This is a genomic window from Cohnella sp. WQ 127256 (assembly GCF_024519285.1).
Classification (GTDB): domain Bacteria; phylum Bacillota; class Bacilli; order Paenibacillales; family Paenibacillaceae; genus Cohnella.
Map to the genome: position 1 here is coordinate 288,356 of NZ_JAMZCY010000008.1, position 54,955 is coordinate 343,310.

General features: G+C 45.2%; 66 protein-coding genes and 1 riboswitch (1 of these 67 only partly in view). Of the genes, 52 read left to right on the top strand and 14 right to left on the bottom strand.

What is annotated here, in order from left to right; genetic code table 11:
• Positions 1-841: the 5' portion of a nucleotidyltransferase family protein gene (locus M1K58_RS22830; RefSeq protein WP_256761196.1), read on the bottom strand. The gene continues 203 nt to the left of window position 1, outside the view; only the first 841 of its 1,044 coding nucleotides appear in the window; it begins with the start codon at positions 839-841; its stop codon lies beyond the left edge, outside the window.
• 319 nt (positions 842-1,160) lie between these two features.
• The gene (locus M1K58_RS22835; RefSeq protein ID WP_256761197.1) at positions 1,161-1,325 is read right to left on the bottom strand and encodes a DUF1328 domain-containing protein; all 165 of its coding nucleotides are present in this window, start codon (positions 1,323-1,325) and stop codon (positions 1,161-1,163) included.
• Positions 1,326-1,498: 173 nt separating this feature from the next.
• Between M1K58_RS22835 and M1K58_RS22840 the strand changes: the two genes are divergently transcribed.
• The 6 genes from M1K58_RS22840 (at position 1,499) to M1K58_RS22865 (ending at position 7,986) form a co-directional block, all read left to right on the top strand.
• Positions 1,499-1,984: a DUF948 domain-containing protein gene (locus M1K58_RS22840; protein WP_256761198.1), complete on the top strand. Its 486-nt coding sequence runs from the start codon at positions 1,499-1,501 to the stop codon at positions 1,982-1,984.
• Position 1,985: 1 nt separating this feature from the next.
• Positions 1,986-2,522 (top strand): hypothetical protein, encoded by a 537-nt coding sequence (locus M1K58_RS22845; RefSeq protein ID WP_256761199.1) that lies wholly within the window; start codon positions 1,986-1,988, stop codon positions 2,520-2,522.
• An 80-nt stretch (positions 2,523-2,602) separates the two neighbouring features.
• Complete coding sequence (locus M1K58_RS22850; RefSeq protein ID WP_256761200.1) at positions 2,603-2,926, top strand: YflT domain-containing protein; 324 nt, start codon at positions 2,603-2,605, stop codon at positions 2,924-2,926.
• Between the two features lie 115 nt (positions 2,927-3,041).
• Positions 3,042-4,202, top strand: a complete 1,161-nt coding sequence (locus tag M1K58_RS22855) for a SpoIIE family protein phosphatase (protein WP_256761201.1) — start codon at positions 3,042-3,044, stop codon at positions 4,200-4,202.
• Positions 4,199-7,144, top strand: a complete 2,946-nt coding sequence (locus M1K58_RS22860; protein WP_256761202.1) for a response regulator — start codon at positions 4,199-4,201, stop codon at positions 7,142-7,144. The genes M1K58_RS22855 and M1K58_RS22860 overlap by 4 nt, the downstream gene beginning before the upstream one ends.
• Complete coding sequence (locus tag M1K58_RS22865; protein WP_256761203.1) at positions 7,141-7,986, top strand: CheR family methyltransferase; 846 nt, start codon at positions 7,141-7,143, stop codon at positions 7,984-7,986. The genes M1K58_RS22860 and M1K58_RS22865 overlap by 4 nt, the downstream gene beginning before the upstream one ends.
• A gap of 14 nt (positions 7,987-8,000) precedes the next feature.
• On the opposite strand, the gene M1K58_RS22870 is transcribed toward M1K58_RS22865, so the two are convergent.
• The gene (locus tag M1K58_RS22870; protein WP_256761204.1) at positions 8,001-9,212 is read right to left on the bottom strand and encodes an NAD(P)/FAD-dependent oxidoreductase; all 1,212 of its coding nucleotides are present in this window, start codon (positions 9,210-9,212) and stop codon (positions 8,001-8,003) included.
• A 224-nt stretch (positions 9,213-9,436) separates the two neighbouring features.
• Here M1K58_RS22870 and M1K58_RS22875 point away from each other — a divergent pair, with 224 nt between their 5' ends.
• From M1K58_RS22875 to M1K58_RS22890, 4 genes are all read left to right on the top strand, one after another.
• Positions 9,437-9,757 (top strand): STAS domain-containing protein, encoded by a 321-nt coding sequence (locus M1K58_RS22875; RefSeq protein ID WP_256761205.1) that lies wholly within the window; start codon positions 9,437-9,439, stop codon positions 9,755-9,757.
• 31 nt (positions 9,758-9,788) lie between these two features.
• Positions 9,789-10,229: an anti-sigma B factor RsbW gene (rsbW, locus tag M1K58_RS22880; RefSeq protein WP_256761206.1), complete on the top strand. Its 441-nt coding sequence runs from the start codon at positions 9,789-9,791 to the stop codon at positions 10,227-10,229.
• Positions 10,226-11,002: a sigma-70 family RNA polymerase sigma factor gene (locus M1K58_RS22885; protein ID WP_256761207.1), complete on the top strand. Its 777-nt coding sequence runs from the start codon at positions 10,226-10,228 to the stop codon at positions 11,000-11,002. Before rsbW ends, M1K58_RS22885 begins: the two co-directional genes overlap by 4 nt.
• An 87-nt stretch (positions 11,003-11,089) precedes the next feature.
• Entirely contained in the window at positions 11,090-11,419 is a 330-nt protein-coding gene (locus tag M1K58_RS22890) for a hypothetical protein (RefSeq protein WP_256761208.1), read from the top strand.
• A gap of 154 nt (positions 11,420-11,573) precedes the next feature.
• Here the strand turns inward: M1K58_RS22890 and M1K58_RS22895 are convergent, their stop codons facing one another.
• From M1K58_RS22895 to M1K58_RS22905, 3 genes are all read right to left on the bottom strand, one after another.
• Positions 11,574-12,251: a DNA-binding response regulator gene (locus tag M1K58_RS22895; RefSeq protein WP_256761209.1), complete on the bottom strand. Its 678-nt coding sequence runs from the start codon at positions 12,249-12,251 to the stop codon at positions 11,574-11,576.
• A gap of 236 nt (positions 12,252-12,487) precedes the next feature.
• Entirely contained in the window at positions 12,488-12,721 is a 234-nt protein-coding gene (locus tag M1K58_RS22900) for a hypothetical protein (RefSeq protein WP_256761210.1), read from the bottom strand.
• A complete protein-coding gene (locus M1K58_RS22905; protein WP_256761211.1) occupies positions 12,718-13,032 on the bottom strand; it encodes a YtxH domain-containing protein in 315 nt (104 codons plus the stop codon). Before M1K58_RS22905 ends, M1K58_RS22900 begins: the two co-directional genes overlap by 4 nt.
• A gap of 119 nt (positions 13,033-13,151) precedes the next feature.
• Between M1K58_RS22905 and M1K58_RS22910 the strand changes: the two genes are divergently transcribed.
• Positions 13,152-14,984 carry a phospholipid carrier-dependent glycosyltransferase gene (locus tag M1K58_RS22910; RefSeq protein ID WP_256761212.1) on the top strand — a complete coding sequence of 611 codons (1,833 nt, stop codon included), beginning with the start codon at positions 13,152-13,154 and terminating at the stop codon, positions 14,982-14,984.
• A 20-nt stretch (positions 14,985-15,004) separates the two neighbouring features.
• Entirely contained in the window at positions 15,005-15,985 is a 981-nt protein-coding gene (locus tag M1K58_RS22915) for a glycosyltransferase family 2 protein (RefSeq protein WP_256761213.1), read from the top strand.
• A 33-nt stretch (positions 15,986-16,018) separates the two neighbouring features.
• On the opposite strand, the gene M1K58_RS22920 is transcribed toward M1K58_RS22915, so the two are convergent.
• Entirely contained in the window at positions 16,019-16,906 is an 888-nt protein-coding gene (locus M1K58_RS22920; RefSeq protein ID WP_256761214.1) for an AraC family transcriptional regulator, read from the bottom strand.
• 179 nt (positions 16,907-17,085) lie between these two features.
• Here M1K58_RS22920 and M1K58_RS22925 point away from each other — a divergent pair, with 179 nt between their 5' ends.
• Genes M1K58_RS22925 through M1K58_RS22940 form a run of 4 tightly spaced genes read left to right on the top strand, consistent with a single transcriptional unit; the run spans position 17,086 to position 21,840 of the window.
• Complete coding sequence (locus M1K58_RS22925; RefSeq protein ID WP_256761215.1) at positions 17,086-18,267, top strand: galactokinase; 1,182 nt, start codon at positions 17,086-17,088, stop codon at positions 18,265-18,267.
• Between the two features lie 3 nt (positions 18,268-18,270).
• Positions 18,271-19,257 (top strand): UDP-glucose 4-epimerase GalE, encoded by a 987-nt coding sequence (gene galE, locus M1K58_RS22930; RefSeq protein WP_256761216.1) that lies wholly within the window; start codon positions 18,271-18,273, stop codon positions 19,255-19,257.
• A 15-nt stretch (positions 19,258-19,272) separates the two neighbouring features.
• Positions 19,273-20,865 (top strand): UDP-glucose--hexose-1-phosphate uridylyltransferase, encoded by a 1,593-nt coding sequence (locus M1K58_RS22935; RefSeq protein WP_256761217.1) that lies wholly within the window; start codon positions 19,273-19,275, stop codon positions 20,863-20,865.
• Between the two features lie 45 nt (positions 20,866-20,910).
• Positions 20,911-21,840: a hypothetical protein gene (locus tag M1K58_RS22940; RefSeq protein ID WP_256761218.1), complete on the top strand. Its 930-nt coding sequence runs from the start codon at positions 20,911-20,913 to the stop codon at positions 21,838-21,840.
• Positions 21,841-21,898: 58 nt separating this feature from the next.
• Here the strand turns inward: M1K58_RS22940 and M1K58_RS22945 are convergent, their stop codons facing one another.
• From M1K58_RS22945 to M1K58_RS22955, 3 genes are all read right to left on the bottom strand, one after another.
• The gene (locus M1K58_RS22945; RefSeq protein ID WP_256761219.1) at positions 21,899-22,786 is read right to left on the bottom strand and encodes a LysR family transcriptional regulator; all 888 of its coding nucleotides are present in this window, start codon (positions 22,784-22,786) and stop codon (positions 21,899-21,901) included.
• A gap of 49 nt (positions 22,787-22,835) precedes the next feature.
• The gene (locus M1K58_RS22950; RefSeq protein WP_256761220.1) at positions 22,836-23,000 is read right to left on the bottom strand and encodes a hypothetical protein; all 165 of its coding nucleotides are present in this window, start codon (positions 22,998-23,000) and stop codon (positions 22,836-22,838) included.
• A 198-nt stretch (positions 23,001-23,198) separates the two neighbouring features.
• On the bottom strand, positions 23,199-23,420 hold the full coding sequence (locus M1K58_RS22955; RefSeq protein ID WP_256761221.1) for a DUF1128 domain-containing protein: 222 nt from the start codon (positions 23,418-23,420) through the stop codon (positions 23,199-23,201).
• Between the two features lie 187 nt (positions 23,421-23,607).
• On the opposite strand from M1K58_RS22955, the gene yyaC reads away from it, so the two are divergent.
• The 7 genes from yyaC (at position 23,608) to M1K58_RS22990 (ending at position 30,101) form a co-directional block, all read left to right on the top strand.
• Entirely contained in the window at positions 23,608-24,135 is a 528-nt protein-coding gene (gene yyaC, locus M1K58_RS22960; RefSeq protein ID WP_256761222.1) for a spore protease YyaC, read from the top strand.
• A complete protein-coding gene (locus tag M1K58_RS22965) occupies positions 24,132-24,938 on the top strand; it encodes an alpha/beta fold hydrolase (protein WP_256761223.1) in 807 nt (268 codons plus the stop codon). Before yyaC ends, M1K58_RS22965 begins: the two co-directional genes overlap by 4 nt.
• Complete coding sequence (locus M1K58_RS22970; protein ID WP_256761224.1) at positions 24,931-25,590, top strand: DUF6483 family protein; 660 nt, start codon at positions 24,931-24,933, stop codon at positions 25,588-25,590. The genes M1K58_RS22965 and M1K58_RS22970 overlap by 8 nt, the downstream gene beginning before the upstream one ends.
• On the top strand, positions 25,590-26,759 hold the full coding sequence (locus tag M1K58_RS22975; RefSeq protein WP_256761225.1) for a class I SAM-dependent methyltransferase: 1,170 nt from the start codon (positions 25,590-25,592) through the stop codon (positions 26,757-26,759). The genes M1K58_RS22970 and M1K58_RS22975 overlap by 1 nt, the downstream gene beginning before the upstream one ends.
• 210 nt (positions 26,760-26,969) lie before the next feature.
• Entirely contained in the window at positions 26,970-28,589 is a 1,620-nt protein-coding gene (locus M1K58_RS22980) for a histidine kinase N-terminal 7TM domain-containing diguanylate cyclase (protein WP_256761270.1), read from the top strand.
• An 82-nt stretch (positions 28,590-28,671) separates the two neighbouring features.
• Positions 28,672-28,759, top strand: a riboswitch (cyclic di-GMP riboswitch).
• Between the two features lie 98 nt (positions 28,760-28,857).
• Complete coding sequence (locus tag M1K58_RS22985) at positions 28,858-29,562, top strand: PilZ domain-containing protein (protein ID WP_256761226.1); 705 nt, start codon at positions 28,858-28,860, stop codon at positions 29,560-29,562.
• Positions 29,563-29,744: 182 nt separating this feature from the next.
• Positions 29,745-30,101, top strand: a complete 357-nt coding sequence (locus M1K58_RS22990) for a hypothetical protein (protein ID WP_256761227.1) — start codon at positions 29,745-29,747, stop codon at positions 30,099-30,101.
• A gap of 64 nt (positions 30,102-30,165) precedes the next feature.
• On the opposite strand, the gene M1K58_RS22995 is transcribed toward M1K58_RS22990, so the two are convergent.
• The gene (locus M1K58_RS22995) at positions 30,166-30,477 is read right to left on the bottom strand and encodes a dehydrogenase (RefSeq protein ID WP_256761228.1); all 312 of its coding nucleotides are present in this window, start codon (positions 30,475-30,477) and stop codon (positions 30,166-30,168) included.
• Between the two features lie 71 nt (positions 30,478-30,548).
• Positions 30,549-31,007, bottom strand: coding sequence for a cupredoxin domain-containing protein (locus tag M1K58_RS23000; protein ID WP_256761229.1), 459 nt, complete (start codon positions 31,005-31,007; stop codon positions 30,549-30,551).
• 166 nt (positions 31,008-31,173) lie between these two features.
• On the opposite strand from M1K58_RS23000, the gene uptA reads away from it, so the two are divergent.
• From uptA to M1K58_RS23100, 20 genes are all read left to right on the top strand, one after another.
• The gene (gene uptA / locus M1K58_RS23005) at positions 31,174-31,785 is read left to right on the top strand and encodes an undecaprenyl phosphate transporter UptA (protein ID WP_256761230.1); all 612 of its coding nucleotides are present in this window, start codon (positions 31,174-31,176) and stop codon (positions 31,783-31,785) included.
• Between the two features lie 38 nt (positions 31,786-31,823).
• Entirely contained in the window at positions 31,824-32,390 is a 567-nt protein-coding gene (locus tag M1K58_RS23010) for a thioredoxin family protein (RefSeq protein ID WP_256761231.1), read from the top strand.
• Positions 32,391-32,403: 13 nt separating this feature from the next.
• Entirely contained in the window at positions 32,404-33,030 is a 627-nt protein-coding gene (locus M1K58_RS23015; RefSeq protein ID WP_256761232.1) for an MBL fold metallo-hydrolase, read from the top strand.
• Positions 33,031-33,205: 175 nt separating this feature from the next.
• Positions 33,206-33,910 (top strand): SAF domain-containing protein, encoded by a 705-nt coding sequence (locus M1K58_RS23020; protein ID WP_256761233.1) that lies wholly within the window; start codon positions 33,206-33,208, stop codon positions 33,908-33,910.
• Positions 33,910-34,746, top strand: a complete 837-nt coding sequence (locus M1K58_RS23025) for a CpaE/TadZ family protein (protein WP_256761234.1) — start codon at positions 33,910-33,912, stop codon at positions 34,744-34,746. Before M1K58_RS23020 ends, M1K58_RS23025 begins: the two co-directional genes overlap by 1 nt.
• On the top strand, positions 34,743-36,155 hold the full coding sequence (locus tag M1K58_RS23030) for an ATPase, T2SS/T4P/T4SS family (protein WP_256761235.1): 1,413 nt from the start codon (positions 34,743-34,745) through the stop codon (positions 36,153-36,155). The genes M1K58_RS23025 and M1K58_RS23030 overlap by 4 nt, the downstream gene beginning before the upstream one ends.
• Complete coding sequence (locus M1K58_RS23035; RefSeq protein WP_256761236.1) at positions 36,149-37,081, top strand: type II secretion system F family protein; 933 nt, start codon at positions 36,149-36,151, stop codon at positions 37,079-37,081. Before M1K58_RS23030 ends, M1K58_RS23035 begins: the two co-directional genes overlap by 7 nt.
• A gap of 19 nt (positions 37,082-37,100) precedes the next feature.
• A complete protein-coding gene (locus tag M1K58_RS23040) occupies positions 37,101-37,994 on the top strand; it encodes a hypothetical protein (RefSeq protein WP_256761237.1) in 894 nt (297 codons plus the stop codon).
• Positions 37,995-38,009: 15 nt separating this feature from the next.
• The gene (locus tag M1K58_RS23045) at positions 38,010-38,159 is read left to right on the top strand and encodes a hypothetical protein (RefSeq protein ID WP_256761238.1); all 150 of its coding nucleotides are present in this window, start codon (positions 38,010-38,012) and stop codon (positions 38,157-38,159) included.
• 21 nt (positions 38,160-38,180) lie between these two features.
• Entirely contained in the window at positions 38,181-38,327 is a 147-nt protein-coding gene (locus M1K58_RS23050; protein WP_256761239.1) for a hypothetical protein, read from the top strand.
• Between the two features lie 80 nt (positions 38,328-38,407).
• On the top strand, positions 38,408-38,755 hold the full coding sequence (locus tag M1K58_RS23055; RefSeq protein WP_256761240.1) for a hypothetical protein: 348 nt from the start codon (positions 38,408-38,410) through the stop codon (positions 38,753-38,755).
• 18 nt (positions 38,756-38,773) lie between these two features.
• A complete protein-coding gene (locus M1K58_RS23060) occupies positions 38,774-39,256 on the top strand; it encodes a hypothetical protein (RefSeq protein ID WP_256761241.1) in 483 nt (160 codons plus the stop codon).
• 83 nt (positions 39,257-39,339) lie between these two features.
• Positions 39,340-40,551: a M24 family metallopeptidase gene (locus tag M1K58_RS23065; protein ID WP_256761242.1), complete on the top strand. Its 1,212-nt coding sequence runs from the start codon at positions 39,340-39,342 to the stop codon at positions 40,549-40,551.
• 162 nt (positions 40,552-40,713) lie between these two features.
• Complete coding sequence (sigY, locus tag M1K58_RS23070) at positions 40,714-41,253, top strand: RNA polymerase sigma factor SigY (protein ID WP_256761243.1); 540 nt, start codon at positions 40,714-40,716, stop codon at positions 41,251-41,253.
• Positions 41,234-41,572: a YxlC family protein gene (locus M1K58_RS23075; protein WP_256761244.1), complete on the top strand. Its 339-nt coding sequence runs from the start codon at positions 41,234-41,236 to the stop codon at positions 41,570-41,572. The genes sigY and M1K58_RS23075 overlap by 20 nt, the downstream gene beginning before the upstream one ends.
• Positions 41,565-41,798, top strand: a complete 234-nt coding sequence (locus M1K58_RS23080) for a sigmaY antisigma factor component (RefSeq protein ID WP_256761245.1) — start codon at positions 41,565-41,567, stop codon at positions 41,796-41,798. The genes M1K58_RS23075 and M1K58_RS23080 overlap by 8 nt, the downstream gene beginning before the upstream one ends.
• Before the next feature lie 12 nt (positions 41,799-41,810).
• Positions 41,811-42,005, top strand: a complete 195-nt coding sequence (locus M1K58_RS23085; protein WP_256761246.1) for a PLD nuclease N-terminal domain-containing protein — start codon at positions 41,811-41,813, stop codon at positions 42,003-42,005.
• A 2-nt stretch (positions 42,006-42,007) separates the two neighbouring features.
• Positions 42,008-42,922 (top strand): ABC transporter ATP-binding protein, encoded by a 915-nt coding sequence (locus M1K58_RS23090; protein ID WP_256761247.1) that lies wholly within the window; start codon positions 42,008-42,010, stop codon positions 42,920-42,922.
• Positions 42,919-43,689, top strand: coding sequence for an ABC transporter permease (locus tag M1K58_RS23095; RefSeq protein ID WP_256761248.1), 771 nt, complete (start codon positions 42,919-42,921; stop codon positions 43,687-43,689). Before M1K58_RS23090 ends, M1K58_RS23095 begins: the two co-directional genes overlap by 4 nt.
• 98 nt (positions 43,690-43,787) lie before the next feature.
• A complete protein-coding gene (locus M1K58_RS23100; RefSeq protein ID WP_256761249.1) occupies positions 43,788-44,171 on the top strand; it encodes an ATPase in 384 nt (127 codons plus the stop codon).
• Between the two features lie 106 nt (positions 44,172-44,277).
• Here the strand turns inward: M1K58_RS23100 and M1K58_RS23105 are convergent, their stop codons facing one another.
• The gene (locus M1K58_RS23105; protein ID WP_256761250.1) at positions 44,278-45,387 is read right to left on the bottom strand and encodes an EAL domain-containing protein; all 1,110 of its coding nucleotides are present in this window, start codon (positions 45,385-45,387) and stop codon (positions 44,278-44,280) included.
• A 149-nt stretch (positions 45,388-45,536) separates the two neighbouring features.
• Here M1K58_RS23105 and gatC point away from each other — a divergent pair, with 149 nt between their 5' ends.
• The 8 genes from gatC (at position 45,537) to M1K58_RS23145 (ending at position 53,279) form a co-directional block, all read left to right on the top strand.
• Complete coding sequence (gatC, locus tag M1K58_RS23110; RefSeq protein WP_256761251.1) at positions 45,537-45,824, top strand: Asp-tRNA(Asn)/Glu-tRNA(Gln) amidotransferase subunit GatC; 288 nt, start codon at positions 45,537-45,539, stop codon at positions 45,822-45,824.
• 19 nt (positions 45,825-45,843) lie between these two features.
• The gene (gene gatA, locus M1K58_RS23115) at positions 45,844-47,304 is read left to right on the top strand and encodes an Asp-tRNA(Asn)/Glu-tRNA(Gln) amidotransferase subunit GatA (protein WP_256761252.1); all 1,461 of its coding nucleotides are present in this window, start codon (positions 45,844-45,846) and stop codon (positions 47,302-47,304) included.
• Between the two features lie 12 nt (positions 47,305-47,316).
• Positions 47,317-48,750: an Asp-tRNA(Asn)/Glu-tRNA(Gln) amidotransferase subunit GatB gene (gatB, locus tag M1K58_RS23120; RefSeq protein WP_256761253.1), complete on the top strand. Its 1,434-nt coding sequence runs from the start codon at positions 47,317-47,319 to the stop codon at positions 48,748-48,750.
• 108 nt (positions 48,751-48,858) lie between these two features.
• On the top strand, positions 48,859-49,329 hold the full coding sequence (locus M1K58_RS23125) for a GNAT family N-acetyltransferase (protein ID WP_256761254.1): 471 nt from the start codon (positions 48,859-48,861) through the stop codon (positions 49,327-49,329).
• A gap of 114 nt (positions 49,330-49,443) precedes the next feature.
• Positions 49,444-50,148 carry an MgtC/SapB family protein gene (locus M1K58_RS23130; RefSeq protein ID WP_256761255.1) on the top strand — a complete coding sequence of 235 codons (705 nt, stop codon included), beginning with the start codon at positions 49,444-49,446 and terminating at the stop codon, positions 50,146-50,148.
• A gap of 18 nt (positions 50,149-50,166) precedes the next feature.
• Positions 50,167-50,829 carry a DUF6677 family protein gene (locus M1K58_RS23135; RefSeq protein WP_256761256.1) on the top strand — a complete coding sequence of 221 codons (663 nt, stop codon included), beginning with the start codon at positions 50,167-50,169 and terminating at the stop codon, positions 50,827-50,829.
• Between the two features lie 124 nt (positions 50,830-50,953).
• Complete coding sequence (locus M1K58_RS23140; RefSeq protein WP_256761257.1) at positions 50,954-51,385, top strand: Fur family transcriptional regulator; 432 nt, start codon at positions 50,954-50,956, stop codon at positions 51,383-51,385.
• A gap of 148 nt (positions 51,386-51,533) precedes the next feature.
• Positions 51,534-53,279, top strand: a complete 1,746-nt coding sequence (locus M1K58_RS23145; protein ID WP_372339199.1) for a glycosyl hydrolase family 18 protein — start codon at positions 51,534-51,536, stop codon at positions 53,277-53,279.
• A 67-nt stretch (positions 53,280-53,346) separates the two neighbouring features.
• On the opposite strand, the gene M1K58_RS23150 is transcribed toward M1K58_RS23145, so the two are convergent.
• Positions 53,347-53,736, bottom strand: a complete 390-nt coding sequence (locus tag M1K58_RS23150; RefSeq protein ID WP_256761259.1) for a YgzB family protein — start codon at positions 53,734-53,736, stop codon at positions 53,347-53,349.
• Between the two features lie 182 nt (positions 53,737-53,918).
• Here M1K58_RS23150 and M1K58_RS23155 point away from each other — a divergent pair, with 182 nt between their 5' ends.
• Positions 53,919-54,830: a nucleotidyltransferase-like protein gene (locus tag M1K58_RS23155; RefSeq protein WP_256761260.1), complete on the top strand. Its 912-nt coding sequence runs from the start codon at positions 53,919-53,921 to the stop codon at positions 54,828-54,830.
• Positions 54,831-54,955: the final 125 nt, after the last annotated feature.

Below are 54,955 nucleotides of genomic sequence, written 5' to 3' on the forward strand. Positions count from 1 at the left end.
TAGCCCGTTCTCCAATGGAGACATCATTTCCGATCATGACCGGGGGAACAAACAATACTCCTTGGCCAATAGAGACGTTGTCACCTAACCAAATGCCCGTATCCTCCATTTCTTTGCCTTCGATTACTGCTGGGAAACGACGATCGAGTAAATCCCAGTGTAGCTGGCGATAACGCTCTTTGGTTCCCATGTCCATCCAATATCCGCCGATGGGATGACCATAAACCCCGCTTCCGTTCTCAATCAAGAGAGGGAATGTTTCTTTCTCGATAGATACCGATCTTCCGGAGGGTACAATGTCGAGAGCTGCGCGCTCCATAATGTATATGCCAGCATTGATCCGATTTGACGGTGCATCTTCTTTTTTTGGTTTTTCGATGAAACGAATGATTTGTCCGTTATCCGATTGCTCAACAACGCCATAGTGGGAAGGATCCTCAACTTCGGTTAAGCAGATGGTTACTGCGCCACCATGACTTTCGTGAAATCTCAAAGCTGAAGCCAGATCAACTTGGTGGATAATATCGGCATTAACGACGATGAACCGATCGCTCAGCAAGTGCTCAGCATTTTTAATTGCTCCTGCTGTTCCAAGTAATTCCTTCTCGACGGCATAATCGATTTTGACATCAAATTTAGAGCCATCACCAAGATGGCTTTCGATCAACTCACGATAATGTTTGACCGCGATGACGAATTCATTTACACCTTGTTCCTTGTAATGCAGGAGCAGATGCTCTAACCAGGGACGATTACCAACGAGGGCCATTGGCTTCGGAAGATGTTCCGTTAAGGGACGAAGCCTAGTTCCTAAACCACCAGCGAGAAATAATGCTTTCATGACAGGATCAACCTCCGTTTAATTGATATGTTCCAGTAAGGTTTACTGTCAACCATTAAACACAATCATCCAAATCTCAATCACCCCCATGAATGAAAACGACGCCTCCCCAAATCGCGAAAGCGTAGGGAAGCGTCAGTATCGGTTAGAGGTTCGTTTTCAGGAAATAGGCGGAATGTTCTGCTGCGTTCAGGAGTTGAGCTTTACCCCGATGAATGGAAAAAGAGGAGAGTGGAGGCTTATGCTAAAGCCTACTTTACCTGATAAAAGGGTTAACTGCAACAATTATCCAGATAGCTTGTCCGAAAGACGATGCTTTCTAGATGCGATTTCGACGACCAGTAAATAGGGAAATGATGAATAAAATCAGGAAGATGAAGAACAGAATTTTGGCGATTCCCGCTGCTGCACTGACGAGTCCTCCGAATCCAAAGATCGCAGCAACAATAGCAACTACAAAAAATATTAAGGCCCAATGTAACATAGTGATTCCTCCTTATTGTATGCGGGTTTTGCGATAACTAATAGCAGCCCGCATCTCGCAATAGTGTTAAGTTACCCAGCTGTATTGGATGTGAATCTATGAGCACAATTGTTTCGTGTTGATCTTCTTTTGGGTAACGATAGGATATAGCACGATGTATAGGAGAGTGGAGAATGCTCATGGAAAACAACGATATTATGACGTGGAGTGTAGCGATAGTAGCTGTCTCGTTTGTCATCTTGTGCGGATTCCTGATTTCCTTATTAAAGACGGCGCAACGATCCATGGTGACAGCACAATCTGCCATGCAGGAAGTGAAGGAAACCGTCGAAAATTTGGGGGACGAAGTTAAGAAATTAGCGGAAAGCGTTAATGAAGTTGCAGATGATATTAGTGGAAAGCTGCAATCTACAGATCCTTTGTTCGAAGCTGTACAAGATGTTGGCATTCTATTGAGTGAAGTCACGGGCACCGCCCGGAAAGTAACCCAAAATTTCGGGCATTCAATGAGTCAACAAGCTACAGCTGCGGAAGAGAATGAGGTCACTCCAGCATGGTTGGAATGGGCAGTGCTAGGTGCGCGTGTTGTAAGGAGCATTCAAAAAGGTTGGAAGCAACAAAGAGAGCAACCTCATTCCTATAAGAAGGAGGAGATCTAAAATGATGATCTCATGGCTGATCTTGTTATCTTCAATCGTTAATGGGGGAGCAGCGCCAGCAGCGGCTGCACCGGTAACGCTAGCACCAGTAGTACCATCAAAGGTTGTACCCTCAACGGTAGTGCCAACAGCGACACCCCATCCAGTACTCCATTCGAAGCAGTGGCAGCTTAATGGTGTTGAACTGGGAGATGCGGCTAGTGAAGTAAAGGGAACATGGGGAAGCCCTAGCATAATTACTACCGATGAGCTGCAGAATGATTGCGAAACTTGGAGCTATAGGGATGGCAAAAATGTCGGGCTTTGTAGTGGCGAAGTATCCTTCGTTCAAATTACTGCAGACGCGAATAAAGCGAATCTCGATGGCGACGACATTAATCTGTTAAATAAGGATTTACGACAAGCCTTAGGTAAGCCTGAGTTTGAGGCAGAGGATGGGTGGGGAGTTGTAAATGGAGCAGAAGCACTGAAGGTTTTCTTAGATGATCGAGGAAGTCTCGTTTCATTAGATCTGTTCCTAGATCCTTGTAACGCTTAGAGTAATTACAAACTTCATGTTTCAATAGAGAGAAAGACGTTTAATAGAAAGTAGACAAACAGAAAGAGGAGGAGAGAAATATGAAAGCATATGCTAAACTTGTAAATAACGGATTAGAAGCTTTTGATCTCGTGAATGATTTACACCGCCAAGGATATACGGAGAAGGAAATTTATGTGTTAGCGCATGAAACCGATCGAACGAATCGTTTGGCGGAGGTAGCGGAAACGAACAAGGTCGGTATGTCTGAGGAAGGCATGTTCGATTCGATAGCGAATCTGTTTCGAACCCGTGGTGACGAGCTTCGCAGCAAGATTGAATCGATGGGCTTTAATCCTTATGAAGCCAATATGTACGAAACCGAATTGGATCAGGGTAAAGTGCTAGTCATGGCTCGACACTAAGCTCGAGAACACATGGGAATAAGGAATGAGGGCGGAAAATCCGTCGCTCATTCCTTATTCGCGTTTGTTGTTTGAGTGGTCTATCAAAGGACTTATGGAGGAGACAAAGATATAGATGGCCTTATTGATTGTGGATGACAATGCCATGAATATTATGGTCATTCAAGAAATGTTAAAGAGAGCAGGCTTCAATGAATTCCGTGCGGCTAGCTCCGCCGAAGAAATGTTTGAATTACTGCAGGGAGAAAGCAATGGGGTTGACGGAACATCTCAACCTATTGATTTGATTTTACTGGATTTAATGATGCCGGAGATGGATGGAATTGAAGCTTGTCGAAGATTGAAAGCGAATGTCTTCTACAAAGATATTCCTGTCATTATGGTTACAGCAATCGGGGATTCGCGAAAGCTTGCTGAGGCACTTGATGCAGGCGCCATAGATTTCGTGACGAAACCCATCAATAAAATTGAAATGCTGGCAAGGATACGCTCAGCTCTCAAGCTCAAGCGAGAGCTTGATTGGCACAAGGAGCGGGATTCTCGGATGAGGCAGGAGCTGATGCTTGCACGCCAAGTCCAAGAGTCAGTGCTTCCGGATTCTGTAGATGAACCTGACGTGCGGATTAATGCCTATTTTCAGGCATCGGAGGCTTTGGCAGGTGATTTATACGCTTGGCATAGAATCGATGACAAACGTTGGGCCATCGCAGTCATTGATGCCATGGGACACGGGATATCCTCCTCTCTTGTGAGCATGTTTATAGCATCTATTCTCAAGGAGTCCATGCGTTCACTATGGTCACCCAAACGGGTATTTTCGGAGCTTAACCGAAGATTAATGGGACTTCAATGGGAGAATGAGCTCATTCATTATTTTTGCACAGGTATTTATGTTGCGATTGATCTGGAATCCGGAAAATTGGAGTATGCGAATGCAGGGCATCCCTCGGGACTCCTCTATCATGCGGGAGAAAGTATACCTGAGAAGCTGACGGTGAGCTCTCCGCCGCTTGGCATGTTCGATAAGTTAGATATCGTTACCCGTACCGTCAGCCTATTGCCTGGGGATCATCTCTATTTATTCACGGATGGGATACTGGGTCCTTTCGAAGGGGATGACGAAGTACAGTTAGAGCAACTATCAGCCATTCTCCATCAAGTCAATAAAGAAGAGACGATCTTGGAACAGCTTATCAATGACGTTCCGCTTGATGGTCGTTCGGATGACCGATGCTTGGTTAAGATCGAAGTGAATCCAGGAGGAGCCCAGCTATGAAAATTAAAACAAAGTTAAGTATTGGATTTACTTCATTACTCCTTCTCCTGATTGGGATTACCTCATTTGGTTATATCCGAATGAGTCAAATGAATCATTCCTTGAATCATTTTTACGATAATCGTTTTGAGAAAGTCACGGTCGCGCTTGACGTAAGAGGAGAAATTAATTCCTCAGGTCGTATGTTGAACGACATTATTATTGATAAGGATATCCCTCAAGAGGGAATAGATGAGCTTACGGATAGGTTAACGAATGCAGACGAACAATTCCAGAAGCTAACCCAGCTAGAGCTCAGTAGCTCGGAACAAGACGTAATGGATGGAATTATGAAAACAGCACACAGCTATACGCAGTCTTTACAACAGTTTATTAAAAACCTTAATCAAGGCAAACTAGACGAAGCCAAAATACTTTATACAGACAAGCTGCGCATTGAACAAAGGGAAGTTATCGATTCCATGGACGCACTTGTGAAAATGCAGGAAAATGCCTTGAAGCAGGAAATGGCTGATGCCCGTCAGTTATATGATCGTTCTGTAACAATGGTAGCCTTGCTTACTCTTGTTGGGTTACTGCTCGGTTTTGCGATTGTCCTATGGGTTTTCCCGAGTATAACGAAAGGGCTGAATTTGCTTGAACGAATGGCCGATCGTTTTGGTAAAGGACGTCTTCGTGGATTGGCACGGTTCGAGATTAAGTCTCGTGACGAATTGGGCGAATTAGCCCAAGTGTTTAAGCGGATTGCCCTGGATCTCCAGGTCAAGAACGAGCGAGAAGCGATGCTGTCCGAAATTCAGAAACGACAAGGGCGAATGAATGCCCAGATTGCTCGCGTGACGGAACTGCTGCAAGAGGGCTCTGATGCGAAGCTTGTGGCACAATCCTTTATTTCCGAATTTACTCCTGTACTAGGTGGTTCACATGGCTTGCTATATTTAACGGATCCGACGACAAGCAGTGAACAATTGGATCTAATGGGCTCTTATGCAGTATTGGGAAAAAATACGGACGAAGGAATTCCGGCTGTACCCCTGACGATTCGTCCTGGAGAAGGCCTTACGGGGCAATGTTATCGGGATGCCACAACAGTTATCATAGATGATGTTCCTGAAGGGTACTTGAAGGTCGGTTCAGTTCTGGGGGCGACAGGACCGAAATCGCTTATTATTCAACCTATCCTATATGACAACAAGGTGATTGGAGTAGTTGAGCTAGCCTCAATGTCCGAATTTACTTCTGAGCATAAGGAACTGCTTGGTTCTTTAAGCGAGAAGCTTGGGACGATTCTTAACAACATTCATTCTCGTCAGAGAGTAGAGGAACTTCTAAGAGAATCTCAAGCGATGACAGAAGAATTGCAAGTTCAATCGGAAGAGCTCGTTTGCCAGCAGGAAGAGCTAAGAGAGACGAATGATAAGCTTGAGAGTCAGCAGCAGGATTTGAAAAACTCAGAGCAACGACTACAACAGCAGCAGGAAGAGCTAGAGCAGACGAACCATGAGCTTACGGCCAAGACGCTCTCTTTAGAGCAGCATATTAAACGTGTGGAATTTCAAAATCGTCAAATCGCGGAAGTGAATTCAGAGCTCGAACGACAAGCTCTTCAATTGGCTTTGACCAGCAAATACAAATCAGAATTTCTAGCGAATATGTCACATGAATTAAGGACGCCTCTGAACAGCCTGCTTATTTTATCTGAATTTCTCTCGGAGAACCAAGAAGAGAATTTAACCGATAAGCAGCGCGAATATGTGCAGACGATTCATTTGTCAGGGAACGACCTGTTAAAGATGATTGATGAAATATTGGATTTGTCTAAGGTGGATGCGGGGAAGATGGATATCCATCCCGAATGGCTGGTTCTTGAAGATATCTCAACATTTTTGGATCATTTGTTTACCCCGATGGCGACATCGAAAAATTTATCATTAAGCATTGAGAGCTTTGATGATATTCCTGGGGCGATCTGGACAGATGGGCACAGATTGAAGCAGATTTTACGAAATCTTCTATCCAATGCAATTAAGTTCACGGACACTGGATCTGTCTCATTTACATTGCGTAGGCCAAATGAACATGAATTGATATCGGATAAGAATATAGAAGGTGTGCAATATGTAGCTCTGTCAGTTACAGATACCGGAATCGGCATCCCACAGGATAAATGTGAGTTTATTTTCGAAGCTTTCCGGCAAGCAGATGGCACAACGAGCCGGAAATATGGGGGAACAGGCCTGGGTCTAACGATTAGCAGGGAGCTTGCTCATTTGCTCGGAGGTTGGATTTATTTAGACACCGAGCCAGACAAGGGGAGCACCTTTACTCTCGTTGTACCAGAGCGTATTGCCGAGGAGGGGGTTTCCTTGGAGGAGATGGAGGAGACCTTCTCATTAGAACAGTCAGCCGTATCGTTGGAAGTTGCTCTCGATGGAGTGATCAATGCTCCACACAATCTGGGACCAGGCGAGCCATCCGATCGAATGGTGAAATCCCTTTTGCAAGACCAAGACCGGTTAGTGGATGAAACGAACTCTGGCTTATCGCAACAGGAACGTGAAGCAGCATTCCTCAATAAGAAAATCCTGTTAGTAGATGATGATATTCGCAACGTATTTTCTCTATCGAATGTTCTAGAGCATCGGAAGATGCAAGTCGTTTATGCGGAAAATGGGTTGGAGGCTCTGAAAAAACTTGAAGAGGAGCCGGATATCGACTTGGTGCTCATGGATATTATGATGCCGGAAATGGACGGCTATGAAGCGATGAGATGTATTCGAGATTCGGAGAAGTGGGGAAATATTCCTGTCATTGCCTTGACGGCGAAAGCGATGAAGGACGACCGTAACAAATGTATTGAAGCCGGTGCTTCAGATTACATTACAAAACCGGTGAACACGGATCAACTTCTATCTCTGATGAGAGTGTGGTTGCATCGATGAGCATAGGGAAGCTGGAAACCCAAGATAGTGAATTGGTGAAAATCGAGATCGGATTGTTGCTGGAAGGTATATATCGCAAATATGGATATGATTTTCGTAATTACTCTTATGCCTCTATTCGACGCCGGATTTGGCATCGAATACGCTTAGAAGGGCTACCGAATGTTTCTTCGCTCCAGGAAAGAGTCATGCATAACGGTGATGTTTTTCATCGTCTACTGGGTGATCTCATGATTCCTGTAACAGAGATGTTTCGTGATCCTGAGATGTTTCTTGCCTTTCGACAAGAAGTTGTCCCCTATTTGCGTAAGCTTCCTAATATTCGAATTTGGCATGCAGGCTGCTCTACAGGTGAGGAAGTACATTCAATGGCGATCTTGCTTCATGAAGAGGGATTACTTGAGCGAACTCGTATTTATGCAACAGACATTAACGAGAGTGCGATGAACACAGCTCAGAATGGATTTATCCCTATTGATAAAATGAAGCAATATACGAAGAAATATCAAATGGCAGGCGGCATGCAATCGTTCTCGGATTATTATGAATCAGAGCATGGCATTGTCAAGCTTAAGCCATTCCTAAGGCAAAACATCGTTTTCGCAAGGCACAACCTGGTGACGGATAGCTCCTTTAATGAGTTTCATGTCATCATGTGCCGCAATGTCATGATATATTTCAATACCTTGCTAAGGGATCAGGTTCATACTCTTTTCTATGAGAGCTTGGCACAGGAAGGCTATCTAATCGTGGGCAGTAAAGAAACGATTACCTTCACGCCAACGGCTGATAAATATGAAACAAGGTACGATCAGCACCGGATATTTCGTAAGCTTCGGTAAGCTTTACAATGTGATTAATGGACGATTTCACGATCTGGGCGGACGATGGAAGCGATAGGATTGAATTTTCCGAGTAGATGATCGCGGAAGATTTCAGCAGCTAGCATGCTGTAGATTGTTCCATTTCCTCCATAAGCCAAACAATAATGTATTCCTGGGTGAATTGGATCCTCACCAAGCCAAGGTAATCCATCCTTGGATTCCCCGAAGGTTGCACACCATTCGTACCGGATTTCCGGTGTTATAGCCGGGAACAAATGATGAAGCTCCGAGAGCAGTCTTAGGGAGTGAGCATGGAGCTCCTGTTGGGACAATACGGGCTGACGAATATTTTCATCTAAACCACCGACGATGATTCGATTGTCGGTGGTTGTTCTTAAATATAAGTAAGGTCGCGAGGTTTCCCATAGGAGGAAGCGCTCATGCCAATCGGATAAGGAAGGCATGGGCTCAGTAACGATCGAATAGGAGCGGTTAATCTGGGCAGCCCACTGTCTTCCGGTTTGTTCTGGAACGTACCCGACGGCATAGATCACATGCTCGGTTGCGATTTCTCCACCGCTTGTAGATACGGTATATCCGCCCGCAGATGGACGGACGGATAACATTGCGGTTTTTTCGTAAACCTCTAATCCGCTCTGATGGCCTTCTTCGGTTAAAGCCTGGGCGAATAGGAAGGGATTAATTTCTCCGTCTCCGCGTGTCACGATTGCCGCAGCCTTGCGAAAAGGGAAGTTCATGGCGATCTGATCTTCCTCCCACCAATCCGCATCGAAGCCATTGCGGTGCAGCATTTCGTATTCCTGTCTCAACGTTGGGACGTCAGTTGGCGTAGAGGCGTAATATAGACTGCTGCGACGTTTGAAGTCAACATTCCTACTCATTCCTTCTGCGATAATATGAATGTGCTCTGCAGCTTGTCTGCAAGCTTTATAGAACATAACGGCTTTCTGTTCTCCAATACTATTGGCAAAATCACTTAACATCTTGTCGTTGGAGTACTGAAGAATTCCTGTATTCGCGGAGGTGCTCCCAGAACCAACTGTATTTTGCTCGATGAGAATCGTATCAATGCCACTCTTAGCTAGGGTGTAACCGCATAGGGTACCAGACATTCCGCCACCTATAATGACGACCCGGGTCTTTTTGTGACTATCCAATATCGGGTAGTGAACAGGCTCCGCGTATGTACCAGGCCAAAGTAAATTTCCGAAGTGTAAGCTCATGTGGACCTCCAAATCAGACCAAATTCAATGAAAGATACTATTCCAAAAAAACGTGTCTGGTATGCAGAAAAGGGATATCAAGGTATACCACAAACGATGAAAACTGAAACTTTTTGAAAAAAATGATTGATCGTGTTTCAATGTTCGAAATATAGGGTTATAACAAAGAGTGAGTAAGATAAGGAAGAGATCATGATCTAAGCCAATAGAATGGAGAGATCTTTATGCCAAATAACAAATTTACGCTTCGTACTGAGAATAGGGAAGGTCAGACCGTTGTCTTTTTAAGTGGTGAGTTTGATTTGGAGGTCGCTACACAAATGCGTACTACGATGGAGCCGCTCATCGAATTAACAGATCGGAGATTGACTTTGAACCTTCATGATTTGAAATACATAGATAGTACTGGGATTGGTATTTTGATTTCTATCGTCAAAGCCCGCCATGCTCGCAGTGCATCATTTGACGTGGAGCATGTACCGACACATATTCTTAAGCTATTTGATATGACAGGGGTTACCCCTTTCCTAGCTAAAGCAGAATAATCAAACAATGAGAGGAATGAGGAGAAACCCCATGACAACTGATAGAAATGTTAAACTAACCGTGCCTGCTCTCCCAGAATATGTTGACTTGGTCCGGCTTACTCTATACGGAGTAGCAACTAAAATGAAATTTACGTTTGAAGATATCGAGGATATGAAGGTAGCGGTGTCCGAGGCTTGTAATAACGCGGTATTACATGCTTACGGTGGGGATCAAGGTGAAATCGAAGTTCAGTTCAATTCAAGTGTAGATGAGCTTTCCATAACCGTTCGTGATTACGGTAGAGCATTCCGGATTGCGGAAAGCAATGAAACTCCTTCGTTACACGGCAAATCTATTGATGAAATCCAGTCGGGCGGATTGGGACTCTACTTGATGCAGGCTCTAATGGATAATGTGGTCGTGCATCAGGATGGCGGTACAGTCGTAACATTAACGAAGAAACGGATGAAATCCGAAGAGACTGCATGAGCCAATCCCATTCTGCGCGTCTGCCCGACGACGCAATTGAGATCATGCTCGAATATCAAAAAACACTTTGCAACGACTTAGCGTCCCAGTTAATTCGCAATTATGAACCCATGGTGAAAATGGCGGCTAATAAAATATCCCGTAATCGACCAGATCTGTTCGATGACCTTTTCCAGGTTGGGCAGATGTCCATGTTCAGACTACTTAAGCAGTTCGACCCCTCATTAGGAGTGCCATTCGAACCTTATGCGATGAAGAGCATTATTGGACATATGAAAAATTATTTAAGAGATAAATCTTGGTATATTCAAGTGCCTCGTAGAGTCAAAGAAAAGGGTCTTCTCGTTCAGCGGGCGATTGATGAACTGATGAGTACGTTAGAGCGCTCCCCGAATGTTGAAGAAATCGCCCAATATCTTGAGCTAGATACGGAGGAAACCCTCGAGATCTTAGCTGGACGTGACTTATACCATTATGTTTCTTTAGATACACCTATATCGGAAGATGATAGCGCAGCTGTGCTCAGTGAATTAATAGGATCAACAGTGGATGACTTCTCTGCTCTGGAGAGGAAGCTTGATTTGGATGAGGCTATGAATCATTTGAAGCAGGATGAGCAGGATGTTCTTAAGATGGTGTTCGAGAGAGGACTATCACAACGAGCGATTGCGGATGAGATGGGGGTATCGCAGATGAGTATTTCCCGCATTCAGAAGCGAGCGATCGATAAGCTTAAGTTATTAATCCAGGATGCGGGGCTAGAAGGCGATTAGCGATTGATTGCTTAATTGATTCAATCCCTTGGGAATTGTGTAATAGATCTTACGGAAGAAGTATCTATTTCCGCAAAGGAGTTGGAGATGATGACAGTCAAATATCAGATCCCATGTTCGGAAAGCGATATTTATGTATTGGAGAAGGAAGATGGGTTCCATCTAACGATTAGCTCTCGGGTTAATCCACTCAGCTTCGGGAACAAGCTTTCCGATTATACTTCTGTTGGTAGAGCGATTGATGCAGCGGATAAGTTTTGTGAGATGTATACGTTAATTAAAGAGTACGGCTACCATTTACAAGGCACGGATTTTCATAAGGAAGGGTTAAAATCTATTCCGGTGCCAGAGCTTCTGGAAAAGGATATTTCAGTCGATACAATGAGAGTGTTGCTGGACAAAGAAGTGCAGCTTTAGGTATAGCAGGAACGCAAAGCCGATGTCTGATCCAAGGACATCGGCTTTGTCGTGTGAGGCGTGTGCACAACATCGGTGCTCCTAACCCAACACGTCTCCACCCGAGGCACCCCCCCTCCCCCCGCGAAAGCGGAAAAAACCAACAATAGAATCCCTAAGTATGCAAATGGAGCAAAGCTTTATTCACTCTATAGCTACAAATCCGTTTGACATCCGTCCGAGTGGGAATTAATAATTCTTTTTCAGTAAGATTAGTGATGTGTTTAACAATGGTATCCCGGTGCAAGCCCAGTGTAATTGCGGCGAATTTTGGTGTGATGGGTGTGGATAGTGAAGTGGCAAGATGAATAATAGCAGACTCAGTTGGACATAATTGCAGCTCAATATACATGCTAGAAATCCCCAGCTTGCCTATAAGCTGTTGAATAAGTTGCTGGCAGACACAGGGCTTCTCCAAGATGTCATCATAGGAGAATCGTAAAACATACCATCCATCAATGATCAAGTGGTTCTGGCGCATAAGATGGTCTGCAAATTGTGATCTATTTACATCGCGCCAATGAGTGCCAAAGCTATCGATCTCAATACAGATCTTAAACCCTTCTGTTATATAAGCAAAATCAAGATATCTCCAGCCATCTTTGAAGTCTCTGATCTCATACTCGGCGTGTAAGTTATTAAAATGCTCGAAAGCTGGCCACCAAACCTGCTTAATAAACATTTTTTCTGCATGATTGTTAATGTTAGTTAATCTTCTCTTGCGTTCACCTTTACTCGTTGAACGAACTCTGTCCATCCAAGTGTCATATGCCTGCTTTAATTCATCAGTCATTTGAACCTCTTTGCTAGCATTTATCATCTCAGCACCTCTGCTAGTGGATTTAAAAAACAAAAGCCACCCAAGCCGGAATAATCCGGATGGATGGCGTGTTCTTCACGACCGTGATAAAGCTATATTTATACGCATAAATTATTATGAATTTTCCAATTCAGCAAGAGGTTTCTAACAAAGATTCGAATCGCTAATCCCTATTTTCTAAAATCAATACAACGACAAGCCCATCCACCTCAATATTGAATAGGATCGTTAACAAGTCCTTCTTCATTTAGCTGCTGCTCCGTTTTTATGCGATCCATATCATGACCTAACCGCTTCATATCAGCAAAATCCTGCACCATAGAGCCGTTTTGGGCGATCTCGATTGGCTTGGATGGGATAGGAGTCGAAGGTACTCGATCGCCTAGTTCTGGGGAATAAATCTGTGACTCGGTGTTGTCGGTACCATTTGGTTTAGATTTCATGATGCACCATCCTTTAATTCAGACTTCTTCTCATCCTTCCAGGATTGTACTTCTTCTTTAGCAGTAGAAATAGCGGACCGGGTCTTGTCCATTATCTCCGAGGCTTGATGACTAACCTGCTTGGCCATCTCTTGTGTCTTGTTGCCTGCTTCGGATAGCATTTGCTTTGTACGATCCTGAACGGAGCTATAGCGATCTCGGATATCACCACGTAGTTCGCGTCCTGATTTTGGAGCCAGTAGAAGAGCAGCTGTAGCTCCAACAACTCCACCAATTAATGCACCTTTTATTGTTCCGCGTGTATTTGCCATTTGTTATTCCTCCTCATTATTCAATGCGTCCATACTCAGAAATTACCCGAATCAGACATTTTGAAACGCACCCTTTCCAGAAAGCTTCGCTTTCGACTACAATAGGAACAGGAAATAATATGGACAAGCTGGCGAAAGCAGGCGAAAGTGAGGACGACATGGATTCTATTGAAATGAGCAGATCTGGTCCGCTGCAATGGGGGACATCTTCCGTTCGTAGCCAGGAGGATCGGCGGTGGTCACCGCTAGATATCGTTTTAGTCATTTTATTAACTGTATTATCTGGATTATTGACCTTTACTGATCTTGGGAACCGCACGGCACCGCAATCTTTCTGGATGCCGAATAAAGTAGGAGATAACTTCACTGTAGATTTCGGAAAGCTACAGCAAGTCGATCGTATAAACTTGTATGAAGGTCCAGGTGCTAAAGGAAATACCAAAATCGAGGCGTCGAAAGATGGCCAAATTTGGGAACCCTATTTAGAGGTTGAGCACTCAACAAATCGTGTGTTTACCTGGAAGCTGGATGAGAAATCGCTTGAAGCGCGTTATATGCGGTTTACGACGGAAAAAACCGGTTATAGACTATATGAAGCAGCGTTTTTTACAAAAGGAAATACTGTTCCGATAACGATCGCGGATATTCAGCTCAATAGTGAGAATTCGCTAACTTCAGAAGGTACCGGCGCTGAGGTTTTTGACGAGCAGCAGTTCGCACCTTACCGTCCGGATTATCGCAATGGGATGTATTTTGACGAGATTTATCATGGACGTACGGCATACGAATTTATCGAGTTGATGGAGCCGTATGAGAATACACATCCACCACTAGGTAAAGTGATTCTGGCCATCGGCGTGAAAATATTCGACATGACCCCATACGGTTGGCGCTTTATGGCCGGCGTGGTTGGAACCCTGATGGTACCGATACTTTATGCGGTCGCAAAAGGGATGTTCCAGCGGACAAGATACGCCTTTCTCGCGGCATTGTTACTCGTGCTTGAGGGCTTCCATCTTGTACATTCGCGGTCTTCGAACATTGACATTATTGGGGTTACCTTTACGATCATCATGTTCTATGGGATGTATCGATATGGTGAAACCGCATGGCGAAACGGGGGATTCCGGCGCAGCTTCGGATATCTCGCACTAAGTGGTGTATTTTTCGGGGCAGCAGCAGCTGTTAAATGGAACTACTTGTATGGAGGAGCGGGACTAGCGATCTTGTTAGTATTCGCACTTGTTCGCCGTTGGAAAGAAGGGCGGAGAGATGGGGATTACGACTATGGTCGGCGTATCGTTCTCACGCTCATGGCATGTGTGATTCTGTTCGTAGCTGTGCCTGTTGGCATTTATACAGCCTCTTATGAGCCTTTCATTAAAGCGACCAAAGCGGAAGATAGTTATAAGGATTTATGGAAATATCAGGAAAACATGTATCACTACCATGAAGGGGTCAAGGAAAAGCATCCGTATGGCTCTAAGTGGTACACATGGCCGTTAATGATAAGACCTGTTTGGTATTACGGTGGTAAGGACCTTGAGCCTGGCGATGCACAAAGTATTGCAGCTATCGGTAACCCATTGATCTGGTGGGGAGGCCTGTTGGCATTGCTCGCCTCATGGTGGCTTGGTTGGAGGCGGAGGGATCGGATCGTACTGACGTTAGGAGTTGCTTACTTATCCTTCTATGTCCCGTGGATGGTTGCCCCTCGTAGCGTTACGTTCCTCTATCATTATTTTCCGATGGTACCGCTGCTTATCTTATCCATAGTGTGGATGCTTCGCTGGTTCGAGGAAAGAAGTCGCAATGGTCGTCGGTTTACGATTCTGTTCATGAGTGTTGCTGCTGTGTTATTCGTCTGGTTTTACCCAATCTATACGGGAATGACAATTAGCCGCGAATGGATGAATATTGCGATAAGATGGCTGCCTAGCTGGGGCTTCTAAAAAAAGGGGGAGACTAGTTCGTGCAACAAACATGTTTTCTTTCCGTTGTTGTCCCCATGTACAACGAGGAAGAGGTTATTGAAGTGACTTACAACCGCCTAAAGGTGGTTCTTGATAAGCTTGGTGAAACGTACGAAATCGTATTCGTCAACGACGGCAGTAGGGATAAAACCACTCACATTGTTAGAGGAATATGCGCAGTGGATCATACGGTAAAACTCGTTGATTTTTCTCGCAATTTCGGTCATCAGATCGCGGTAACTGCAGGAATGGACCATTCTAGCGGGAGAACCGTTGTGTTAATCGATGCAGATTTACAAGACCCACCGGAGCTTATTACCGATATGGTGGCCCGGTGGCGTGAAGGTTATGATGTTGTCTATGGGAAGCGGATCGATCGCAAAGGGGAGTCGTGGTTCAAGAAGTTCACCGCGGCGATGTTTTATCGGTTGCTTCGTTCGATGACGTCTGTGAATATTCCAGTAGATACTGGAGATTTCCGTTTGATGGATCGTAAAGTATGCGATGCTCTCACGTCAATGAGAGAGCGCAGCCGTTTTATTCGCGGAATGGTCAGTTGGGCGGGCTTCAAGCAAACTTCAGTCGATTACGTACGTGATGAGCGGTTTGCTGGGGAGACCAAATATCCGCTTCGCAAAATGATCAGGCTGTCACTAGACGCGATGACCTCCTTCTCCACGAGACCTCTCAAGATTGCGAGCATCCTCGGATTTGTATTGTCTGCTGTCGGCTTTGTCTATTTATTCATCGTGCTGTACCAGCGGATATTCACAGATACAACAACCCAAGGCTGGACTTCGATGATTGCGATTAGCTTATTATTTCACGGGATCACCTTGTCGCTGTTGGGCGTACTTGGGGAGTATATTGGACGAACCTACGAGGAATCGAAGGGACGTCCATTATATCTCGTCGCTGAAGCCGTTAACTTCTCCACGAGTGCCGAGCCTTCTCGGGAACGAGAAGCAATCACCAAATAGAAATAGGTGTACTGAAATCAATATTGATGGATGCTAAGGAAGCCGTAGCATGCTGGATGTGGTTATTGGCTTCCCGACGGATATTCGGTAATCCGTCGGGGATTGATTGTACCAACGACGGAATTGCTTGGAGAAATAGAGCGCGTCAAGGAATCCGACGGAGGAAGCGATCTGTTCGACGGTTAATTCAGGCCGCTCGCGCAGTAATCTTCTGCCGTGATCAACCCTTAGCTTAGTGAGAAAAGTGACAGGTGAGAGGCTCGTATGCTGTTTGAACAAGCGAGACAAATAAGCTCTGTTATAGCCTAGAGTCTCTGCCATTACTTCAATCGTTACTGGCTCTGCGTATTGTGTTGACAAGTAACTGATAACTTGCCTCACCAGTTCATCGCTATGTGAATCCGGTCGGATTGGAGATTGTGTGATCTCTGCCGTAGTTTCATGTAGACTTGCGAGCAACAGGTGGAGATGACCAGATGCTAATAGGGATGCTGAGCTGCCTCGTGCACGAAAGGCTTCGAAGATAGCAAGACACTGCTCACCAGGCGTAGTATTAACCCCAGAGTTCACGATCGGGTATTCCAAGCTAAGCCCAGCCTCAGTGACAAGAGTTTGTGCTTGTGTACCTGTAAAAGCGACCCAACGATAGAACCAGGGAGCTTCCTCGTCAGATACATAGTGAAACAGTTGCCCAGGTGGAATGAGAAAGCTATCCCCTGCCGCAAGCTCCGCGGTAATGTCCCCCATTCGAAATGTACCTTTTCCCGATATCACATGATGGAGTAAATAATAATCGACAACTTTAGGCCCAATATGATGCTGCGGCTTTGTTTGACTTTCACCCGCGAACAGGACGGTCAGCTCTCGGGTGTGTAAGCTGACGGGATTGGAAACGACTTGATAGGTTGTATTGTTGCTCACACACGATTCCCCCTAATAAGCTAAGCCTGATCCTTAAATTATAACATTTTCAAGATTGAAATATTATTCAAAAGTCACATTTCTCCATATGGAAAGCATATCAATCCATTTCGTTAACAGAGTAAGTTTCGTTATAATAGGATCATACAACGATATACTAAGGAGAGTTGATTTTCTAGATGACACAGCTTATGGAGTTGAAACAGGATTTCGTTCAGAGATTTGGTGGTATAGAAGCTGATATTATGGTCTTTCATGCACCTGGCCGTGTAAATCTGATAGGCGAGCATACCGATTATAATGGCGGTTCGGTATTTCCGGCGGCTCTTACATTCGGTACGACGCTGCTTATCGCTCCAAGGAATGATCGTAAGCTCGGATTTGCTTCGACCAACTTTCCTTTAATGAAGGAAATTCCGCTTGAAAATGTGACTTTTGCTGAAGAGGATGACTGGGCGAACTATCCGAAGGGTGTCGTATGGGAACTGAAGCAAAGAGGGATCGACCTGAGCCAAGGGTATAGCTTCCTGTTTCATGGCGAGATTCCGAATGGTGCGGGATTATCCTCGTCGGCTTCCATTGAAGTTGTCACGGCATTCGCCCTACTCTCTATGGAGGGTAAACCAACGGATACGGTGCAAATTGCGCTGTGGTCTCAGCATGCAGAAAATGAATTTATCGGTGTGAAATGCGGAATTATGGATCAGTTTGCAGTTGCTAACGGTCGTAAAGACCATGCGATTCTGTTGGATTGTGATACCTTGAAGTACGAATTAGTTCCTTTCGAATCTGGCGAATACAAGCTCGTCATTGGAAATACGAACAAGCGCCGCGGATTAGTAGATTCCAAATATAACGAACGCCGTTCGCAATGCGATCAGGCCGTTCAAGATCTAAAGCAAGCCTTCCCTGAGCTCACATTACTTGGTCAATTGACGCTGGAGCAGTATGAGGCGAACGAACACCTTATCCAGGATGAAACTGTTCGCCGCCGTGCTCGCCACGTCGTAGAAGAAATTCATCGTGTTGGACGTTCAATGGAAGTGTTAACTAATAACGATCTAGAAGCATTTGGGAAGCTGATGAACGCCTCACATGATTCACTTCGCGATCTGTACGAAGTGACAGGAGTCGAGCTAGATACGATGGTAGACGCAGCACGTTCTGTGCCGGGTGTCCTAGGCTCACGTATGACAGGTGCAGGCTTCGGAGGCTGCACAGTATCGCTGGTACATCAAGATTCCGTAGAGAAATTTATTGCAGATGTGGGTAAACAATACGAAGCAGCAACAGGTCTTACACCTGCGTTCTATGTATGCGATATCGGTGATGGTGTTCACCAAATCAAAGAGGAGGCGTAAGCCATGGCGGTACTTGTTACAGGTGGTGCGGGTTATATCGGTTCTCATGCGGTAGCGGCATTGTTGGAGAAGGGCGAGCAGGTAGTCATCGTCGATAATTTATATCAGGGACATAAAGCTGCGCTGCTTGGTGGGAAGTTATACGAGGGCGATCTGCGTGATGCGGATTTCCTAGCTACCGTATTTCAAGAGAACGACATTGATGGTGTAATCCATTTTGCAGCCAATTCTTTGGTCGGCGAGAGTATGAAGGATCCTGGTAAGTACTATCATAACAATGTTTACGGAACCTTGTGCCTGCTAGAACAAATGCAGAAGGCGGGTGTGTCCCGTATCGTGTTCTCTTCAACAGCAGCTACTTATGGGGAGCCAGAACGAGTGCCCATCGATGAGTATGATCGTACGATGCCAACGAACGCTTATGGGGAAACGAAGCTGGCCATGGAGAAAATGATTCGTTGGTTCGACGTTGCGCATGGCATTAAATTCATATCTTTGCGTTATTTCAATGCAGCAGGCGCTCATATTTCTGGACAAATCGGAGAAGATCATAGTCCAGAAACGCATTTAGTTCCACTGGTGCTGCAAGTCGCATTAGGTCAACGCGATTGTATATCCGTCTTCGGAGAGGATTACCCGACAGAGGATGGCACATGTATCCGCGATTATGTTCATGTTAGTGACTTGGCGGATGCACATATTCTTGCTTTAGAGCGGCTTCGCCAAGGTGGGGATAGTGCGATCTACAATCTAGGCAGTGGTAACGGCTATTCCGTTAAACAGGTTATCGATGTGTCCAGACAAGTTACGGGTCATCCGATTCCAGCTAAAATCGAACCTCGCCGCGCAGGAGATCCTGCTGTGCTGATCGCCTCATCTGATCGAGCTCGTAAAGAGCTTGGCTGGGCTCCGAAACGTGAGGAGCTAGAACAAATCGTTGCTAGCTCATGGGAATGGCATCGCACACATCCGAACGGATATAAGCAGTAATTGGGAGGTCAATGCATGAACAATACAACATCAATCCCATTAGAAACACCTGAGCAAATGCTTGTTCTTGCTATTGAGAGGTTAGTTGAGTTTGCGCTTCATCAAGGACTGATCGAACCTCTGGATCGAGATCTAGCACGTAATGCGCTATTAGATCTATTCTCACTCAAGGAACCTTTGGAAGGTATTCATATAGATCCGGCCACTCTACCGGATAGTCCGGTTATTCTTCTTGAGCCTTTGCTGGATGCAGCTGTTGAGCTAGGTTTGTTGCCTGATGATACGTTAACTTATCGTGACTTGTTCGATGCTCGGATCATGGGTTTGTTAATGCCGAAGCCCTCGGAAGCTTATCGTCAATACGTGCAACTAGTCGCAGAACACGGAGCGATCCGTGCGACCGATTGGTTCTATAAGCTAAACATCGATTCGAACTATATTCGCATGGATCGTATCCGGAAAAACGGATATTGGAAGCATCGCACTTCGGATGGGGACCTGGAAATTACCGTTAACCTATCTAAGCCGGAGAAGGACCCGAAGGAAATCGCATTGCTTAAGACGCTACCGCAGTCGCATTATCCGAAATGTCTGCTATGCAAAGAAAATGTCGGGTACGCTGGCCGTCCCGATCATCCTGCGCGTCAGAACTTGCGTGTGTTACCCGTTGCACTGCAAGGAGAATCATGGTTTTTCCAATACTCTCCTTACGTATATTATAACGAGCATAGCATCGTCTTCTGTGGTGAACATATTCCGATGAAAATCTCTCCTGCGACGTTTAATCGCTTGTTAGATTTTGTAGAGGAATTTCCTCATTACTTTATCGGCTCTAATGCAGATTTGCCTATCGTTGGAGGCTCGATACTAAACCATGACCATTTCCAAGCAGGCCGTCATGTATTCCCGATGGAGAAGGCTTCCGTGCTGGAATGGTTGAACTGTGCTCAGGAGCCTGAGGTAACAATCGGGGTTGTCCAGTGGCCGATGTCTGTGCTGCGATTGCGTTCTAGCAATCGTCAAGCCATTCTTAACGTAGCGGCTGATGTTCTTGCTAAATGGCGTGCTTACAGTGATCCGACCGTAGATATCATTGCTTTCAGTGAGCGAGATGAGGGTCGTGTGGAACACAATACGATCACGCCAATTGCAAGACTCAAGGACAACGCTGTATACGAATTGGATCTGGTGTTGCGAAACAATCGTACAAGTGCGGAGCATCCGGATGGTATATTCCACCCTCATCAAGAGCTCCATCACATTAAGAAAGAAAATATTGGACTTATCGAGGTTATGGGTCTCGCCGTGCTGCCAGGCCGGCTTCAGGTTGAGCTAGGACAAATCGCGGATATTGTTACGGGACGTACTCCGTATGATGAAGCTGCAATTGCCTCACCGGAGCATCCTTTGAACAAGCATGCAGATTGGATATGGACGCTAGTTGATCTTTACGGTACAGATGGATCTGACGAAGCCATTCAACTGCTACTGCAAGCGGATGTGGGAGATAAATTCCATGCCGTTCTACAGAATGCAGGGGTATATAAGGGGAACGAGAACGGACGTAATGCATTTCAACGCTTCCTTGTGGCTTCCGCTTTAGTGTAAGGTTACAGGATTGTTTATGATCTGGGAACGGGGTGTAGATTATTCATGACAACGATTATACAAGAAGTTCAGCATGAGCAATGGGGACGCTGCGTGTCATTGAGCAATGCAAGCATCCAACTATTAGCTACACTTGATTATGGCCCAAGGATCATTCATCTTTCCTCACAAGAGGGTAAGAACTTATTTTTCGAGGATACCTCAAATGAGATCGAACAAGGCGGCGATGCATTCGCACCCGTCGGAGGCGGCAGTTGGAAAATCTACGGAGGCCATCGGTTATGGACAAGTCCGGAGAGAATTCCGCGCACGACCTATCCCGATAACGAGCCTGTACTATGGGAGCAAATCGGTGATCATGCCATTGTTCTACGGTCGAAGCAAGAGCATTGGAATCAAATTACGAAAGCCATTGAGATTCATTCCGATCCATCAGAAGCCAGCATAAAAGTCATTCATCACGTGACGAATAATGGCGCATGGCCGATTTCCTTCGCACCTTGGGCTTTGTCTGTTATGGGGGCTGGTGGGCGTGCAATCGTTCCAATGACTGGGTCAGATAATGGGCTTTTACCTAATCGCAGATTCATTCTATGGCCGTATAGCCGTCTCAACGATCCACGTATATCCTTCACGGAATCCGCTTTGGTTGTAGACCAAGGAGAAGGACCAACGCCGTACAAATTCGGAAGCGATAACGAAGCGGGATGGGCCGCTTATAGCAACCATGGAGATACATTCATTAAGAGCTATGAGCCGGTAGTAGGCGGAAGTTACCCGGATTTTGGAGTGTCATTCGAATTGTATACGAATAGCTTGATGGTTGAACTGGAGACCCTCGGTCAGTATCAGGAGGTCGAGTCGGGTGCTACGGTTGAGCATGTTGAAACTTGGCAGGTTGTGAAGGGATTGGATTTGAGGAAAAAGGTACTGGAAGAAGCGGTTACCTTATTACAGCCATACGTCAATAAATAAAATTGCCCTAATAAACTAAGAACCCGCCCATGAACAAGTCGTGTGGCGGGTTTTTTCATTAGGGGCTAGTAGGTGCATAAGCTACGTTATCCAATTCGGAGAGCAGCTCGATCATATGCTGGATAGCAGGGTTTAACCATTTTTTCTTGTGATAGACGATTTGTGTGTAGAAGGTAATGTCGGGGTGCGTGAAAGGCAATGCGACCAACCGCTGTTCGGATAACTCACGAGTTACGGCTATTTGAGGCACGAGAGCAATCCCAAGTCCGTAGCTCACACACTGCTTAATGGCTTCAAGACTTCCGAATTCATGGTGGATGTGATAAGTGACCCCATTATTTCCTAGGAGTTTTTCGAATGCAGCACGATATGTGCATCCCTGTTCCGTCGTTATTAAGAATTGTCCGTCTAATTCTGCAATACCAATCTGATCAGTAGTGGAAAGAGGGTGTCCTGGTTTGGCGACAAGAACGAGCGGTTCTTGACGGATGATGATCGATTCGATGTCGTCATCCCTGACAGGATAGTCAATGACAATACCTAGATCCAGCAAACCCATTCGAATTGAATGCAGAATGACTGTCTCCACAAGCGGATTCACCTGCAGATTAATTTCGGGGAAGCTTTGCAGGAAGCGATGAAATAGGGGAGGGAGGTAAAAAGCCATTAGCGATTCGATCGTGCCTATTTCCAAGGTGCCCTTCGCTTGTCTAGCAATTGACCGTTTGGAATCATCATAAATTTCTAGAATCCTAATGAATGTATCGCGGAGCTGTTCACCTGCGGACGTCAACCTCATCGAACGCCCAAACCGCTCGAATAGAACGACTCCATATTCATTTTCCAGCTTTTGAATTTGCGCGGTAACGCTCGATTGCACGTAGCCTAAGTTTTCTGCCGCTTTCGTGAAGCTTTGACAACGAGCAACCTCTAAGAATGACCTCATGTAAATTAAATCCAATCCTAATCACCGCCCTCTTGCGATCCATAGCCGGTTATCTGATCAGGGACGTGAACATTGCCTTCAGGTTTCCCCACACAATCGAGCGGGACGGAGTGACCTTAGCATTATTCCATTCCACTGATCTAGATAACTGAATTTCACGTTCTTGGAGATCGCTTTCCCATATTTTATAGACGATATACTCATGAATCAACATTTTTCTCGACCTCCTGCCTTCTCTTTGATATTTATCATATCAGCGCGAAGGGAGAACGAGTTATTGAGTCTTTTTCATGCTAGGTATCAATATTATCGATGGAAACGCGACCAATGCAGTAGTTCGATTCAAACAGTTAGTTTGTGTTTGAACAAAAAAAGCACGGGTATGTTGACAGCCCATGCTCTAAAATGTTTTTTACGCGCGTAACTTGCCCAGTTCGGATACTAAAGCTTCAACCTCGCTAATACTGAATCTATCCTTTGAACTGACCATGTCGTAAATATCCTTTAGATCCTCGTATTTGTCAGAGGTAAAGCTAGAGGCTTGCATGGCTGCTCCAGTTGCCATTCTGAGCTTGGTTTTGATGGCCTCGATCATATATTCTACATTTTGCTGTGATGGTTGGTTTAAGTCCATAATAAACTTCCTCTCATACTGACTAGTGATGATGTTATTGTAACATAGGGAAGGAGCATGACGCTCGAAAACCTTCTCGTGGTTAAGTTTAACTTGTTGAACCTGCATGATAGGTGGCATTCCGAATGGAGGAATGGTAACCTGAAAGAAACATGGTGGAGAACTGCGTTACATAGGGGAGATTCTCATGCTTGATCGTACCATGCACGCTGCTGAACGAGTAGATGCTAAGGGATTGCAGGCTTTTATGAGCCGAATCGCAGACATTCATTCTAAAGAAGAAGTTACGTTCCTATGTATTGGAACGGATCGCTCAACGGGTGACAGTCTAGGTCCGTGGGTAGGAACATTATTAGAGGAGCAGGGTTTCACAAGGGTTATTGGGACACTACGTGAACCTTGCGACGCGGATAAATTACCGCAAATTGTTCCTGTATTAGCTGAACGGGGTATTATAATAGCAGTGGATGCTTGCCTAGGAAGATCGGACAGTGTGGGAACCTACTTAGTTAGGAATGGCCCCCTTATTCCCGCCCAATCGATGAATAAGGGATTTACTGCCGTTGGAGCGTATAGTATTGCTGGAGTCGTGAATGCCATAAGCTTGAAGCCTTATTGGACATTGCAGTCAACCTCCTTGTACCACGTCATGGGGATGGCTAGAGAAATTTCACAAGCGATTAGTGAGCATTGGAAGAGGAGTGATCGTATATGAAGAAGATTGAGCTATCAACAGGTACAATTATTGCTTATGAAGAAGCGGGGAGCGGTCAACCGATTATTTTGCTGCACGGCTATTGTGGCAGCCATCGCTATTGGGACGAAGTCATGCCTTTACTCGCTCCATTTGGTCGAGTCATTGCCCCAGACATACGTGGACACGGCAAATCATCAGCTAGTGAGAGTCAATATGCAATGGATCAATTAGCGGATGATCTGATGGAGCTTTTAGATGAACTTAATATAGATCAAGTGAATCTGTTTGGTCACTCTCTTGGAGGGTATATCGCATTAGCATTTGCGGAGAAATATCCGGAGAGGTTGCTCACGCTTGGCTTAGTGCATTCAACGACTTTCCCGGATAGTGAGCAAGCCAAAGAAGGCCGCTTGAAAGCAGTGGAAACGATCAAAGAACATGGGATCTCATCCTTTGTTGATGGGCTCATCCCTAAACTGTTCGCGACTGAGCATCATGCAAGCAAGACTTTGCAGCTACGGAAAGCCAAAGAAATCGGCTACGGTACGTCAATGCGTGGTGCAATTGGCTGTGCGCTTGGGATGAGAGAAAGACCGGATCACATCACTGTACTTGAGCGACTGCCGATTCCAGTCTTGCTTCTAGCAGGGGAATTAGATGGAGTCATTCCACCGGAGAAAAGGTTTCCTATTGTTAAGGATAATATAACAGCGGTCACGCTCGACAATGTAGCTCACATGGGCATGATGGAGGATCCACAAACGTTCGCAGCAAGTATCGGTTCCTTTTTGAAACGGAATGAGGTAGGCGGAAGTGTTTGAACGTGATTATCTTATTCGCTTACTCACTCAAACAGGACTTATGCTCGGTAAGGTAATGGGCCTACGCCAGCAGCAGAAGCAGAAGGAAGCGCTAGATCTTATAGATGAGTTTCTAGGGAGAGAGCTACGTCTGCGCTCTCGCCTTGCCATGGGGCTATCGGATGAGGATTTGTTATCTATGCTTTCCGTCACAGGCAGCCCGAATGCAGAGTCCGTAGCTGTTGTCGCGGCATGCCTCCAGCAAGAAGCGGACCTATTATCTGATCTCGGACAAACGGAAGAAAGTGTTCCGAGGTATGCTAAAGCGTTACGTTTAGATCTGTATCTCATTCACAATAAGATGGAAATTGAAGGATGGGATATTCGTCAGCATATCGAACAGTTACTGAGGAGTTTGTCCTCGTACGAGCTAGATACGAAGACAAAGCTGGCTCTATGGCCGTGGTATGAATCGAAGGGACAGCTTACCGAAGCAGAGGATTTGCTCTATGAGTTAGAAGAAGAGGGAGTTATCTCCGCCGAGGAAGGGGATAACTTCTATGCAAGGTTATCCGAACTTGAGGATAGTATGCTTGAAGCCGGCGGATTGCCGCGAGGTGAAATGGAAGAAGGGCGCAGGCAATGGGGCGCTCTAATGAAGGAGAATGCTTGATGAATGGTTCGGCTCAATCCCAGGAATGGCTTACTTTTTTAGAGGAAATCGTAGTGGAGGGCCGTCTTATTCAGGTCATCTTTAGTTCTCCTCGCCGTAAAGACGAGGACATAGCACGCAAGCTGACTGTTCGCCCCATTAAACTTAAAAACGGACTTTTTTATCAATTTGAACGCCATCACCTTAACAAAGTATTTCATGAAAATGTAGCTGCTGAGGAGTTAAAGGATCAGCTTCAATTGACGATGGAGCGATATAAGCAGGCTTTGTTCAAAACCCCTGATGCCGATATTCAAATTCTGGCAAATAAAAAAGGGGGATTATCTCTTCTTACACAAGCGAAAGCGACGAAAAGAGAGGCCGTACCGCAAGAACATAATCGTAATAAATCTTACGTCTTGCCAGATGGAGAAGCTGTCCCTTTCTTAATTGCACTTGGCGTCATGACAGCGGAGGGTCGAGTTGTTAAAGCGAAGTATGATAAGTTTCGGCAAATCAACCGTTTTCTTGAAATGGTTTCCGATGTCATTTCCGAGCTACCCCGCGGCAAGCGATTAAATATTGTGGATTTTGGCTGCGGCAAGTCGTATCTTACTTTTGCGCTGTATCATTTATTAGCAATCAAAGAACAATTACCCGTTCGAATCATCGGTCTGGATCTGAAGAAGGATGTCATCGAAACGTGTTCTAAGCTAGCTGCTGAACTGAAGTGGGATGATCTCGTGTTCTCCGTAGGAGATATTTCCGATTATGAAGGGGATACGTCCATTGATATGGTAGTTACGCTTCATGCCTGTGATACTGCAACGGATGCGGCATTGCTTAAAGCTATTAGCTGGGAATCGAGCGTAATTCTATCTGTTCCCTGCTGTCAGCATGAGCTATTCCGTCAAATTAATCAGCCTTTGCTTAAGCCACTGCTGAAGCACGGTATTCTCAAAGAACGGTTTTCTGCACTGGTGACGGATGCGATTAGAGCGAATCTTCTTGAATTAGCAGGGTATCGGACTCAACTATTAGAATTCATAGATTTGGAGCATACCCCAAAAAATATCCTCATCCGAGCAGTTAAAAGTGAAAAGATAAACACAGCAGAAATTAAGGGAGAATATGAACAGTTTAGGGATTTTTTGGGCGTTTTACCTTATATGGAAAGAGAAAAGGGGTAAGTGTGTCTTAAGTCATAAAATAAGTGGTTAAAAAGTCCCTTAATTTTAGATAAAGTTGAATAATATTAAGTCTTTTGGCGGTTTATACGGTTGTCTGAAAAAGCAACGATATGGTAAAATCAAACATGTACTCCCGCTTTTATGACTATAGCCCTTTGTGAAAAGGTGAATGTATTGGGATTTCAATGGACAGATTTTATTCTATTTATAATGCTTTTAATATTATTTGTAAGTGTTATTGCTTTTAATAGAATAACGCAGACACATAAGGTGTATTTGGCCTTTCATTTTATTATGATGCTTTGGCCGTTAGGTCAACTTGCAGTTAAGATGACGGACATTGTCCACTATCAGCTGCTATTTGTTAATATGTCATTTATTGGTATGGGCATGCTCGGACCGGGTTGGCTAGTATTCGTGTTTTTCCTCACAGGTCGAGCTGCCCAGCTTAATTTAAGGCGGTTGCTGCTGTACATTTCACCTGCGGTGTTATGCGTAATTGGTGCGATGTGGAACCCTCAAGAATTATTCATAGCTCCGGTTGAAGGGAACTATTTCCATCGTCTGTACGGCCCATTATTTTGGTTGCTTTTGTTAATCCAGTTCGCTTATTTTTTCACAGCTCTGATGAGTATGTTTCATGCGCTCAAGTCGGTTAATTCTATCAATCAGAGGAAGCAACTTGCAACCGCTTTAATTGGGATTTTCGTCTTAACAGGCTTTGGGCTTCTTGATGTACTTATTAATGTTCTGTTGGTTCAATGGCTCCCTGTAGTACCTGGGTTGTTAGCAATCGGAATACTGTTATCGGATGTATGCTTTGTCATTGCCATTTACCGGTTTGGAATATCTGATATTCTAAGCATGGCCCAACGGGATATTTTTGAGCATATGACCACTGGGATTATTGTCGTGGATGAGAACGGTAAAATTTTAGAGGTTAATAAGGGAGCGTCTCCATTCGTTCAAACGATCAAAGGCGAAACCTTCGAGATGGAGAAGCTTCTAACTCCGCTGCAGGCCCAAGGAGAAGTTTATGAGTTTTTGTACCGATATATCCATCATCCCTATGAGAAGATGCAAATGGAATTTTCACTTCAGGAAAATGCCGGAAAGCACGTCTCGATACAGATTTCTCCTGTATTGGATGACCGGAAAACGTTGTTGGGGAGAATCATTACATTTCATGATGTGACTGAGCTTCGCAAGCTCGTTGTAGAGATGAATCGGAAGAACGAAGCGCTACATGAACGTAATCTGGAGCTCATTACGATTCAAGAAGAGTTGTTTCGGGTTAATCAGAAGCTTGAGCAAATGGCGGTTACGGATGGACTGACAGGCTGCTATAATCGCAGATATCTCATGCAGCAATTAGAGCATGAAGTATTGCTCAACATGAGATACCATATCCCGTTTGCTATTTTCTTATTTGATATTGATCATTTCAAGCAAATTAACGATAAATACGGGCATATCGTAGGCGATGAAGTGCTGAAGAGCACGGCTGACATCGTACGTACGAAGCTGCGTAGAACAGATATCTTGGCTAGGTATGGTGGTGAAGAGTTTACGATTTATTTACCTCATACGAATCGTGAGCAATCAGAGCTGTTGGCGGAAAGAATTATGCAGGCTGTTGGAGATAATTGGGTAGATGCGGGAACCGAAAAAGTGCATGTTACGATCAGTATGGGGGTTCTCACAGAGTCGAGCGAGGAATTATCCTTCGAAGATCCCAAGGAATATATGCGCGAGGTGTTTTCGAGCGCTGATTCTGCTTTGTACCAAGCCAAGAATGAAGGGCGAAATCGTGTTGTAATGGCGCTTTAAGCCTAAAAAAATTAACTAGACTAGCACGGTGATTACTTACATCTGCTCGAAAATTGTGGTAGTATTACGCTATGATTATTTGAGTGGATAAAGGCAAACTTGCTGAAAAGTAGGGACGCAAAGCTACAGGGTCTAATGTTCGCAAGAACGATGACAGCCTGGCTGCCGATGAGTCCCTAACGGGATGAATAAGGCAAAGCAGGCTATTCCTATTCAAGGAATTGCCTTTTTTTAATTAGCAGGAAGTTAGAAAGGTGGTTTGACGGGCATGTCACAAGACGGGGACAAAATGTTCAGGTCGGAGATCGAAAAAGAACTGCTTCCGTTAAATATGCTACTTCACTGTCGAACCGTTGTAGAAGGTAAGAACTTTGTTACGACCGGTGTAATGACTCATATCGAAGGGGAGCTCTTCGAGGTTGAGCTTCATGAGTTTGAACAGTTTGATCTTGGAGAAACAGTCAAAATGACGGTATATTCTCCAGCGGGAATCCAATCCATGCCTTCGATCGTTTTTGCCAAGTATGAGGGGGCTATTGCGCTGCTACAGCCGCCTGACGTGCAAAAGCGCTTCATAGAGAGAAGAGAGCATCCTCGAGTAGAAATTAGTGGAAGCGTGCAAATTATTCATGTCATGAATGCTTCTGGAGAAGAAGTGACGCTGGAACAATCTGGGCAGCTAACAATCCATGATATTAGCATATCGGGTATTAGTTTTTTGGGACAGGATGCAGCTCATTTTGCCATGAAATCGCGGTTAAAGGCTAAAGTGGAAATCGGCTTCGGGTTCAGCTGTGAGCTTGAAATCGTTCGTCGTGAGCCGAAGGACAACCTTATGTGTTACGGTGCTAAGATGCATGTTCTTGAGCCGGAAATGCTTCGTCCACTAAGAGCGCTGATCTTACGACAACAAGTGGAGAAGTATGCTCAAACTCGTCGAGATTCAAGTAAGAAGAGGGTTTTCAACGGGTAATTGAAGTGAAGAACCTGATTTTTGCAGGCCCTTATAAGGCCTGTTTTTGATTTTAAATGCGATTGACGTCTGCGAGACATTCGATGGAATTTGAGGAAATGGACGTGGGGTTAGGAGGGTGTCCGTGATGACAAGCTCCTCTGTCACATATAGTGAAGCAAAAGTGACAAAGGAGTGATTTCATGACTATTCAACGCATCAAGCCATTATTGGGAGATTCCAAAAGGTCCCGCATCATTCGTGTTAAAAAATCCTCTCGTACGCAGGGTACCAACCAACCAACCTTTAACCGTCTAACTGTCGTTTGGGTACAAAATAATGGAGTACCATTTGATACTACCGGCTTCTTCGCTCGTCTATCGAGAGGGAATACCCTTGTATCTACAGCTAGCTTTGACCGTTTCGGTGTTGTCCGGTTTAACAACATACGCACATTAACGAATGTTTCATACACCCTCAGAGTATTCAGCAGTAATGGAACCTTGTTCCGTACTCGTACGATACCGGCTGGAGTGCAAACCTTTGCGATCATAGGCTAATTAGAGTAGTACTGTATGACAACAAAGAAGGAGACCGCATTTCGTATGCGTGTCTCCTTCTTTTTTAACCTCCGAACGCATCTCGGAACGCTTGCATGAGCTTTACCCGATCCACATTCCATAGCTCAGCGATATCTTCGCTAATTTCATCATCCCACCAATCGGCCAGTACTTTCCGATTGCTGCGATTTTCCGTGATCCACATCAAGTTCCCGATAACCCGTTTCACATACAGCTCTTCAGCCTGTTTAACCAAGGATGGAGGGACATGCTGCTTCAATCTCTTGACGGTTCGATAAAGCTCGATACCGCACGCCCTGCGAATGCTACGTGGAGAAGGAAGCGAGGATGTATGCTTTTCCTGAAACATTTTCATCGAGCTTCACCTAACCTCTCTTCCTATACCCTATGCATAGGTGAAAGAGGAGGTCACGGTCACTGCTGGAATTATTGTACGACTAGATATCCGACCATCGGTCCACCGGTTTTCGTATCCGAGTGAGTTTGGCAGATGATGGGGTAAATTCCGGCTTCCTTAGGTGTGAACCGGACTACAGTTGTTTTACCCTTGTTAATGTTCCCAGAGATGTTCAAGCCTTCGATAACGAAGGGGTGGGATTGACCATTAACACCAGAAATTCGTAACTCAACTAATTCGCCTTTTTTGGCTATAATCGTACCCGGGTAGAAGACATACGACTCTATCTTCTTACCGTTGTCTGACGTTGCTGTGAATTCCCCTGTAACTAGCTGCAATACTTGTGCGTTAGCTTGTTGATCTCCTACGGGTACGGTTGCAGGCTTGGTCTGCTGCCAACCGATATAAGCGCCGGCTAGAATGACTACAGCAGCAATAACCGAGTACATCTGAATCTTTTTTCGGCTTAAAATAACGATTTTACTCATATTGTTCGCTCCTCTTCAACTTTGTCCACCTATCGAAGTGTATGCTTAGGCCCGTCCTGTCATGACAAGCTGCAACGATTTTGTGTGAGCTTCGTATAACTGGAAGGAAGCTGCAATCATGTGCTAGAATAGAGACGGTTATTATGGAACGAAAGCAGGTTATATCATGATGGATACGTTGCACGAATGGCTCGCACAAATTCTTGTGTGGATTGAGAGCCTTGGTTACTGGGGTATTATCATTGGTCTAGCGATTGAAGTTATTCCAAGCGAAATCGTACTTGGCTTTGCAGGGTATCTTGTATACAAAGATGTGGTCTCATTTCCGGTTGCCGTTATTTGTGGCGTCATAGGAGCCATTCTGCAGCAGTGGATACTGTATGCAATCGGTCGATATGGAGGAAGGCCCTTCCTGGACAAGTTCGGTAAGTATTTGCACCTGAAGTCTAAGCACATCGATATTGCGGAAAAATGGTTTGAGAAGTATGGCTCGATCATTGTGTTCACAGGACGCTTCGTGCCGGTTATGAGGCAAGTTGTATCCATTCCTGCGGGGATGGCGCGGATGAAATTATGGAGGTTTACATGGCTTACTGTCCTAGCATCTATTCCGTGGTCCATATTGTTCGTGTGGTTAGGCTCGTCCCTAGGTGAGAATTGGGAGAAAATTGACGAGAAGGCAGCTCCATACGTTCAACCAGCTATTCTGATTGCGTTGGCACTTTTAGTAGGCTTCTTCATCTATCAATATTTGCGTAAAAGAGGTAAAACCATCTAAAATAAGGATTAGATTTGAATCAGAGAGGAGATTTACACATGAGCCAATTAATTGCGAGTAAATTACATAAAGGTATATCCCCACGTCAATTTATTGACCAGATGACTAAAAACCAAGAAACATTTAATTCCTGGTCCGATCAATTCCAATGGAATGATGCTGAATTGGAGGAGTTTTACGATTCCTTGAACAATCGTGATGATTTGCGTTGCATGATTATTGCAGCGGATTGGTGTGGGGATGTTGTTCGTAACGTTCCTGTTGTATTCCAAGCGATGGAAAAAGCGGGGATTCCAACAGAAGTATTGATTATGGAGGAGCATCTTGACCTTATGGATCAATACTTGACGATGGGTGGACGTGCGATTCCCGTTGTTCTATTCATCGATACAGGCGGACATTTGCTGGGCAAGTGGGGCGCTCGGCCTAAGCACGTTCAGGAAGTTATGAACGCATTTAAAGCTGAAAACCCAGATCGGGAAGCTGCGGACTATCAGGAGAAAATTGCTGTTGCAAGGCAAGAGATGGGACGTCGATACGGAGAGGACACGGGCTATCAGACGATTATTTTGCAGGAAATTCGCGAAATTCTGTCTGGGGTTTGAGGGATATAAACTCATGCTGACTTTTCAACGATATTCACTTGGGGCTTTGCAAACGAATGCTTATGTGGTCGTGAACTCAGAGCGTACTCATGCCGTAGTTATTGATCCAGGAACACCAGATGGTGCGCTTATGCGTAAGTTGGATGGTTTGAAAGTGGAAGCGATCTTACTGACTCATGCGCATTTCGACCATATTGGTGGAGTGGACGCAATACGTAAGCGCTATAAATGTCCTGTTTATATTCACTCTGCGGAGAAGGACTGGTTGGGTGATGCAGGTAAAAATGGCTCCACCCGCTGGGTGGAGGTTACACCTCCAATCACGACGGAAGCTCCAGAGCACCTTCTTGCCGATGGACAAACCTTGGAATTTATCGGAGAAACATTTCTAGTCAAGCATACTCCAGGTCACTCCCCAGGAAGTGTAAGCTTCTTGGTCGGCGATCTTTTGTTTGCAGGAGATGCCTTATTTCATCGGTCAATCGGGCGGACGGATTTACCTGGAGGCAACCAGGAGCAGCTCTACCGTTCCATTCGGGAGAAGCTCTATGTATTGCCAGATGAGGTTCTCGTTCTACCCGGACATGGGCAAGAAACGACTATCGGGGATGAAAAAAGCGGAAACCCATTTGTTAGATGAAAATGAATTTGTATAGCGAAATGTTAAAAAAAGGCTTTACACTAGATCGACCTTTTGATATAGTGAGCCTTGTCAAGCCGATATAGGCTTATGTTCACTGCGAAGAACGCAGGCGATGGAGGAAGTATCCTCTAGCGCTTGCGTTTTTTTATTTTCTCATTAAGGGGGCGTTGGGATGAATAGACGAAGACAGATCGCGATTAGTGTGTCGGCTGCAGTCATATCAGGGTTACTCGTTTATGGGGTTTATTTGCTTCAACTAAGGCAAATTGAGCTGCAGGAAATGGATAAGGTTGTTGTTCCCAAACAGTTTATCGCAGCAGGCACGAAGCTAGAAGCTCAACATTTAACTTTGATATCAATGCCTAGATCGGCCGTATCCATTGAGATGATTACAGATTTATCAGAAGCGGTTGGGATGGAAACGTCGATGTCGTTAGGCACTAATGAGCCCTTACTAAGATGGAAGGTGGACAAGTATCGCTTGCTACCAAGCTTGGGACAATCAACCTTTCAGATTCCGAGGGAATACGTCAAATCCATTTCGAACGGAATTCGAGCAGGAGATGAGGTTGTCATTTACTTGTCGGATGAAGCAATGGCTTCCCGTAAGCTGTATCCAGATGCAATCAGAGTAGCTGGTGTTAAGACAGCGGCAAATCAGGAAATCGATAATCCGAAAAATCCAAATCTGATATCGATGGCTAACGATGACAAGGAAGGGATGTACACCTCAAGACGAGATGCCAATGGCACGATTGATGCGATTAACCTGAATCTGACGGAAGCACAATGGCTGGCTATGGACTCCGCTTGTAAAGGAGGGGCTGCGAAGCTGATTATCGCTTTCCAAGCTTCGTCAATAAAGGAGGAACAGTAATGTCGGGAAGATTGGCTGCCTTTGCAGGTTCTACGCCGAATATTGGGACATCTTTGACGGCATTTGGAACAGCTTATCGCATCGCAGCGTTGACAGGGCGCAAGGTTGGATATTTGTGTCTCAATTTGAAAAGCGCTAAAACACACTTGTATCTAGGAGTAGACAAACCGGACGTTACTTTAGACGGGGTAAGGCCCGAGCTAAGGGCAGGCACATTAACTGGAGATAAATTACGTCAATATGCCTTCCGTTCTCCACATCTAGGCGGATTACATGTGTTGTTCGGCAACATGGCCAGAGAACAGGCGGAATATTATGAGCCGGAAGATATGCAGAGATTATTAGCAGCTTCCCGTGAAGCCTTCGATCTGACAATCGCGGATGTGAGTGCCTATTGGGATAATGCGGCTACCATATGCGCGATGCGTGAAGCGGATGACCGTTTTCTGGTCACCACGGATAGCTTGAGCCACTTTCAAGAGGATATTCAACGCTGGACCGGTCAAGTTGGATCACAATTCGGAATGACGCCAGAACAATTTCAATTGGTGCTTTTGCAAAGTAAAAACCGAGCGACGGGGGGATTTCGAATGAAGGAAATTCGTAAGGAAACCGGTTGTACCGAATATACAGAATTAAAGCTGACAGAAAGCGTTCATTTGCAGCTCGATAGCGGCAGATTGGATGAGTGGCTTGCTACGGAGGAGAGAAATGCGGCTTGCTTCGATGCGGTGGCTAATCCTCTTCTGAATAAGCTGAACTGGGCGCAAAGACTACAGAAGACAGATCGGCCTTGGCTCCGTAGGCTAATGGTGCATAGGCGGAGGGAGCTATGAACGGTGGGGGGAATGCCAAGAAGTTCTCCTCAACTGCCTATGCAGCGAACTTACAAATTACATCAGTCAAAGCCAATGAAGCTACAGGGAACCAAGCGGATGATCTAAATAGTTTGCGAGCATACACGGAAGAAGTTCGTTTGATGCTGGCCACACCTAGAGGCTGGAGCGAAGAAGAACGTCGGAGATACACCGAGAAGCTGAATCGGGCGATTATTGGTTTCCCGCAGGAACGAGCAGAGATGCTAGCGATCATCTCAGATTGGATTATCAAGAAGCGATTGCAGCATCTTGTTATCGGCAACTTCCCTTATGGGACTCTGGCAGAAGCCTTGTTTGCGGAAGTCATTGGGATGAATGTGCTAGAGCTTGTCCTTCGCGAGCGAGAAGGCTTGGAGGAGGTACAGGTTGTCGGCACTCGGATTTTTGTTGTGAGGGATGGTCAGGCGGTGGCTTCTCCCTATCGCTTTCAGGAAATGAGCCATGTCGAGAGAATTCAACAAAATCTGGTGCTGTTCAATAACGATAGAATCAATCCTCGCAAAAGGTGGGCAGAGGTTCTTCTATTAGATGGCTCTCGCGTCACCTTGACAGGCTTTGGGTTTACAGCTCAGCCCACGCTAACGATCCGATTATATACAGTGAAACGATTTAATCTCGAAACGCTTTGTAAGCCAGAATACCGAACGATGGATGATCGTGTACGCGAGCTATTGCTTATCATCGTGAGAAGCCGATTTAATATGGTCGTGATCGGGGCAACGAATACAGGTAAAACTCATTTGATTAAGGCGCTTATTTCCGCAATGCCCGATGAAGAGAGAATTGTAACGATAGAGAGTCGTTATGAGCTCATGCTTGCAAGAGATTTTCCAGATAAGAACGTTGTGGAATATGAATCCGATGAAGATGATCCCTTACACGGGCCAAGGCAAGCTTTCAAGCTTGCATTACGGCAATCTCCTCAGAGAATATGTCATGCGGAAATTAGGGATGAAGATGCCAATATTTACGTCCGTGCATGTACACGAGGGCATGAAGGGAGTATCACTTCCGTACATGCCAATGGACTGGAGGATGTCCCGGATACGATAACAGATATGTGTATGCTGGATGGCAGAGGAATGAATCCGACATCGATGATTAGGCGGATCACGGAGCATGTGACTCATTTCGGGTTCGAGATGCGCATGATTGACGGCGTTCGGAAGCTAGCAAGAGTTGGGGAATTCGAATGGCAGGATGGAGTGGTCAAAATAAGGGACTTGGTTAAATATGACGAGTCTTCTGGGCATTGGGTTTTTCCGGACTCCTTTTCAGCTAAAGCACTGCAGAAAATATCGAGAGCTGATCCGGATGGATTTCGATTAATAACGACATCGCAATTAGGGAGCTCAGTCAAATGCTGAAGTTGACTATCCTGTCTCTAGTCGGAGTTCTCTTCCTTTTGTTATTCGTGAGCTTCCGCTACGGATTACTTGTCTGGGCAGATACATACTCACGCAAACGTCGCCTTAATATTAAGACAAACCGTTGGAGCTTAGTTTCATCGAAGCAATGGACACGGTTAAGCAGGCCGAATCAACACCTTTTAGATCTGTTGTTGGCTTTGGGCTGGCGATTAAATCCACAAGGCTTTGTCACTTGCTCTTTATTAATAGGGGTAACAGGATCGGTAGCGGGTGTCCTTGTATTCCAGTCTCTCCGTTCCGCAATTATCCTTTTACTGATTCTGGGATGTCTACCGTACTTGCTGCTTCGAATGTCATTAATTAATCGACAAATGAAGACGAGGCTAGAATTTTTGCCTGCAGTAGAGTTGTTCTATCAGAGCTATCTCATTACAGGATGCAGACATATCCGAATTGCCTTGCAGAAAACCCTAGAAGAACGCCGACTTCCCGGTGAAGTTCAGGTCGTATTTGATCAGTTGTATCGTAATTTATCGGTTAAAGGGGATGACGAAGGGAGCTTGCGGCGGTTCTCTCTATCCTTCGGAAATATGTGGGCGGACTATTTCGGCAGCATTCTGAAGGTGGCGCTTGAAGAGGGGAACAATGTCTCGGATAATCTGAAAGAATTAATCTCAGATATGCGTAAAGCCCAATTGGCAAATCAAGTGGAACGTAATCGATTGTTAGAGATTCGAATCGCTAATTTTGCTCCGATTGTATTTATGGCGTTATTTATTGGTATTAATTTTCGATTGAATCCGACGAGTAGCTACCAGTTTTACATCTTGGACGCCGGAGGAAGAAGCATGCTGCTTAACGCGGTCATTATGCTGTTTGGTTCAATTATGATGGGATTGTATTTGTCCAAACGAAAAATATAAAAGAGGAGGGGGAACGATTGTGACGGGAACTATGCAGACTCTAATTATGGGGTTAGGTGGGCTTATACAGTTCGCACTCCTATTTGTCGGTATTTCCGTTATTTTAAGATTTTCATTCGTTCCCCGTAATCGCTGGAGAATCCACTTACGGGGATGGCATGAGCATCAGACGCCACGTTGGTGGCTTAAGCTATGGAGAACCGATCGGGAGAGCGTCAGTCTACAGGAGAGGAGGATGCTGCTTGCAGGTTGCGGTATTCGATATTCGCCGGAGGCTTATCTAGCTTATCGTCGAAGTTTGTTATTTTTGATTCCGTGTATGGGTGGAATGATTTATGTCTTTCAGGACCAACGGCTACTCCCCGTATTGCTGAGTTGGAATATTATCTTCATACTCTCAATCCTCATAGGATTGACAGCATGCGACCGAATGTGGCTTCAATCCATACGTCGCTATCGGGTAGATCGAATTCGCCGTGAGATCGTCGCTGTTAGTAGCCAGCTCCTCTATTATACGGGTTCTAGATTGCATCTTCATGGCAAGCTAATGAAATGTCTGGTCCTAACCCGGTACATTCGAGGAGAGATGGGGCTGCTGCTTAATGAATGGTACCATGATGCCGATTCTGCGCTGAAACGCTTTAAGGAGCGGCTCGGAACGGATGAGGCATATGGCTTCGCGGAAAGCATGCGCACCCTACGACTGAACGAAACCCAAGAAATATACGATATGCTGCGGGAAGTTGTACGAGATTACAAGGCCCAAATCGAGCTATCCAAGGATAGTCGCAAAGAGACGACCTCCTACTTATTGTTTGTGCTTGCGGGAATTCCTATTTTATATACTTTTCAAATCTTTCTTTATCCTTGGGTTCAAGAAGCTTCTAGGCTATTTGATGCAATTAATCCGTAGAAAGGAGGCGTTACGATGAGAAATATATTAATTACTGTCATGATGCTAATTGTTGTTGCTCTATTGTTTAATACAGTCATTGCTCAAGATAATACTGGAACTCAGGCGCGAATTGAAACGCAGGGGAACACAGCAAATACGACGCTTGGAAACCTACTACCCTAATAGTGAAGGGGAAGGAATTGGATGAGACAGCTTCTCATGACTATGTTACTAATCGTTACAGTGGTGCTGCTGTATACTTCAATCACGCAAGGTGATGAGGGGACAAGAGAACAGATCAAAGCCTCAGGTGGACGAATGGCAGATCATATCTCCCGGATTAGCCCTTGAAGCAGCTGCTCGTGTTCGTGTTGTTTGCCTCGTTGTTTTGCTGGCTCATGTTTTCTCCCTTTTACAAGCATGTGCTGGTCATGCGACAAGCCTTACTTCAACAAGAGGCTGATTATATGCTAGAGATCGGTGCAAGCGGCACATATGGGTATATTGATGAGGCAATGATTGTGGAGTCTCGTTCAAGATTAGCTGGGTATGGATTTTCTGCTCATTTGCTTCAATACGAAGTGACTTCCACTTCGGGTGCAGAAGGAGATAATGCTACGGTTCCTTTACCTAGAGGTACAGGTATTCGACTTCATATTTCGTATCCCTACGAGAATTTGCTTAATATCGATCGATTGATTGGATTAGCACCTCCTTCAGAAGATGCAACGATTTCCGGTAGAGGAATGAAGATGAGCGAGTATGTTCCTAGTAGATAATAAGGAGTACACATTTGTATGGCAAAGCTAGTGTTTAGCGTGCTTATGATTGTCATTTGGTGGATGCTCCATGCTCTGCAGATTGATGAGGAGGTAGCAATGGGGACGGTCCACGAGGCTAAGCGGGCCGTGGACCGTGCTGCTCATGCAGCCGCTCAGCAGCTAGACCGAGAGAAGCTGGAAATGGGAATTGTATCAATAGATTCAGGGCTGGCGGAAGGAGTGGCTCTGCATTATCTACAGGGGAATTTGGCTTTAGATGCTGAATTAAATCCGCAGCCTGGAACCTTTCTGCGAGATGCGGTTGAGGTGCTGGCATTTGACATCGTGAATGAGGAAGTAGAGTTTCCGTACACCTACCGAAACTCTCTCTACAATTATGAAGTCACATTAGACAGGCCGGGAGTCATATTGATCGCCCACGTGAAGTATCCGCGACTATTCGGAGTGCTGGATCCCGTAGAATGGGATTTAAAAGGCTCTGCGGAATTAGTGTATTGAGTCATTCGACTCCTTAGTTGACGATATGCCCCTTCTTTGCTCTAATATAACGAGAAGAAGGACCTTGAAGGGGCGACGAAGGAATGCATAATGTTCCAGCGCAAGCGGAATGGATAAACCGCCAATCCAGAATGCAAAGTAGATTAGCGGAAACTGGATTAAAGGGCTGTCTGGTATCACAAAATGTCGGAATCTATTATTTTACCGGCTCCATGCAGACGGGATATTTGTTTATCCCTGTCGAGGGGGAGCCTACTTATTATGTTAGAAGAAGCTTTGTTAGAGCGCTTAGTGAGTCCAAGGTACGTACAGTTGAAATGGGTTCACTACGTACATTCGGTATTCAATTGCGGTCGGATTATCCGACATTATTTTCAGAATTTGATGGCCAGCAAATACAGATTGGTACTGACCTAGATGTGATGCCAGCTCAATTGTATATTAGGCTAGCCGAAGCGATACCTTTAGCGAAGTTAACGGATGCTTCTTCACTTCTTAGAAATGTTCGGAGTGTGAAGTCCGGTTATGAAATCGGATGTATTTCTAGAGCAGCTGAAGTTGCTGCTGCCGCACTTGAGGAGGGAATTTCCTGCCTTCGGGAGGGAATGACGGAGCTTGAGCTCCTATCAATTATCGAGAAGGCGATGCGAATTCGTGGCCATATCGGATTAATGAGGATGCGCGGGTACAATCAAGAAATTATGACAGGGGTAGTCGCAGCAGGGGATGCTGCCGCGGAGCCTACTTATTTCGATGGTCCTGCAGGCGGTCGTGGGTTATCCCCATCAGCCCCGCAAAGCGTGAGTCTTCGTCCGATAGGTAGGAATGAGCCTATCCTCATTGATATTGGCTGCTGTATTGACGGATATACGATCGATCAGACTCGTACAGCTGTGATTGGTGAACTCAAGCCGGAGCTGAAAGCTGCCTATCAAGCAGCCGAAGCGATCATGAGGAGTAGCGAGAAGCTGCTTCGTCCAGGAATAACTCCTGAGCAATTATACGTCAACGCATTGGAGATGGCGGAAGCAGCAGGGCTGGCCGGTCACTTCATGGGCTTTGGTCGTGATCAAGTGAAATTTCTCGGTCATGGGATTGGACTTGAAATTGATGAATGGCCTGTATTGGCTAGAGGCTTCCAAGAACCGCTTGAATCGGGAATGACGCTAGCAGTGGAACCTAAATTTACATTTCCGGGACTTGGTGTTGTGGGACTAGAGAATACTTATCTAATTACCGAAACAGGGTGCAGGGTATTATCGGCTTCACCTGAGAAGATCTATAAGCAACAATAGGATAATAGGATAAGCTGAGATTTATCGATCACCGGAAACCCTAAAATGGTTTTCGGTGATTTTGTTTTTTAGGTTTGAACGATTCGGGATTGGGAAACGTATAACTAGCAATTGGTACACTATCGAAACAACAAACTAGGAGAGGGGCGGGAGTAGCGCACTATGTCAAATGACAATGAAATCTCCCGCTTCGGGCGGCTATCGCAAGCCGAGCTAGCCTCATTGCTTCGGGAGCACTACGGACTCGTATTTCACTACTTGCTGAAGGTAACGATGGATCGCTCCCTTGCTGAGGACATGACACAAGAGACGATGATCCGGGCGATTGAGAAGATCGACAGATACGATGGAAGCTCTAAATTCTCCTCATGGCTCATCACGATCGGCACAAGGTTGTTTCTCGATGCTGTTCGGAAACGCAAAAGGGAACAGAAGAGAACTTTGCAGGAAGAAGCTCGATTGTCCTCCTTACAGTGGGAGACGGAAGCGCGTGGCACCAGATGGACTGAACTACTTGATAGCTTAGAGAAGTTATCTAATGAAGAGCGAATGCCACTTGTTCTTAAGCATTATTACGGTTACACCTATGAGGAGATTGGGGAAATGATGTCGTTGCCACCAGGCACTGTCAAATCTAGAGTCTATTATAGTATCCGCAAAATTCGAGAGGAGTGGAGTGAAGATGAATCCGACCGATCATGAGAACGACAATAGATTAGTTATGGAGTTGCAGCAAACCTGGGAGAAGCTTGAGGGTACTTATACGGTCTCACCTGCAACGCTGGATGTATGGGAATCTCTCGTTCAAGAACAGCGAAGACATTTGAAGCGGCGATTATGGCGAGAGGTCATTTTATTCTGGGTGGTTGCGGTTCCGCTTATCGTGGGATTTATTTTGCTTGCTTCCGGTCTATCCACATGGTTTTGGATACTGCAGGGGTTATTTGTCATAGCTGGAATACCCTTGCTCATTGTGGAGCTGAGAGGTTATCCGGACAAAGGAGAAACCCAATATGACTGAAGAAACCTTGAAGGTAAGCTGGTGGTTTTGGTCGTTACTTGGGCTTCTGTTGCTAATGCAAAGCACGGGACTGTTCCTCCACGCCAAGCGTAGAGGAGGAAAGGCATGGCTCTGGGGCTTGTGGGGATTGACGCAGTTTCCGTCTCCAACTCTCACGTATATGTTGCTGCAATGGTGGAAGAAACGTAAACGTCGACTTAAAGCGATTGAAATAGATAAGAAGTAGGAGGGATATGGGATGGATAAATCGCAGCTGATCATGCTGTTACTTCCGGTAATCATGATTCAAATCATATTGATGGTGACTGCCCTGACTTACTTGTACCGCGCCAAATCGGTTCGCGGGAAAAAGTGGATATGGGCTCTGGTCATCGTTTTCCTTAATATCGTAGGGTCCATTCTATTCTTTGCAGTAGGCAGAAGGGAGAGCTAATAATGAATCTCATTACGGCTGAAGGCTTATCCCGAAGCTACGGCAACACTGAAGCTCTAAGCAAGGCGAGCTTCGCAATAGGTGAGCAGCGTTGTATCGCTTTGTTGGGGCCTAATGGAGCGGGAAAAACGACTACACTCTCCATTCTCGCTGGTTTGTTGGAGCCTACGTCAGGTAAGCTCGTCATGCAAGCTGGATTATCCACAGATCGACGACACTGGATGGGGTTTCTCCCGCAGCATCCTGCATTTTTCGGATGGATGACGGGACGTGAAACGATGATTACTGCGGGGAGACTATGCGGATTGACAGCCAAGGAAGCCGCGAAGCGCAGCGAAGAGCTGCTTGAAACTGCTGGTTTAGTAGAAGCAGCTAATCGCCGCGTGTCTGGCTATTCCGGAGGAATGAAGCAACGTCTAGGCTTGGCGCAGGCTGTCATTCATCGTCCTCGTTTGCTGTTGTTAGATGAGCCTGTGTCCGCTTTGGATCCCATCGGCAGGCGTGACGTATTGACGATGCTGGATGCTTGGAAGCGCGAGATGACGATCGTGCTTTCCACCCATGTGCTTCATGATGCAGAGCAAGTATGCGATGAACTGATTCTCATGAATCGAGGTCAGGTTGTGATGCAGGGACAAATGGACGAATTACGTAGATCAGCAGGACAACCTTTCCTGAGAGTTGCTGTGGAGGAGAACGAAGCTTCAAGCCTATGGGTCGAAGGATTGAATCGGATTCCAGGAATTCTAAAAATAGATGGCGGGAAATTCGATTTCCATATTCATACAGATAAAATAGATTCGGTAAGGGAGAAAGTACTCCGAAGTGCTCTAAACGAAGGGGTGAAGCTCCTAGCCTTTGAGGTTAGTCGAACATCTCTGGAGCAATGGTTCGTAGAGGCGGTGCAGCAAGCATGATTGGATTTAACATCTTACTTCATAAAGAATGGAGAGAAGCACTCCGTTCGGGTAAATTCATTTGGCTTCCAGCGGTCTTCCTCTTGCTCGGATTAGCCCAACCGTTAACCGCGAAGTTCATGCCTGACATCTTAGCATCTGCAGGAAATTTACCCGAGGGAACGATCATTCAAATCCCAATCCCTAAGCCAGGTGAAGTGATCGCTCAAACTTTAAGTCAATTCGGTACGGTTGGCTTGTTGGCGATCTGTCTTGCTTTCATGGGGACGATATCCGCTGAAAGGCGTAATGGCACGGCAGCATGGGTTCTTGTAAAGCCTGTTTCTTTGTTTGCTTATGTGGCATCCAAATGGGTCGTTCAATGCTTTATTGTGGGATTTTCTTTCGGTTTAGGCTTTGGTGGTGCGTGGTACTACACCTATTTGTTAATCGGTCCTCCGGACACCCAGGCAGTTTTAATATCCGCAATCTTATATTTTTGTTGGCTTATGTTTATATGTACGGTCACTATAACGGCTAGTGCATGGCTACGTTCACCTGCTGCAGCAGCTTTTGTTGCTCTTGGTAGTTCGACTGTATTGCAGCTTCTCCTCGGACTATTTGAGGATAAGCTATCATGGCTACCTTCTGGACTTAACGCAGCTGCGATGTCCACATTAACGATTGGGGAATCTCCCCCATGGGTCGGGTCGATATTCGTTACGATTATGTTCGTAGCGGCGCTTATGCTTGTCTCTGTAAGAGGTCTAAGAAAAATGAAAGGATAGTTCTCTCCAACAGTTCCCTTTCGTCAAAATTTGCTAGGGTGATCGTTTTTTAGTAGGATAGTAATATTACCTGATGTAGAGGGAAGGGGAGAATCGGTATGCTGAAGCTTGGGGAGAAAATCATCATCGTGGATGACCGATTTGAGCAAAATTTGCCTGTGGGTGAATATGGGTACGTTATTGCCTATGATCGTAATAATGATAGCGCATTTGATTATATTATTCGTGTACCGAAAGCAAATAGGCAGTTCTATGTGCCTTGTGAAGATATTGAATTAGAGGAACTATTGCTAGAACTTGAAGTGGAACGCATAGAGAGAGAGGCGCTTATCGACTTTGCCTTGGTTACTCGTAATGAGGAGCTCTTCAAAAACATCATGAATGCTGGACAAGAAGAAGAGCCGCCTGTAGAAGAGACAAGCAAAGAAGTGCTTAGTCGCGAGGACTTCATCCGCCAAGTCAATTTGAAAGCTTGGATCTAAGAGATCGTGATGCTATAGCGCTAGTAGCTCGCTAAAAAAATGGGGTTGTCTCTGAAGGTCTTTTCAGACCTTCTAAGACAGCCCTGTTTTTTATTGGACTTTGATCCTACAAGGCAGACGCAGCAATAGGAGTGGGAACAGGCTTGGCATGCCCGAATAAATAGCCTTGGAATAAGGATACGCCAGCTTTTCTAAGGTAGTCCCATTCCTCATGCCGCTCCACACCTTCTGCTAGGAGGACACCATTGAATTGGGAAACTCGAGCTATGAGATCATCGATGTAGCGTTGTTTGACAGGATTATTTTCACACTGACTGATCCACCTGCGATCTATTTTCACATAATCAGGTTGGAGACGATCGACCACATCCAGTGTCGCAAATCCTGTTCCTACGTCATCGAGTGCAAGTCGCACGCCTTCACTGCGGTAAGTATCGAAAACATCTATTAATCGAGGATCATCAAGCGGCTCAGACTCCATCACTTCAAACACGTAATCCGTCGGGTCTGTATCTGTCATCCTCATCATATCGAAGGTGTCTCTAAGGCAGGTAGTGGGATGATGTAAAGACGAAGGTAGGAAATTAATGAATCTTTTCATTCCTGATTGAAGATGAGAAGCACTCATTCGGATCGCCGAATGTCGAGCAGCTCGATCCAAGAAGGAGTGTTGGCCGATTTTTCTAGCGGTTGCGAAAAGCTCCTTTGGTCGAAAAGGGACCTGCTCAGGCAGCGGCCGCAGCAAAAATTCGTAGCCTACAATGTCACCGCTTGGTTGCACGATCGGCTGTAGGTAAGTCGTAAACATACGGTGCAATATATAATCGGACACACTTCTTCCGCCAACTTCGCCAAATAGCTCAGATAGAGGAATCCAGCCTCGTTCGTTATTATCTATAGCTGTATTAGCTTGCTTAACGTCACCTTCACCAACATCATCATCATGATAAGAAATTCGGCATTGTGCACCTTGGGCATGCTTAGGCTGCAGCTTATGCTGAAGCTTGCTCAGGAGGTGAAGTAGCCGCTTTTGGTCCTCATAACGTAGAGTAAGCTCCTGATCTGAACGTTCCTCAGCTGGAAATTTATCAGAGTGCGAGCATTCAACGATAACGTCACGTATAACGCTGAGAGTACCTAGATCATCTGCAGCAAATTCTACGAGACCGGCATCCCTTAAGGGGACGGAAAACAAAGCGCTATGGTAACGGGGCATCTTTTTCTCTCCTAACCGTGACAGCATTTGTATTATTTTACCCTTATCAAGACGAAACCAAGCTTCTTTGAATCATTGAGTTCCCTTAGTTTGTCCGATATAATGAAAAGAATGAGTTATTATGGGGAACTAAGGAGGGTTATACAAGCATGAGCATTACGATCAAAGATGTTGAGCATGTTGCGAATTTGGCGCGACTTGAGCTTTCTGAAGTGGAGAAGGAACAATTCGCTGGACAATTAAACGCGATTCTTAAATATGCCGAGAAATTAAATCAACTGGATACGGACGGCATTACGCCTACCAGTCATGTACTGCCTCTCGCCAATGTCATGAGAGAAGATATAGTGAAGCCTTCTTGGCCGATTGAGAAAGTACTTCTCAACGCTCCGGAAGAAGAAGATGGGCAGTTCAAAGTGCCTGCGGTTCTGGAATAAAGATTAGGAGGGGCATAGAATGTCTGTTTTCGATTTAAAACTAGCTGAAATACATAATCGTCTTCAAAATAAGCAACTATCTGTTTCCGAGCTGGTGGAGCATTCCATCCAACGGATTTCCGATACGGACGATAAGATTGGTGCGTTCCTTACCTTGAATGAAGCGGAAGCCCGTAAGGAAGCGCAAGCGTTGGACGCACAGCTTGCTGCTGGAGGAGAACAGGGATTATTGTTCGGGATTCCAGCAGGAATTAAAGATAACATCGTAACAGAAGGCTTGCGGACAACGTGCGGAAGTAAGTTTTTGGACAACCATGATCCTATCTATGACGCTGCTGTCGTAACGAAGCTTCGTGCTGCTCAATCGATTACGATCGGTAAGCTTAATATGGATGAGTTCGCAATGGGTGGATCTAATGAGAACTCCGCGTATCATCCTGTACGCAACCCATGGGATCTAGAACGCGTTCCTGGCGGTTCAAGCGGTGGCTCGGCAGCAGCAGTTGCTGCAGGTCAGGTGTATTTTACGCTGGGTTCCGATACAGGCGGTTCCATTCGTCAGCCTGCCGCTTATTGCGGAGTTGTTGGATTGAAGCCAACATATGGACTTGTTTCCCGATTTGGGCTGGTCGCGTTTGCTTCGTCGCTTGATCAGATTGGGCCGATCACGAAGAACGTTGAGGATTCAGCCTATGTTTTACAAGCTATCGCAGGGCATGATGAGCGTGATACCACTTCAGCTAATGTAGAAATTCCTGACTATTTGTCAGCCTTAACTGGGGATGTCAAAGGCTTGCGTATTGGTGTTCCTAAAGAATATTTAGGACAAGGCATTGACCCTCAAGTGAAGGAACGTGTACTTGAAGCGTTAAAAGTGTTGGAGTCGATGGGTGCAGTATGGGAAGAAGTATCCCTTCCGCATACGGAATATGCGATTGCAACTTATTATTTACTGGCGTCATCGGAAGCATCCTCGAACCTTGCTCGCTTTGATGGTGTACGTTACGGTGTGCGTGCAGAAGATCCTTCAAACTTAATGGATCTGTATCGTCGCTCCCGTAGCGAAGGATTCGGAGCAGAAGTCAAACGTAGGATCATGTTAGGTACTTATGCGCTTAGCTCAGGCTATTATGACGCTTATTATAAAAAGGCTCAGCAGGTTCGTACACTTATTAAGCAAGATTTCGATCAAGTGTTTGAGAAATTTGATTTGATCATTGGGCCAACAGCGCCAACTACAGCATTCAAACTCGGTGAGCAAGTCGGAGATCCTCTCACGATGTATCTCAACGATATTTGTACCATCCCCGTTAGCTTAGCGGGAGTGCCTGCAATCAGTGTACCTTGCGGTTTAGCGGATGGAATGCCGGTTGGACTACAAATTATCGGTAAACCATTTGATGAACGGACGGTATTAAGAGCAGCGCACGCATTCGAAAGCCAAACCGGGTTCCATAACCTGCGTCCGGCACTGTCTTAGGAGGAGCACAACATGTCCAAATATGAAACGGTCGTCGGCCTTGAGGTACACGTCGAGCTACATACGAAATCTAAAATTTTCTGTGGTTGCTCAACTTCTTTCGGCGCGCCGCCTAATACACACACTTGCCCGGTATGCTTAGGCCATCCGGGTGTTCTACCCGTCTTGAATCGTCAGGCGGTAGAATATGCAATGAAGGCAGCTATGGCCATCAATTGTGAAATTGCGGAATGGTGCAAATTTGACCGCAAAAACTATTTTTACCCCGATTCTCCTAAAGCCTATCAAATCTCCCAGTTCGATCAACCGATCGGTGAGAATGGCTGGATCGACATCGAAGTGAATGGAAAAACGAAACGTATCGGCATTACTCGTCTTCACTTAGAGGAAGATGCAGGTAAGCTGACGCATATCGACGGAGGCTTCGGCTCTTTAGTTGACTTAAACCGTGTAGGAACACCACTTGTGGAAATTGTGTCGGAGCCCGATATCAGTTCTCCGGAAGAAGCAAAAGCATACTTGGAGAAATTAAGAGCAATTATGCAATATTGCGATGTTTCCGATGTGAAGATGGAGGAAGGTAGTCTTCGTTGCGATGCGAATATTAGTATTCGTCCTTTTGGTCAAGAGAAGCTAGGAACTCGTGCGGAACTGAAAAACATGAACTCCTTCCGTGGTGTTCAGCGTGGTCTTGAGTATGAGGAGCTTCGTCAGGCTGATGTACTGGATGGCGGAGGAACTGTTGTGCAGGAAACGCGGCGCTGGGATGAGAATCAAGGAAAAACGATTAGCATGCGCAGCAAGGAAGAGGCACATGATTATCGTTACTTCCCTGATCCAGACTTGGTTCGTCTACACATTGATGCGGAATGGAAGTCACGTGTTAAAGCGTCGATTCCAGAGCTTCCTGATGCACGACAAGCACGTTATATTCAGCAATTCGGTTTATCCTCCTATGATGCGGGTGTTTTAACGGCTTCGATGAAGCTTTCTGATTTCTTTGAGGAGAGTCTTAAGCACACGAGCGATGCGAAGGCATCTGCGAACTGGATTATGGGTGAACTACTTGGCTATCTAAATGCTAACAACCTCGAGCTCGAAGAAGTCAAGATTACGGGTCAAGGCTTAGGTGAAATGATCCAATTGATCGAGAAGGGTACGATCAGCTCCAAAATTGCCAAAACAGTGTTCAAGGGTTTAGTTGAAACGGGGAAATCTCCACAGCAAATCGTTGAAGAGCAAGGGTTAGTGCAGATCAGTGACGAAGGCGCCATTTTGTCTATTGTCGATGCAATCATTGCCGCTAATCCGCAATCTGTTGAAGATTTCCGGAATGGTAAGGAAAAAGCAATTGGATTCCTTGTTGGTCAGATTATGAAGGAAACCAAGGGGAAAGCAAACCCAGGCATGGTTAACAAAATGTTAATTGAACGATTGAACGCATAGAAACAGTAATGAAGAACGGCAAATTCGCTGAATAGCGGGTTTGTCGTTTTGTGTACCGTTGATGAATAATATATTCATATTTCAACTCTGAAATAGGAGTGGCTGTTCATGGGTGTTATCTTATTAGATATCAGGCAACAAGAAGTCGCGGAAGAGGTATGGGCTTTACAGCATCCTGCTTATCGAATTGAAGCCGCATTGATCGGCGTTGCCGATTTACCTCCTCTTCAGGATACGATCCAATCGTTGCAGGCTTGCGGGGAATCGTTCTGGGGATACCGGAATCAAGATGGAGAGCTTATCGGTGCTATTTCTTATGAACGGGAAAAATCGGGATATTATACAATCTGTCGACTCATGGTACATCCGGACTGCTTGCGCCAAGGGATAGGAAGTACTTTGATGGAGCATCTATTATCGGAACTACCTCCTTCGACCTTCTGGACCGTCACTGCTGAAGTGCGAAATATGCCCGCTATTATTCTGTATGAACGCTTCGGCTTTGTTCGTTATGAAACTTTTAAGCCGATTCCTGGAATAGAGATGTTGCAGCTGAAACGTGCTCCTGTTAAAGTATGAGCATGAATAATTGGACTCCGACTTCAGCCTAGGTTTTGTCCCCGTCTGGAAACCATTGTCTGGATAAAATCTTGGATGATACAATGACCATACTGATCAATGGAAGGGATGCTAATGGACAATCCATGGGTAATAAATGACATGCATCTCGTAATCAGACTGCTTCTTTCCGTTCTTCTTGGAGGATTGGTCGGATTTGAAAGAGAGCGCAAAAACCATGCAGCAGGGTTAAGGACACATACCTTGGTATGTCTAGGTTCTTGCTTACTCATGATTCTTTCGATGTACGGATTTGCCGACTTTGTTGGGGAACCCAATGTTCGGTTAGATCCAGCTCGTCTTGCGGCACAGGTGATTACAGGTGTTGGCTTCCTCGGAGCGGGAACGATTTTGTTTACGGGTAAATCAATTACAGGTTTAACGACAGCAGCATCGATCTGGGTCGTTATGGCCGTTGGTCTTGCAGTGGGGGCGGGATTTTATTTACCTGCAGTACTGTCAGCTGTAATGGTGCTCCTTATTTTGTGGGGATTAAACATCGTCGAGAAACGTTATCTTAACCATCGAAGTGAATGTACATTTAATCTCATAACGAATGGTCATAAAACTCAAATGGAAAATATACAAAGCGTGCTTAGTCGGCAAGGGGTCAAATTAGTTAAAGTTCGTTTCGTCGATAGCGAAGATGCGGATAGGGATACTGAAATCAAGCATCAGCATATTATGATTACTGTCGTCCTCCCTCATAGAGAGAAGCTGATGGTAATTGCGGATGAGTTTAATCATTTGGATGGAGTAATATCCGTTGTAGCAGAATAATGGAGTCGGAGGGATCGGATGATGAAAGGGTCAGGTGATTGGAGCAACGGGAGTGAGTATCCACTACCACCAAGCCCGGATTTGGGCGAGGGAGTGCAGCAACAGGAGCAATGGACTGGATACGGAGTGCCTCCAGGAAATCCGATGGGTGGACATGTACGGGTATCCAAAAGAAGAAAATGGATTGCTGGCTTTTTAGCTTTTCTAATTCCAGGAATCGGGCATATGTATTTAGGATTGATGGTTAAAGGTATCGTGCTTATGATCCTTCTTGCCCTTAATATTACAGCAATCGTGTATGTTTCTATGGATGCGGATAACGTATTGTCCGTAGTCCTACTAAGTTTGTTGATACCTATTATCTATTTCTATAATTTGTTTGATGCGATTCAAAGTACGGACGTTGTGAATGATCGTGCAGCTGCTACAGGGATGCATAGGGGCTGGATGAATGAAACGCCCAAACCGAGCATAGAAGAGAGATTAACTCGTAGTGCTCCTCCGATTGGCATATTGCTCCTTGCAGGTGCGGGAATAGTCATCATTTTGTTGTCCGGCACCCATTGGACGAATTGGCTATTCGATTCCTTCGGTTCTATGTTTGGCGCCGTTGTACTTGTTGGGGCTGGAGTAGGATTATGGTTCTGGGAATCGCGTGGGCACGGAAGTAAAAGGAATTAACAAGTGTAATGACTAGTTAAGGGATGTATCTTCCATTGACAATGTTCGAACACGAAACGTAGAATAAGCTATACGTGTTTTAATACACAGATGTCAAAGATGTTATACGAAAGGCTGTGAGAGCATGGAAACCAGGGTTGAGCATGCCGTGGACCAGCTCAAATCCGGCGGTGTCCGGATGACTCCGCAACGGTACGCAATTCTTAATTATCTTATGGAATCCATTATTCACCCAACGGCAGATGATATTTTTCGTGCGCTTTCTCCGCAGTATCCGAGCTTGAGTATCGCCACGGTCTATAACAATCTGAAGGTATTCGTCGATGCTGGTTTAGTTAGAGAGCTGACCTACGGAGATGACTCTAGTCGTTTCGACGCAGATTTGTCAGATCATTATCATGTGACCTGCACGAAGTGCGGAACGATTGTCGATTTCGATCATCCACCGGTCAAGGATGTGGAGCAGGCTGCAGCTGAGGCTACGGGTTTCACCGTGTTCGGCCATCGATTGGAACTTTATGGACTTTGTCCGACTTGCAAAGGCATGCATTCTTAATATCAATGGTGATTTCATAAAGCACGCAGGGATATCACCTTGGCGTGCTTTTTTCTTTAAGTAGCTAGATTAGCAACCTTGTGTCTATCAGTTTCGTTCTTTTTAATAGGACAAGCACTGCATCCAGATATGCAGAAACGGAGAGTGAATGAACTTGACTACCGATCAAACAAACGGACCACGTCGTTCGCGCAAACGATCTGGAAAGTGGATTTTCTTTTTACTGCTTTTTGTAACAGCAGCAATTATCGCGATTTGGTGGAAATCCGCTCACTCTGCCAACACTTCTTATATTAAGCCGCAATATACTTCGAATCCATTTCCTGTAATGGTTGAAGGAAAGTGGACAGAGGCTTATGCACAAGGAACGGAAGAGGGGCTGCTCATTCCATTGACCATTGCCCAACAATTGATGGGTGATGGCGTACGCTATGAGGAAACGACAGAATCCATTATTTTAACAACGGAAACGAAAATACTTCACTTTAAAACAGGTGAGCTGGACGCTACGTTAAATCGGAAGCCATTTTCCTTGCGGTTTGCAGCGAAGAAAATGGAGGGAGATTTGTATTTGCCGCTTGCTCCATTTCAAGAGTTGTTCGGAGTGAAGGTGGATATTAGCAAGCCTGAGGGCATCGTATCGTTATTCATGCCGGGCGAAGCCATTCAGCATGCCGGTGTACCGGAAAAGACTTCTAAAGGAATTAAACTCAGAGATGGGCCGGGGAAATCCTTTGCCATCATTGAAGATTTACCTGCAGGAGCAGATTTGAAGCTGTGGAGCGAGGCGGAGGGTTGGTATAAGGTTCAATCCAAAGCAGGCCATATCGGCTATGTTTCTAAGGGTGCTGTTTCCCTGCTTGCAGTAGAAACGATTCCTTCGGATGCGAAGACGGAAGAGCCATTTGTCGCATGGAAAGGGAGCGGAAAACGAATTAACCTCACGTGGGAAGCTGTGTATTCCGCTAATCCTGATACCAAGAAGATTGGTGATCTTACGGGCGTTAATGTTGTAAGTCCAACTTGGTTTGAGTTGATTGATGGTAAAGGTAACGTTCGCAGTAAAGCGAGTGCAGAGTATTCTGCTTGGGCTAGATCAAGAGGGCTTCAAGTGTGGGGGCTGTTTAGTAATAGCTTTGAACCAGATCGGACTCATACAGCACTTGCTTCCTACGAATCACGTTTTACAATGATTCAACAAATACTAGCCTACGCAAAAACGTTCAAGCTCCAAGGAATCAATATTGATTTTGAGAATGTGTATACGAAAGATAAGGATAATTTAGTACAGTTCGTAAGAGAGTTAACACCTCTCATGCATGAACAGAACCTGATCGTGTCGATAGATGTGACTCCTAAGTCCAATAGCGAGATGTGGTCTGCTTTTATTGATAGGGAACGATTAGGTGCGGTTGTAGACTTTATGATGGTCATGGCTTATGACGAGCATTGGGCAGCTAGTCCTATAGCAGGCTCAGTGTCCTCTCTACCTTGGGTGGAGAGCTCCATAAAGCGGATTCTCGAGGAAGATGGGGTTCCATCAAGTAAGCTAATTCTGGGGATTCCTCTATACACTCGAATTTGGACAGAGGAACCAAATGGACAAGATAGCGTTAAAGTATCCTCTAAGACGATGGGGATGGGCTCTGTTACGCAACTTATTAAAGATAAAAAGCTAAAACCTGTATTCTCGGAGGAAGATGGCCAGAACTTCGTACAGTTTACCGAAGGGAAGCTGGTTAAGAAAATATGGATCGAAGACGCAACTTCAATTAAAGCACGTGCTGAGTTAGCGAAGAAATATAACTTGGCAGGAGTCGCGACTTGGAAACGTGGATTTGAAACGAATGATATTTGGGGAGCTTTGGATACCGCGTTGCAAAGCAGACAATAACATAAAAGCCCTTCAAGACAAATAAAACCTCCGGATGCTTGCTCTCCGGAGGTTTTATTGTTGTATTCTATTGTTGTGTTTGCAAAGGCGTATCATTTGTATGATTTGGTTCGGTGTTTGCAGCACCTTTATCATTCGCTATCGAAGGGTCTAATGTGAGGATCGTATGACAATACATGCAGCGATCCGTTTTTCCAAGCATCTTTGTCCTTCTGCTACATTCTGGACAATCAATTACGGGAGCACTAGTGGATAACATCCCCACCCAGAAATAAATAGCTATGCTGGCGAAACAACTGAGCATCCCAAGTACCATGAAGATTGCTGCAATGATTTTTCCGACTTCTCCGAACATAAGTATGCCACTTGTTCCGAACACCATAACTCCCATACCGATGAGCACAAGCAGTAGACCCCAGGTACGCAATGTCGATATTTTGCTAGCTTTCCATTTCATTATATTGTCTCCTATCTGAAAATAACGCTGGTATGGATAATGCCAATTCATGTCGCTCACTCTGTTCTTGGTAATTAGCAGGAAACAGGGTGTACGTTGTAGAACTAGACCATACTCCTATATTTAATTATAGCTCACATTTTGTGGACAAACCACCTCATGAGAAATCTTGTAGGGGATGAATGCTAATTAAGGAAGTGACGGGATTGGCGCCAATCGATAAAAATTCAATTAATCTAGATCAACTGAGCCAAGAGGAAGGGGTGGTCAGTCTTCTTCTAGTGGCAAATCCATTTACGTATCAATCCATAATAGAAGGAATGGAAAGCCTTGTTCTTATTGTAACGAATAATCTCAATACGCAACATCATACTGAGCATAGGATTTGGAAGGATACGCGAATTCAGATCAGAAGAGTGACTCCGAGCATGCTGGAGGGATGGGTAGTTAGCAGTCCTAATCGGAATATCATCTACTGGCTAGTTCAAGGTGACATTCTGATCGACCACGATGGTTTTTTAACGAAGTTGCGCGACAGATTGATAAATTGGTCACCGCTTATTCAAGAACAGAAGCTTCTTAGCGAGTTTTCGCAATTTGTTCGCGCCTATTTACAAGCCAAGCAGGATCTTAGAGATGGTCAAGTGTTGGATGCATATTCAAATGTATTATCTTGTTTGCATTGTTGGGCTCATATTGCCCTTGTAGAGCAAGGGATGAATCCCGATTTAACCGTGTGGGAACAAATCCGCATCGTTAATCCAGGAATCTATAAGCTGTTAGAGGAATTAACATCGAGTGGAGAGACTTTGGAACAACGGGTTGAGCTTGTGCTTCTAGCATGTGAGTTTACGATTCTAAATAAAATGGAATCTTCTTGTGTGCTGCTTATTCGATTAATTGAAAGCCGTACACAATCTTGGACGCCAGCTGAATTATTAGCACATCCTGACTTATCCGGATTTTCATTAGAATTGTCTGTGCTTCTTAGGAAGTTAGTTAATCGTGGCTGTATACGAGAGGTAGTTATAACATCGGGTCATTTGAATAGTGATTGGTTCGAGCTGGGGTATACTTCGGTGGCAAATGTTTAGGGGGCAATGACGCTCAAGCTTATGATTGGATCAAGCTAATGTTTGATAAAATCGATCAGTCAAAATTTCGCTTCTATATAAGGGACATTTTCAAGCAAGCAATTAATCGGACTGTGTGATAGAGA

Bases quoted from the DNA above. Each gene is read 5' to 3' on its own strand.
- M1K58_RS22835 (WP_256761197.1), bottom strand. From the start codon at position 1,325: ATGTTACATTGGGCCTTAATATTTTTTGTAGTTGCTATTGTTGCTGCG.
- M1K58_RS22840 (WP_256761198.1), top strand. From the start codon at position 1,499: ATGCTCATGGAAAACAACGATATTATGACGTGGAGTGTAGCGATAGTA.
- M1K58_RS22845 (WP_256761199.1), top strand. From the start codon at position 1,986: ATGATGATCTCATGGCTGATCTTGTTATCTTCAATCGTTAATGGGGGA.
- M1K58_RS22850 (WP_256761200.1), top strand. From the start codon at position 2,603: ATGAAAGCATATGCTAAACTTGTAAATAACGGATTAGAAGCTTTTGAT.
- M1K58_RS22855 (WP_256761201.1), top strand. From the start codon at position 3,042: ATGGCCTTATTGATTGTGGATGACAATGCCATGAATATTATGGTCATT.
- M1K58_RS22860 (WP_256761202.1), top strand. From the start codon at position 4,199: ATGAAAATTAAAACAAAGTTAAGTATTGGATTTACTTCATTACTCCTT.
- M1K58_RS22865 (WP_256761203.1), top strand. From the start codon at position 7,141: ATGAGCATAGGGAAGCTGGAAACCCAAGATAGTGAATTGGTGAAAATC.
- M1K58_RS22870 (WP_256761204.1), bottom strand. From the start codon at position 9,212: ATGAGCTTACACTTCGGAAATTTACTTTGGCCTGGTACATACGCGGAG.
- M1K58_RS22875 (WP_256761205.1), top strand. From the start codon at position 9,437: ATGCCAAATAACAAATTTACGCTTCGTACTGAGAATAGGGAAGGTCAG.
- rsbW (WP_256761206.1), top strand. From the start codon at position 9,789: ATGACAACTGATAGAAATGTTAAACTAACCGTGCCTGCTCTCCCAGAA.
- M1K58_RS22885 (WP_256761207.1), top strand. From the start codon at position 10,226: ATGAGCCAATCCCATTCTGCGCGTCTGCCCGACGACGCAATTGAGATC.
- M1K58_RS22890 (WP_256761208.1), top strand. From the start codon at position 11,090: ATGATGACAGTCAAATATCAGATCCCATGTTCGGAAAGCGATATTTAT.
- M1K58_RS22895 (WP_256761209.1), bottom strand. From the start codon at position 12,251: ATGACTGATGAATTAAAGCAGGCATATGACACTTGGATGGACAGAGTT.
- M1K58_RS22900 (WP_256761210.1), bottom strand. From the start codon at position 12,721: ATGAAATCTAAACCAAATGGTACCGACAACACCGAGTCACAGATTTAT.
- M1K58_RS22905 (WP_256761211.1), bottom strand. From the start codon at position 13,032: ATGGCAAATACACGCGGAACAATAAAAGGTGCATTAATTGGTGGAGTT.
- M1K58_RS22910 (WP_256761212.1), top strand. From the start codon at position 13,152: ATGGACAAGCTGGCGAAAGCAGGCGAAAGTGAGGACGACATGGATTCT.
- M1K58_RS22925 (WP_256761215.1), top strand. From the start codon at position 17,086: ATGACACAGCTTATGGAGTTGAAACAGGATTTCGTTCAGAGATTTGGT.
- galE (WP_256761216.1), top strand. From the start codon at position 18,271: ATGGCGGTACTTGTTACAGGTGGTGCGGGTTATATCGGTTCTCATGCG.
- M1K58_RS22935 (WP_256761217.1), top strand. From the start codon at position 19,273: ATGAACAATACAACATCAATCCCATTAGAAACACCTGAGCAAATGCTT.
- M1K58_RS22940 (WP_256761218.1), top strand. From the start codon at position 20,911: ATGACAACGATTATACAAGAAGTTCAGCATGAGCAATGGGGACGCTGC.
- M1K58_RS22945 (WP_256761219.1), bottom strand. From the start codon at position 22,786: ATGAGGTCATTCTTAGAGGTTGCTCGTTGTCAAAGCTTCACGAAAGCG.
- M1K58_RS22950 (WP_256761220.1), bottom strand. From the start codon at position 23,000: ATGTTGATTCATGAGTATATCGTCTATAAAATATGGGAAAGCGATCTC.
- M1K58_RS22955 (WP_256761221.1), bottom strand. From the start codon at position 23,420: ATGGACTTAAACCAACCATCACAGCAAAATGTAGAATATATGATCGAG.
- yyaC (WP_256761222.1), top strand. From the start codon at position 23,608: ATGCTTGATCGTACCATGCACGCTGCTGAACGAGTAGATGCTAAGGGA.
- M1K58_RS22965 (WP_256761223.1), top strand. From the start codon at position 24,132: ATGAAGAAGATTGAGCTATCAACAGGTACAATTATTGCTTATGAAGAA.
- M1K58_RS22975 (WP_256761225.1), top strand. From the start codon at position 25,590: ATGAATGGTTCGGCTCAATCCCAGGAATGGCTTACTTTTTTAGAGGAA.
- M1K58_RS22980 (WP_256761270.1), top strand. From the start codon at position 26,970: ATGCTTTTAATATTATTTGTAAGTGTTATTGCTTTTAATAGAATAACG.
- M1K58_RS22985 (WP_256761226.1), top strand. From the start codon at position 28,858: ATGTCACAAGACGGGGACAAAATGTTCAGGTCGGAGATCGAAAAAGAA.
- M1K58_RS22990 (WP_256761227.1), top strand. From the start codon at position 29,745: ATGACTATTCAACGCATCAAGCCATTATTGGGAGATTCCAAAAGGTCC.
- M1K58_RS22995 (WP_256761228.1), bottom strand. From the start codon at position 30,477: ATGAAAATGTTTCAGGAAAAGCATACATCCTCGCTTCCTTCTCCACGT.
- M1K58_RS23000 (WP_256761229.1), bottom strand. From the start codon at position 31,007: ATGAGTAAAATCGTTATTTTAAGCCGAAAAAAGATTCAGATGTACTCG.
- uptA (WP_256761230.1), top strand. From the start codon at position 31,174: ATGATGGATACGTTGCACGAATGGCTCGCACAAATTCTTGTGTGGATT.
- M1K58_RS23010 (WP_256761231.1), top strand. From the start codon at position 31,824: ATGAGCCAATTAATTGCGAGTAAATTACATAAAGGTATATCCCCACGT.
- M1K58_RS23015 (WP_256761232.1), top strand. From the start codon at position 32,404: ATGCTGACTTTTCAACGATATTCACTTGGGGCTTTGCAAACGAATGCT.
- M1K58_RS23020 (WP_256761233.1), top strand. From the start codon at position 33,206: ATGAATAGACGAAGACAGATCGCGATTAGTGTGTCGGCTGCAGTCATA.
- M1K58_RS23025 (WP_256761234.1), top strand. From the start codon at position 33,910: ATGTCGGGAAGATTGGCTGCCTTTGCAGGTTCTACGCCGAATATTGGG.
- M1K58_RS23030 (WP_256761235.1), top strand. From the start codon at position 34,743: ATGAACGGTGGGGGGAATGCCAAGAAGTTCTCCTCAACTGCCTATGCA.
- M1K58_RS23035 (WP_256761236.1), top strand. From the start codon at position 36,149: ATGCTGAAGTTGACTATCCTGTCTCTAGTCGGAGTTCTCTTCCTTTTG.
- M1K58_RS23045 (WP_256761238.1), top strand. From the start codon at position 38,010: ATGAGAAATATATTAATTACTGTCATGATGCTAATTGTTGTTGCTCTA.
- M1K58_RS23050 (WP_256761239.1), top strand. From the start codon at position 38,181: ATGAGACAGCTTCTCATGACTATGTTACTAATCGTTACAGTGGTGCTG.
- M1K58_RS23055 (WP_256761240.1), top strand. From the start codon at position 38,408: ATGCGACAAGCCTTACTTCAACAAGAGGCTGATTATATGCTAGAGATC.
- M1K58_RS23060 (WP_256761241.1), top strand. From the start codon at position 38,774: ATGGCAAAGCTAGTGTTTAGCGTGCTTATGATTGTCATTTGGTGGATG.
- M1K58_RS23065 (WP_256761242.1), top strand. From the start codon at position 39,340: ATGCATAATGTTCCAGCGCAAGCGGAATGGATAAACCGCCAATCCAGA.
- sigY (WP_256761243.1), top strand. From the start codon at position 40,714: ATGTCAAATGACAATGAAATCTCCCGCTTCGGGCGGCTATCGCAAGCC.
- M1K58_RS23075 (WP_256761244.1), top strand. From the start codon at position 41,234: ATGAATCCGACCGATCATGAGAACGACAATAGATTAGTTATGGAGTTG.
- M1K58_RS23080 (WP_256761245.1), top strand. From the start codon at position 41,565: ATGACTGAAGAAACCTTGAAGGTAAGCTGGTGGTTTTGGTCGTTACTT.
- M1K58_RS23085 (WP_256761246.1), top strand. From the start codon at position 41,811: ATGGATAAATCGCAGCTGATCATGCTGTTACTTCCGGTAATCATGATT.
- M1K58_RS23090 (WP_256761247.1), top strand. From the start codon at position 42,008: ATGAATCTCATTACGGCTGAAGGCTTATCCCGAAGCTACGGCAACACT.
- M1K58_RS23095 (WP_256761248.1), top strand. From the start codon at position 42,919: ATGATTGGATTTAACATCTTACTTCATAAAGAATGGAGAGAAGCACTC.
- M1K58_RS23100 (WP_256761249.1), top strand. From the start codon at position 43,788: ATGCTGAAGCTTGGGGAGAAAATCATCATCGTGGATGACCGATTTGAG.
- M1K58_RS23105 (WP_256761250.1), bottom strand. From the start codon at position 45,387: ATGCCCCGTTACCATAGCGCTTTGTTTTCCGTCCCCTTAAGGGATGCC.
- gatC (WP_256761251.1), top strand. From the start codon at position 45,537: ATGAGCATTACGATCAAAGATGTTGAGCATGTTGCGAATTTGGCGCGA.
- gatA (WP_256761252.1), top strand. From the start codon at position 45,844: ATGTCTGTTTTCGATTTAAAACTAGCTGAAATACATAATCGTCTTCAA.
- gatB (WP_256761253.1), top strand. From the start codon at position 47,317: ATGTCCAAATATGAAACGGTCGTCGGCCTTGAGGTACACGTCGAGCTA.
- M1K58_RS23125 (WP_256761254.1), top strand. From the start codon at position 48,859: ATGGGTGTTATCTTATTAGATATCAGGCAACAAGAAGTCGCGGAAGAG.
- M1K58_RS23130 (WP_256761255.1), top strand. From the start codon at position 49,444: ATGGACAATCCATGGGTAATAAATGACATGCATCTCGTAATCAGACTG.
- M1K58_RS23135 (WP_256761256.1), top strand. From the start codon at position 50,167: ATGATGAAAGGGTCAGGTGATTGGAGCAACGGGAGTGAGTATCCACTA.
- M1K58_RS23140 (WP_256761257.1), top strand. From the start codon at position 50,954: ATGGAAACCAGGGTTGAGCATGCCGTGGACCAGCTCAAATCCGGCGGT.
- M1K58_RS23145 (WP_372339199.1), top strand. From the start codon at position 51,534: ATGAACTTGACTACCGATCAAACAAACGGACCACGTCGTTCGCGCAAA.
- M1K58_RS23150 (WP_256761259.1), bottom strand. From the start codon at position 53,736: ATGAAATGGAAAGCTAGCAAAATATCGACATTGCGTACCTGGGGTCTA.
- M1K58_RS23155 (WP_256761260.1), top strand. From the start codon at position 53,919: ATGCTAATTAAGGAAGTGACGGGATTGGCGCCAATCGATAAAAATTCA.